This window comes from Stenotrophomonas sp. 704A1, assembly GCF_030549525.1.
In the GTDB taxonomy this organism is placed as follows: domain Bacteria; phylum Pseudomonadota; class Gammaproteobacteria; order Xanthomonadales; family Xanthomonadaceae; genus Stenotrophomonas; species Stenotrophomonas tuberculopleuritidis.
In genome coordinates this window covers 453,924-508,307 of sequence record NZ_CP130831.1, presented here as the reverse complement: position 1 = coordinate 508,307, position 54,384 = coordinate 453,924, and the positions used below count along the sequence as shown (strand labels likewise).

The window sequence follows — 54,384 nt, the reverse complement described above, 5'->3', positions numbered from 1 at the left end:
ACCCGCGAGCTGCTGGCCGGCTTCAACCTGATCACCGCCCGCGACCGCGACGAGGCCATGCACATCGCCCGGCAGTTCCCCTGGGCGCGCTTCGGCAGCATCGAAGTGCGGCCGCTGGAAGACATGGATGCCGAACGCGAGCGTTGCGGCGCTCCGGCGGCTATGGAAGCAGCCGCACCCTGAGCTCGCGCGGGCCCACGCCTTCGTTGCCGCTGTAGTCGCGCGCACTGGCGCGCACGATGTACTCGCCCGGCGGCAGCGCCGCCGGTTGCCAGCGCCCGGTCTCCATCAGGCCGTCGCGCACGGTATTGGTCACCAGGTAACGGAACCGGGTGACCGCACTGCCGTGCACGGTGATGCCGCTGTCCGGGGCATAGGCCGCCTTCACCGCCAGCGCCTGTGGCGGCATGCGGTTGAAGACGATGTTCCAGCGCGGCTGCTCGTAGCCCTGCAGCGGCTGCCCGGTGGCATCGAGGATCTGGTAGCCGACCTGGTACGGGCCCAGGCGGCGGCGCGGCAGGTTGTGGTCGACCTGGTCCCAGGCCTCCACCACGATCTGCACGCCACGCCCCTGCCGCGCCAGCAACACCACGCCATCGCTGCCGGGGGCCAAGGGTTGATCGTTGTCGTCCAGCAGCGCGACGTCGGTGATGCGGGGAGCAAAGTGGTCGGCGTAGTTGCGGAAGCCCAGCGCGACCGCATTGGTCTCGAACCCGCCGTTGCCCACGGCCAGGTGCACATGGGCCTGGCTGTTGATGCTGCCCAGGCGGTCACCCACGTGGATGCGCGTGCCACGCCGCACACGGATGCGCTCCAGCTTGCCTTCATCGTCATACAGCGCCTGCCAGCGCGCATCGAACGGGGTGCCTGACGGCGTGCGCCCCACCCGCATGTGGATGTACTTCAACCGTTCCACGGCCAGGCCCTCGGCCTGCCCGCCCAGGCTCCAGGCGGCGATCGGGCTGCTGATCTTGCCCTCGGCAATCGCCAGCACGGTCTGGCCGACATCCCCGCGCACGTCGAAGCCGCCGTGCAGGTGGTGGCGGCTCTCGCCGCTGAAGTTGCCGCGCACCTCGCCCAACGTGCCGACCACTTCGTGCCAGCCGTCCTGCGGCGCCAGCGGCCAACGCCCGCCACTGTCCGGAAGCGCGGCATCGGCGGCCGGGCCGACCAGTGCCGGCGCCGGCAGCTCACCGACCGGCAACGGGCGCAGCCGGTGCAGGCGGTACCCCGCCGAGTCGGCCACCAGCAGTCCACCATCGGCCTCCACCGCCAGTCCACTCGGCCGCGCCAGGCGTGGCAGCCGGTCGTTGCCCAGCAGCGCCAGCTGGTGGCCCTGCGGCGTCACCTGCACGATGCGGCCGTCCAGATCGCCCACGTAGAGCACGCCGTCGTGCGTCGTGGCCAGTGACAACGGCCCATTGATCACCCCGCCGCTGGCCACCGCCGTGCTGACACTGCCATCGGCACCGACACGCCGCACCGCGTTGTTGAACAGGTCGGCCACCAGCAGCGCGCCGTGCGCATCGAAGGCCAGCGCCACCGGCGTATCGAAGCGTGCGTCGGCGCCAGCGGCATCGATGAAACCGGGGCGGTCGCCGCCGGCCAGCGTGCGCACCGCACCGTCGGTACCGATCACCCGGATGCGGTCGTTCCAGGTGTCGGCAACGTAGACCTGGCCCTGCGCGTCCACGGCGATGCCCATCGGGCCATCGAAGCGGGCCTGCGCCGCGGGACCATCGGCGAACCCCTGCTCGCCACCGGCCAGCGTGCTGACCTGGCCATCGATGCCGATGCGACGGATCGCGTGATTGCCGGTGTCGGCCACGTACAGATTGCCCTGCGCGTCGGCGGCGATGCCCGACGGCGTGTTGAAGCGTGCCTGCAGCGCCGGTCCATCCACACGCCCCTCGCCCTGCCCGGCCACGGTCTCCACGCGGCCGTCGGGCCACCGGCGGCGGATGCGGTTGTTGTCGCCGGCATCGGTGAAATAGACGCTGCCATCGGCGCTGCGCAACAGCGCATAGGGGTCGGCGAAGCGGGCCTGTGCCGAGGCACCGTCCCGATCACCCGGATGGCCATCACCGGCCAGCAGTTCGATCTGGGCCGTCCAGGCCAACGGCGTGGGCGCCGGGCCTGCCGGTTCAGCGCGCGTGTGCAGCGGTGTTTCCCACCAGGTTGCCGCCAATGCCACCACGGTTGCCACCGCCACGCCTGCCGCCATCCATTGCCACCGTGCCATCGCGCTGCGCTGCCTGCCTGTTGCTTGACCAGGCACCGACAATAGACGCTGCGCGCGCGATGCGCCACGGCCAGGCGTACTGCCGGGCATCACAGTTCCATGCGCCGCGCTTGTTCTCGCTGGCCCCAGCGGGTTCAATGCTGTGCCCACGGATGGAGATCCTCCATGCCCCGCGCCCTCCCCTTCGCCGCCCTGCTGCTGGCCCTGCTGGCTGGCCCGCCCGTGTCGGCCTCGATCACCGTGGCGCCACAGAAGCCATCGGTCACCGGCGATGCCGTGCACCTGGCCTACGCCCAGCGTTGGGATGAAGCGATCCAGCAGTCGCGCAGCGGCAACACCCTGGGGGCGCTGATCACGATCGAACAGCTGATGGAAGACCCGCTGCTGGATGACTTCGACGCCGAGCATCGTGGCCGTGCGGCACAGGTGGCCGGTTGGACCGCGATGATGCAGAAGCAGCCGGACCAGGCCCGCCGCTATCTGCAGCGGGCGCTGGAGGCATTGCCGGTGGATGCGCAGATCCTGCTGACGCTGGTCTCGCTGGAGCTGTCCCAGGGCCAGCCCGCAGCGGCCACGAACTACCTGGTACGGGCGTTGCAGCATGCCGACGCGCCGCTGCCGCTCGAGCCGGACACGGTCAGGTATCTGCAGTACCGCCTGCACGCGCAGCCACAGCAGCGCATGGAACTGCTGCAGGCGCTGTTCGACAACGGCTGGAAGAGTGGCGGCCTGGAGCCGACCGGCATGTGGCTGGCACTGGCCACGTTGCAGGCCGAGAACGGTCGTGACGAGGACATCCCGGCGACACTGGCGCGTATCAGCGGCCCCGCCGAGATCATCCGGCTGCGCAGCGACAAGCGCTTCGACCGCTATGTCGATCGCAGCGATCCACGCTTTGATGCGACGCAGGGCGCGCAGCAGCATCTGGACGAACTGCGGGTGTCCGGCCTGCTCGATCGCGCACTGGATGGGCGCATGGCCGAGTTCGGCAGCACCCTGCTGATGCTGGACCGCAACGAGGAAGTGCTGGCGCTGACCGATGGCATCGCCCGCGCAGCCGCCGCAGGGGAGTCGCCTTCGGATGCCGAGGCCGAATGGGTGGGGCGGCTGCTCAACAACCGGTACACCGCCCTGCGCCGGCTGGGCCGTCTGGACGACGCACTGGCGGCCGCGCAGCAGGCCGCGCGCATCGGCGCACGCGGTCCCAACGGCATCGAACACCAGCTGAGTGTCGGCTTCCTGTTCCTCTCGCTCGGTCGCCCGCAGGAGGCGGTGCAGGCCGTGCAGGGCATCCAGGACCTGCCCGGCTACGGCAGGGCCGCACAGGCGCTGGTGCAGTTCGCCGCCGCCCGCGTTCGCGGCGATACCGGGGCCATGGAGGCCGCACGCGACGTGATCCTGGCCGAGCGCGAGGGTGCCTCCGTGTTCCATCGCGAGATGCTGCTGGAAGCGGGCGATCTGGACGGCGCTGCGGCGGTGCTGATCGAGCAGCTGCGCTCGCCGGTCGAACGCGGCGAGATCCTGGCCAGCCTGCAGGACATGCGCACCTATCCCTCGCTGCCGGGCGACGCACGCGGTGATGCGGCATGGCGTGCGCTCAAGCAGCGTGCCGACGTGCAGGCCGCGATCGAACGTGTCGGCCGCGTCGAGCGCTACGACCTGGTCAGCAGCGGCACCTCACGCTGAGCATCGCCGCCGTGGCGGCACGCGCGCGTCCAGCACCGCCGGCCTAGCGCGCGGGCACCTCGGTGCGGATGCCCATCGCCTCGCGGTAGCGCGCGTACAGCGCCATCACCTTGTCCACATACGCGAGGGTTTCGGCATACGGCGGTACGCCCTTGTAGCGGGTGACCGCACCGATGCCGGCGTTGTAGGCGGCCGCCGCCAGTGGCCGGTCGCCGTTGTAACGGCGCAGCAGCGCGCGCATGTAGCGTGCACCGCCATCGATCGACTGCTGCGGCGAAAAGGGATCGCGCACGCCGTATTCCTGCGCGGTATCGGGCATCAGCTGCATCACCCCCTGCGCCCCTTTGCTGGAGACCGCCAGTGCATCGAAGTTGCTTTCGGCATGGGCGATCGCGCGCAGCCAGGCATCGTCGACGCCGGTGGCCTTGGCGGCCGCCTTGAACTGCCTGGCGTGCTGCGCCAGCTGCGGCTTGCCGACCTTGCCCAGGCCCTCATGCGCCGGCTCGCCGGGCGGCGTGGCCACGGTGAACTTCAGGAAGACCCGCGAACCCGGCAGGTTGCGGGTGGAATAGACCAGCACGCCGTCCTGCTCGCGTTCGTACAGCACGCCACTGAACACGCCCATGTTGCCCCACAGGTTCGGCGTCTGGACGGCGTTGTCGTCAATCTCCCTGGCGGTACAGCGCGAGCCCGGTTCCGGCGCGGTGGCCAGGCTGACCGTATTGCCCTGCACGCAGCGGTAGACGGTGCGCGCAGCGGCCAGCCCGGGCCACAGGCCGGGCAGCAGCAACAGCGCAAGGAGGGCAGGACGGCGGATCATGGCGGCCGGATGATCCGGCCGCGCCCGCGAATACGGGGTGAATGGGCGATGGGCAACGGATCCGGCGCCGGCAGCGTCGGCGGTTCGTCGACGGCCTGCCCTGGTCCACCACGAAATCCCGCACTACGCGCGACAGTCGACGCTACCGCGCCCTGCGTCGCACCCAATAGCCCACGCCCAGCAGCACGAACCATACCGGGCTGGCGATCAGCGCCTGGCGGGTGTCGGCCTGCAGGCTCAGCAGCACCAGCACGGCAGCGAAGAACACCAGGCAGGCCCAGCACATCGCCACGCCGCCGGGCATCTTGAAGATCGAGGCGGCATGACGCTCGGGGTGACGGCGACGGTAGACCATGTACGCCGCCAGGATCAGCGACCAGACGAAGATGAACAGCACCGTCGCCAGGGTGGTCACCAGCGTGAAGGCGGTCACCAGGTTCGGGATCAGGTAGATCAGCAGGGTTCCACCCAGCAGGCACAGGCACGAGAACAGCAGCCCACGCGCCGGCACCGCCGCGCGCGACAGGCGTGACAGCCCGCGCGGTGCGTGGCCTTCCTCGGCCAGGCCGTAGAGCATGCGGCTGGTGGAGAAGATGCCGCTGTTGGCCGACGAGGTGGCCGAGGTCAGCACCACGAAGTTGATCAGGCTGGCGGCGGCGGGAATGCCGGCCAGCACGAACAGCTGCACGAACGGGCTCTTGTCCGGCACCACCTGGCGCCACGGCGTGACCGCCATGATCGCGACCAGCGCCAGCACGTAGAAGATGATGATGCGCACCGGGATCGAGTTGATCGCCTTGGGCAGGTTGCGTTCGGGGTTGGCGGTCTCAGCGGCGGTCGTGCCCACCAGCTCGATGCCGACGAAGGCGAACACCGCGATCTGGAAGCCGGCGAAGAAGCCGACCAGGCCCATCGGGAACATGCCGCCGTCATTCCACAGGTTCGACAGCGCGGCGGTATGGCCGCTGGGCGAGGTGAAGCCCCACACCACCAGGCCGGCACCGGTGATGATCAACGCACAGATGGCCACGATCTTGATCAGCGCGAACCAGAACTCCATTTCGCCGAACAGCTTCACCGTCACCAGGTTCAGGGCCAGCAGCAGCATCACGCACGCCAGCGCCGGTATCCAGGCGTCCAGCCCCGGGAACCAGAACTGCGCGTAGGCGGCGATGGCGATCACATCGGCGATGGCGGTGACGATCCAGCAGAACCAGTACGTCCACCCGCAGAAAAACCCCGCCCAGGGACCCAGCAGATCGGTGGAGAAGTCGATGAAGGATTTGTACTGCAGGTTGGACAGCAGCAGTTCGCCCATCGCGCGCATCACGAAGAACAGCATCGCGCCGATGATCAGATAGACGAACACGATGGAAGGGCCGGCCAGGCTGATGGTCTTGCCCGACCCCATGAACAGGCCGGTGCCGATGGCACCGCCGATGGCGATCAGCTGCAGGTGGCGGTTGGACAGGCTGCGGCGCAGGTGCTCGGGGGGCGAAGCGGGCTCGGTCATGGGCGCGGGCAAGGGGCGGGTGAAGCCATCGACGGTAGTCCTCCGATGGCCACAACACCAGCGCCGGCCGACCCTTGCCCGCCAGCGAGTGTCGCTTTCACCACAATGTGACCCAATACCGACATTGTCCCATTCCGCCCAGGCCGGCGGCATGTTCAGATAGCGCCATCGTCCAAGGACCGGCCCCCATGCGCCCTGCCCCGCCCGCCTGTCTGGAATCCCGGCCATGAGCCGCCTGCGGGTCATCATCGGCGGCACCCTGCTGGCCGTGGTGGCGGCGGCGGTGCCGATCGCAGCCATGGTCTACGCCACCTGGGACCGGGCCGTCAGCGTCGAGCAGGCGCGCCTGCGCATCATCGCCGAGCGGACCCTGCGCCGCGCCGACAGCTCCTATCAGGAAGTGCTGGCCGCGTTGAAGTCGGCCGAGGCCACCGCGCTGCCGCCTTGCGGAGACGAGCATATCCGGCGCATGCAGTCACTGGTGATGACCACGCCGTCGGCTGACCAGATGGGGTACTTCGAAGGCGGCAAGCTGCGATGCACCTCCTGGGGCCCGTTCCACGCCGATGTGCAGCAGCCACGGGCCGACCATGTCACCAGCGACGGAGCCGGCATCGCCGTGGACGTACGCCCCGAGGCGACCGCCCGGCGCCCGGTGCTGTCGATCCTGTACGGTTCCTACGACGTGCTGGTCGACCCGCGGCGCTTTGTCGATGTCATCGTCGATCCCCACGTACGGCTGGCCCTGGCCAGCCCGGACGGGCGCCTGCTGACCCGCCAGCAGGGCATGGACCCGGCCCTGCTGCAGCAGCTGCTGCGCGAGCCCGGCGAGGGCCTGGACAACAACACCCTGTACGCCAGCGCGCGCAGCGAGGAATGGCTGGCGATCGCCACCACCCCGCGCACCGCGCTGGCCGCCACGTTCCGTCAGCAGGCCTGGCTGTTCGTGCCGCTGGGCCTGCTGATGGCCGCCGCCGGCGCCGGCCTGGTGATCTGGCTGTCGCGGCGCCGGCTGTCACTGCGTGGCGAGCTGGCCATCGCCATCCGCCGGCGCGAGCTGTACCTGCACTACCAGCCGATCATCGAACTGGACACCGGCATCTGCGTCGGCGCCGAAGCGCTGGTGCGCTGGCAGCGCCCGGACGGCAGCCAGGTGCGCCCGGACCTGTTCATTCCCTTGGCCGAAGAGGCGGGAATGATCGCCGACATCACCGACCTGGTGATCGAGAACGTGGTGGCCGACATGCGCGAGCTGCTGGCCGAGGACCGCAGCGCGCACATCGCGATCAACCTGGCGGCGGAGGACATCAGCAGCGGGCGCGCGCTGAAGGTGATCGCCCAGCGCATGGCCGGCAGCGGCATCCTGCCGCAGCAGATCTGGCTGGAAGCCACCGAGCGCGGCTTCCTGGACATCGACCGCGCGCGCACCATGCTGGCCGCCGCGCGCCGGGCCGGCCACAGCGTGGCCATCGATGATTTCGGCGTCGGCTATTCCAGCCTGCAGTACCTGCAGCAGCTGCCGCTGGATGCCCTGAAGATCGACAAGTCCTTCGTCGATGCGATCGGCACCGAGAGCGCCACCAGCCCGGTGACCCCGCATATCATCGGCATGGCCCGGGAGCTGGGGCTGTGGGTGGTGGCCGAGGGCGTGGAAACCGAAGCGCAGCTGGCCTACCTGCACAGCCAGCATGTGCAGTTCGGCCAGGGCTGGCTGTTCTCGCGGCCGTTGCCACGCGATGAGTTCATCGCCTTCCATCACAAGCGGCAGCAGCGCTATGGCGCCGCACGCGAACACATGCAGAATCCGCGCAGCGTGCCGTTCGAGCGCGAGCAGGCCGGCGAGGATCCGGGCGCATGAGCAGTGGGTGCCGGCCACGGCCGGCACCCGCTCGGTTACACCCAGGCTTTCGGCCGTGCCCACACCCACAGCCCGCACACCAGCAGCAGCGCCAGCGGCAACCCGCCCAGGGCGCGGGCACCGCTGGCCTGCAGCAGCAGCCCGCCGGCCACGCCGCCGGCGGCGATGGCCAGGTTCCAGCCGGTCACCAGCATCGACTGCGCCAGGTCGGCAGCGGTACCGGCACGGCGCGCCAGGGCGGTCTGGAACAACGTCGGTACGGCACCGAAGGCCACGCCCCACACCACGGTCGCCAGCAACAGCACGGTCGGCAGCGCCGGCCACAGCAGCAGTGCCACCACCGCGGCACCGAAACCGAGAATGCTGGTCCACACCAGCGCGCGCAGATGCCGGTCCACGCCCCAGCCGGCCAGCGCGATGCCACCGATCGCTGCCACACCGAAGGCCAGCAGCAGGCGATCCAGCCAGGCACCGGCGCCGGCCTGCACCGCCAGCGGTTCGATGTAGGTGTACAGCACGTTGTGCGCCAGCACGTACAGCGCCATCACCAGCAGCGTGCTGCGGATGCCCGGCATGCGCCACACCGAGCGCAGCGACGTGCGCTGCCCGGCACCCGCGGCGGGCAGTGCCGGCAGCGCCCAGCGCGCGTAGCCCAGCAGCAGCACCGCCAGCACGCTCATCAATGCGAACGCCCAGCGCCAGCCGATCTGCTGGCCCAGCAGGGTACCGGCCGGCACACCCAGCGACAGCGCCAGCGGTGAACCGATCATCGCCACCGCGATCGCGCGTCCCTGCAGCGCCGGCACCACCATGCGCGCGGCATAGCCGGCCACCAGCGACCACAACAGGCCGGCACATACACCGGCCAGCAAGCGCGCCACCAGGGTCAGCGCGTAGTCGTGGCTCAGTGCGGTCACCGTATTGACCAGCACGAAGCCGGCGATCGCGGCCAGCAGCAGGGGGCGGCGGGGCAGGCGCTGGGTCAGCGCGGTCATCGGAAGCGCGGCCAGCACCGATCCCAGCGCGTAGACACTCACCAGCTGACCGGCCGCCGCATCGCTCACGCCCAGGCTCTCGCCCATCGGCCGCAGCACGCCGGCCGGCAGGGTTTCAGTCAACAGGGTGATGAAGCCACCACCGGCCAGCGCCAGCAGGCCCCGCCACGGCAGACGGGTCGCTTCGCCTGCCGGTGCCGCCGCGTCGATCGCATGCCCGCTCATCGCGCGGCCTCCAGATCGCCATAGACCGCATCGCGCAGTTCGTCGACGAAGGCACCGTGCATGCCCTCGTACAGCGTGTTGGTCAGCGCAACCACGCTCAGCGCGCGCGCCGGATCGACGAACCAGCTGTGGCCGTACGCACCGCCCCAGCGCCAGCTGCCGACGGCCTGTGGCGTGCCGCTGGCGGCAGGATCGCGCAGCACCGCAAAGCCCAGCCCGAAGCCCCAGCCCGGCGGATCGGCCGGCCCCTGGTCACTCACCTGCGGACGCCCCATCTGTGCCAGCAGCGACGCGGGCAGCAACGACGACGCGCGCGCATCGCGCAGCGCCTCCAGTACCCTCATCACCTCATCGGCGGTGCCCACCAGGCCCGCCCCGGCCGAGGCGTGGTACTGCGGATCGGTGGCGCGCGCCAGGCTGTAGGCGATGCCCACGGTACCGTCGAACGGCGGCACCACCTCGCCTTCCTGCAGCCGGTGAGGCTGCGGCGTGTCACTGACATACGGCGTGGCCAGGCGGTCGTGCGCGGCGGTGGCGAAGGCGGTATCCCGCAGGCCCAGCGGTTGCGCCAGCAGCTGATCGAACAGCGCCTGCAGGCGCTCGCCGGTTGCGGCTTCGGCCACCGCAGCGGCAACGTCCACGCCCAGCGAATACAGCCACTGGCTGCCCGGCGCGAACAGCAGCGGCGCCTGCGCGATGCGCTGCACATTGTCCTGCAGGGTCAGGCGCGCAGCATCCATGCCGTCGCTGACCCCCGCCCGTGCATACGGGCCATCGGCCCCGGCTTCGAGGAAACGGTAGCCAAGCCCGCTGCTGTGGCTCAGCAGCTGGCGCAGGCTGATCGGCGGACGGCTGCCGTCGGCCAGCGCCGGGCGGAACCCGGGCAGCCAGCGCTGCACCGGCGCATCCAGGTCGAGTACGCCGCTGGCTACCAGGCGCAGGATCACCGTGGTCAGCAGCGGCTTGCTCACCGACGCCAGGCGGAACAGGTGATCGCGGCGCATCGGCGTGGCCGCTTCGCGGTCGGCCAGTCCGCTGGCGCTGGCATGGCGCAGCACACCGTGCTGGCGGACCAGCACCACCGCGCCGACCAGGCGTTGCGGGTGCACCGTGTGCAGCAGCCGGGTCACCGCCGGCAAGGCGGGCGCGGCATCGGCAGGAAGGGCGAGCGTCATCAGCGGAGTTCCGTGGGGAGAGGCCCGCCACGGTAGGCAGCTGCACGGTCGGCAAAAAGCGGGGTCCGGCTCCGCGCATCATGGACCGGCAAGTCCGCAATCGGCATCATGGCCGGAACCAGTGGGCCGCAACACGGCCCGCCGGAGCTGCATCGCCGTGTTCCGGCGGCCCCAGCGCCGCGGTGCTGCGTGCGTCCTACCCTGCCCTTCCGTCCCGGCCCCGCCCATGTCCGTCCTCGACAACCTCGCCAACCTGCAGACCTTCGTGCATGCCGCCGACAGCCGCAGCTTCGTCGAGACCGGGCGCCTGCAGGGCATTTCCGCCTCGGCCGCGGGCAAGTGCGTGGCCCGGCTGGAGCAGGCGCTCGGCGTGCGCCTGTTTCACCGCAGCACGCGCAGCATCACCCTTACCGCCGAAGGCCAGCTGTTCCTGGCACGCTGCCGCCGCATCCTCGACGAACGCGACGCGGCCCGTACCGAGCTGGCGCAACCGCACGCGGTACCCAGCGGAACGCTGCGCATCAGCCTGCCACTGGTAGGCGACCTGACCCTGCCGCTGATGGCCGAGTTCATGGCCGCCTATCCGGACATCCGCCTCGACCTGGATTTCAGCGACCGTCTGGTCGATGTGATCGAAGAGGGCTTCGATGCCGTGCTGCGCGTGGGCGAACCGAGCGATTCACGCATGAACGCACGTCGGCTCGGCGTGTTCCCGCGCCGCATCGTCGGCTCGCCGGCGTATCTGCAGCGGCGCGGCACCCCGGCCACGCCTGCCGACCTGCTGCAGCACACGCTGCTGCATTACCGCTTCCCCAGCACCGGCAAGCTGGAGCCGTGGCCGGTGCGCTGGCCGCAGGGCCAGGCACCGCAGGAGCTGCCGGTGCACATGGTGGCCAACACCATCGAGGCGCGGGTGGCGCTGGCGCTGCGTGACATCGGCCTGGCCTTCGTGCCGGTGCACTCGGTGCGCGACGCACTGGCAGACGGCAGGTTGCAGGCCGTACTGGAAGACCATGTGCATTCCTGCGGCACCTTCCACCTGCTGTGGCCCTCCGGCCGCCATGTGCTGCCGAAGCTGCGGGTATTCATCGACTTCGTCGGCGCCCGCCTGGACACCGTACCCTGATCCGGTCGATCCGCGCCGTGCGCGCCGCTTCTGTAGATCCACGCCCGGCATGGATTGCCGGGCATTCATCAAGCGCCGCTATACTGCCCGCTCACTCCTCCAAGAGGCTCGCGACCGATGCGCCAGTGATGCCGCCGTCTCTGCACTAGACGGCCCGACTCTTCCCGCCCCTGCGCGCAGGGGAGAACCTGGCATCCCTGGAGGTCGCATGACTTCGCATTCCCTCACGCTCGACCGCGTGTCGTATCGGTTGGCCGATGGCCGGCCGCTGTTTTCCGATCTGTCCTTTTCCTTCGACCCGGTGGCCACCGGTCTGGTCGGCGCCAACGGCGTGGGCAAGAGCGTGCTCGCCCGCCTGCTGGCCGGCCGCCTGTCGCCCGATGCAGGCCAGGTGCACGGCAGTGGCCGCGTCTTCCTGCTGCCTACGCCCGGCCATCCCCCGACCGGCACCGTCGGCGAACTTGCCGGCGTGGGTGCGCAGCTGGCGGCGTTGGCACGGATCGAGGCCGGCGGCATCGATGACGCCGATTTCGCCTGCATCGGCGAGCGCTGGAACCTGCGCGAACAGCTGCAGCAACAATGGAAGGCGCTACGGCTGCCGCCGGACCTGGACCCGGCGCAGCCGGCCGCACGGCTCAGCGGCGGCCAGGCGATGCAGGTCGCGCTGTCCGGGGCCTGGGCGAGCGACGCCGACTGGTTGATCCTGGACGAGCCCAGCAATCATCTGGATGCGCGTCACCGCCAGCAGCTGTACGCCCAGCTGCAGCAGTGGCAGGGTGGCCTGCTGGTGATCAGTCACGATCGCCAGCTGCTGGCGTACATGCAGCAGATCGTCGAACTCGATGCACGCGGCCTGCACCGCTATGGCGGCGCCTGGCAGCACTACGCCGAGGCGCGCGCGGCCGAACGCGAGGCGGCTACTGCGCAGCTGGAACACGCCCGCGCCCAGCACCGGCAACAGCAGCGCAGCGCGCGCGAACAGCACGAGCGCCAGCAGCAGCGCCAGGCGCGTGGCAACCGCCAGGCCCGGGACGCCAACCAGGCGCCGATCCTGCTCGGCCGCCAGAAGCAGCGCGCCGAAGCCAGCCAGGGCCGCGCACAGCAGATCCAGAGCGAGCGTCTGCTGGCCAGTGCCTCGCAGGTGCGCGCGGCGGCGGCGGCACTGCCGCTCACCCCCGAGTTGGCGTTGTTCAGCACAGACGCAGAGCGCGGCCAGGCACGGCTGCTGCAGGCCCACGACCTGGTCCTGCCGCATGGGTGCCAGGCGCCACTGCAGCTGGATATCCGCCGCGGCCAGCGCATTGCCGTGGTCGGCGACAATGGCAGCGGCAAGTCGACGCTGTTGCGTGTGCTGGCCGGCCAACGCACGGCACGCAGCGGCGACGTGCAACGGCATGCCCCGTTGGCGCTGCTCGACCAGCAGCTGCTGGGCCTGTCCGGCACGCGGAGCATTCTCGACACAGTGCAGGCAGCACATCCCGGCGCCGACCCCGGTGAACTGCGCACGCGTCTGGCCCTGCTGGGCCTGGACGCGCAGCGGATCCAGCGTCCCGCCGGCAGCCTCAGCGATGGCGAGCGGGTCAAGGGCGCACTGGCCAGCGTGCTGTACGCCGATCCCGCGCCGCAGCTGCTGCTGCTCGACGAACCGGGCAATGCACTGGACCTGGCCGCGTTGCAGGCGCTGGAAGCGTTGCTGGCGGCGTGGCCGGGTGCGTTGCTGATGGTCAGCCATGACACCGCCCTGCTGCAGACGCTGCGCCCGACCCGGGTACTGCAGATCAGCAGCGCAGGCTGGCAGTGGCGCGACGCGCTGTAGGGGCACGCGCCGGCCTCCATCCACACCTGGCCTTTCAGCCGTGGTTCCACGCCATGCGTGGTTGCATCGATCACGCAGCGTGCCGGCCACGGGCCGGCACCTGCGCATCCTCATCGCCCGCTCAGCGCTTCCACACCGGGAACGCCTGCGGCAGCTGCTGCCACAGCAGCGGCCCGGCGCGCAGTTCGCTGTCGTTGAGCAGGCACGCATCCAGCACCGAACGCACCGCACGCTCATCCATGTGCACCCCGATCACCACCAGCTCCTGGCGGCGGTCGCCCCACAGCGGGTGCCACAGGCGCGCCATGGCCGCGTGCGCGGCGGCATCCGGAAACGCCTGTGCATCGGGCAGCGGGGCGCTCCAGCAGTCGGCCTGCTGCCGTGCCCAGCCCAGGTCGCTGTAGGGCAGTGGCGTCGGCGGCAGCAACGGCATCGCGTCCTCCTGGCCCGCCCGCACCCGCTCGCGCGCGGCATACCAGAACCCCGCCGCCTGCGTGCGCGTGGCCGCGCCCACGCTGTTCAACTCGCCCACCCAGTCCATGCGGTTGGCCAGCCAGAACCAGCCCTTGCTGCGGATCACCCCGGGCATGCCTTCCTGCAGCGTGCGTGCAAACCGCACCGGATGGAACGGACGCCGCGAGCGGTACACGAAGCTGCCGATACCGTACTCCTCGGTTTCCGGGGTGTGCTCGCCGCGCAGCTCCTTCACCCAGCCCGGCGCCTGCTGTGCCCGTTCAAAGTCGAAGCGGCCGGTATCCAGCAGTTCGTTCAGCGGCACATCGCCGAAGCGCGACAGCAGCAGGCGCGCGTCGCGGTTCAGGCCACGCAGCACGCCCAGCGTGTCCTGCAGCAGATCGTCCTGCATCTGGTCGACCTTGCTGACCACGATGACATCGGCGAACTCGACCTGTTCGCAGAGCAGGTCGACCACGCCGCGATCGTCGTCCGGGCCCGCCTGCTGGCCGCGCTCGGCCAGCCGCAGCGTCGAGCCGAAGTCGGCCAGGAAGGCATTGCCGTCCACCACCGTCACCATCGTATCCAGCCGCGCGATGTCACTCAGGCTGAAGCCCTGCGCGTCGCGCACCGCGAAGGTCGCCGCCACCGGCATCGGTTCGCCGATCCCGGTCGATTCGATCAACAGGTAGTCATAGCGACCGGCATCGGCCAGCCGCCGCACTTCCTGCAGCAGGTCATCGCGCAGCGTGCAGCAGATGCAGCCGTTGCTGAACTCCACCAGCGTCTCCTCGGTCCGGCGCAGTTCCGCGCCGCCCTCGCGCAGCAGCTGCGCATCGATGTTGACCTCGCTCATGTCGTTGACGATGACCGCCACCCGCAACCCTTCGCGGTTGCGCAGGATCTGGTTGAGCAGGGTGGTCTTGCCGGCACCGAGGAAGCCGGACAGGACGGTGACCGGAAGACGACGGTCGGCGCGGGAAACAGTGTTCATCTGGGGCTGGGTTGGCTGCGGATGGAAATGTTACTGTATAACACTTACAGCCTCGGGAGCCCGCCCATGAAGTCACCCTCCGCCGCCCTGCTCGATGCCGGCGCCGTCGCCCTGTCCAGTCTGTGCCTGCTGCACTGCCTGGCGCTGCCGCTGCTGGCGGCCGCGCTGCCGTTGTTCGGCGCCTGGGCCGAAGCGGAATGGGTGCACCTGCTGTTCGTGGCGATCGCCCTGCCGTTGACCGGCTATGCGCTGTGGCGGGCCGAACGCCGCCATCCGCTGCCGACGCTGGCGTGGGCCAGCGCCGGCACGGGGCTGGCGCTGCTGCTGGCCGGCGCGCTGGCACTGCCCTCGCACGACTGGGAAACGCCGCTGACCGTTGCCGGCAGCCTGCTGCTGGCCGCGACCCATCTCTGGAACGCACGCCAGCGGCCCCGCCACCGGTAGACCGGCGCGCGCACGGCTGCCGGCAGCGCCGCCGTGTTCTTGCCGAAAACCTGTACCGCGTGCGTCGGGCGGCTGCCTACACTGGCCGCACCTGCCCCGTCGGAACGTCCCATGCACGCGCCCCGCCTGCTGCTGACCGGTGCCTTCCTGCTGCTGGGCGCCTGTTCCGGCGATACCCAGCTGCCGTTCTCCTCCGACCCGATGCTCGGCTGCTTCGCCACCAGCGCGCGCAAGGCGGCCGAGTTCCGCATCGAGAAGGAAGGCGGCCAGTACTATGTGTCGTTCGAACGCGAAGGCCAATGGCAGCGCGAACCCAACGCGCTGTACAAGGCCAGTCGCAGTGATATCCAGCAGTACTTCCGCGACGATGCCGAACAGATCGACAGCGCGTTGATCCGCCTGGCCGGCGGCTTCGGCATCTTCCACCTCAAGAACGGTGCATCGCTCAAGGCGCGCGCGCGCGACAGCGACTACATGGCATTGCTGCTGATCGGTGCCGGGCCGGTGTATGCGGTGAAGTGCGAGTGATCTGCAGCTTTCCTGATGGTCTACCGCCCGCACCATCGGGAAAGTAGACGATTTGGAGACACTGGCATGCTGCTGCCGCTGCTGATGGCGTTCGCCCCGCTCGTATCCCTGGGCACCCACGATCAGGTCGGCAGGACTGAAGACGGCCATGTCCTGGTGATGCGCACCATCGACTGGGAACTGCCTTCCGGCCATGTTGAACCCGTGGTCGTGCTGTGGCTGCTGCAGCAGGACGGCAACCTGCGCTACGCGCTGGATCGCCAGCTCCCTGCCACGCAGGAGGTTCACCGCAGGGCCTGCGCCCAGCAAGGCCTGGCGCCCGCAGACGGGATCGCGGTCATTCCCCCAGGCACCCCACACGCCTACCACTGCTCCAGCCGCGCCGCCGGGGCGCCGCTGGTCAACTGAGCTGCAGCGATGCCCCCTTGCGCACCGCGCACCGCAGGGCTCAAGGCTCGTCGGGTGTACCATGCCCTCCCCCCGCCATGCCCCGGTACCCGCCGTGCCTCACTACACCGGCCCCCTGCTGACCCGCGACAGCGCTGACATCCTGCGTCGCGCCCACGACAAGGGCGCGGCCGACTGGCAGGGATCGCTCGACCTGGCACGCAGCCAGGACGCGGTCGGTCTGGATGCCGAGGGCTTCACCTTCCGCGGCCAGCATTACCCGTGGCCGGGCAAGCTGAAGGACCGCACGCTGTACTACTGGGATGGCGAAGAGTTCGCGCCGATCTCGCGCTTCAGCGGCGCGCTGATCAAGCTGGTGCCGACCGAATGGGGCGCCCCCACCTTCGAGATCGACGGCATCAAGATGCTGCCGACCTCGAAGCTGTCGCCGTTCGAGGATGCACGCCGCAAGGTGGAACTGGTGGCACCAGCGGGCAAGATCCTGCTGGATACCTGCGGCGGCCTCGGCTACTTCGCCGCCTGCGCCCTGGAGGTCGGTGTCGGCCAGATCCGTTCGTTCGAGAAGAACGCCGATGTGATGTGGCTGCGCACACTCAATCCGTGGTCGCCCGATCCCGAATCCGCCGCCGCCGGTGGCCGCCTGCAGTTCAGCCACGGCGATGTCGCGCAGCAGATCGAACAGGTGGCCAGCAACAGCGTCGATGCCATCCTGCATGACCCGCCGCGCTTCGGCATCGCCGGCGAACTGTATTCGCAGGTGTTCTACAACCACCTTGCGCGCGTCATCCGCAAGGGCGGCCGCCTGTTCCACTACACCGGCGCGCCGAACAAGCTCACCAGCGGCCGTGACGTGCCACGCGAAGTGGCCAAACGCCTGGAAACGGCCGGATTCAAGGCCGAACTGGCGCTGGACGGCGTGCTGGCCGTCAAGCGCTGACGCCTACTCGTAATCGACCTTGGCCAGCGTCTTCACCCATTGCGGCACTTCCGGCTCGCCGGCGTAGAACGCCTTGGGCCGGTTCTCGGCCATCGCCCAGCGGTGCAGCCAGCTGGGACCGTAGCGGCCGTTGTAGCCCTCTGCACCGCGGGCATAGGCGGGGTCGCGCATCGCCTCGTCCAGCGACACGAAGCGGTAACCACGGCGCTGGGTCGCGGCCACCAGCTCGGCGAAGGTAGCCGCGTTCAGTTCGTTGGCGTGCATCAGCCACACCTGGGGCAATGCATAGCCCAGCAACGCCTGCGATTGCCGTTCGTAGTAGTCGACCTTGTTCAGCATGTACGGCACGTAGCCCTTGCGCAGGCGCGCCAGCGTGGCCTCGCGCTCGGGCGAATCCGGCTGCCCGTTCATCACATTGGCATAGGCAAAGGCCCATACCCATTCGCCGTTGTCCACGGTCACCGGTGCAACGCGGTAGCCGTGCGCGGCGAAGAAGGCGTCCATCACCGCGCGGTCCTCGGCGGTGCGGCCGGCGCGCAGATAGGGATGGCGCATCCACTGCGGGGTCTGGCCGCGCTCGGCCAGCAGCGGCCGCAGCACCTGCTCACCGCGCAGGAAATCCTGCTGGAACGCGGCCACGCCCTGGGCATTCAGATCCATATGCGACCAGGTGTGGTTGCCCAGCGCGTAGCCGGCATCCAACCAGTCGCGCAGCATCTGCACGCGCGCCGGCTGCACCTGGCCGCCCACTTCCAGCTTGTTGCCATTGACGAAACCGACCACCGGCACATCGGCCTGGCGCAGCTGCGCCATCAGCGCCGCATGCCGTGCCTGCAGGTCCTCCGGCACGATTTCATCGACCCGGGCCCAGGGCAGGTCGTCGATGGTCACCGCAATGCGGCGATCCACCTCGGCTGCATGCAGCGTCAGGGACAGCAACAGCAGGGGCAGAGCACGCAGCAATGAACGCATCAGCACAGCCTGGAAGCACGAGGTATGCGCGACTCTACCCCAGCATGGCGATGGCGTCCCCTGCCCGGCACCGGACCGCGCTCAGATCAGAAGGCCCACAAGCAGCAGCGGAACGAGCAGCAGCGGGATGACCGCAAGATCGACCCATCAGTGCAGGGGCCCGCCGAACAGGGGGAACGCCAGCAGGAGCAGATATCTGGCTACCCCGGTGCTGCGCGCCCATTTCCACAACGTCTGAATCATGCTCTTCCCCCTGCCCGCAGTATCACGGCGTTGGACCTCAGCCCGCAACGATCGCCGCGACCGGATGCAGTGCACACCGCCGGCCTGCCGCAGCCGTGCTCAGTCGTAGGCATCCTGCGCCGATGCACACCACAACCACAGGCCGACCACCATTGCCGCCAGCAACAGGCCGATCAGCACGATGGCCAGGGCATCGGGCGCATGCGGCGGCAACAGTTCCAGCGGGCCGGACATCTGCAGCAGCCACTGCTGCGGTGATGCCACCCACGGTCGGGCCCCCGTGGCAAGTTCGAGCATGCAGGCCGACGGCAACGTGGTGGTGATACCGGCCCAGACCTGTTCGTACAGCCACAGCATCACACTGGCCAGCAACAGGGCCGCACCGTGCAACGCGAGCAACCCCCAGGCGCTGCGCCGCAGCGTGGCGTCCACGCGGTGCAGCCAGTGCACACACGCCGACAGGGTGCCTGTCAGCGCCAGCAGCAGCGCGGCCATCGGCAGCCAGCACAGCGGCTGCCAATCATCCAGCGCACCCACACGTGCCAGCAGGTGCTCGGCCACCCGCATGCGCGCCGCCAGGTCGGTGGCGCCGCAGGCCGGGGTAAGCGACTCCAGCAGCAATGACTGGCGGTGATGGAAGTAGCCCGATGCCAGGCCGACGGAGAGTATTGCTACCACCTGCAGCAGGAACAGCATCAGGCCGGCGCCGAAGAACAGGCGCCGAAGACGAACAGTGAAGTCGGTCATTGCATCGTCCGCAGCGAAGGACGCGCATCCTAGCCAAGGCGACGAAGGCTGTCGGCTGGCAGATGCGACATCGCGGCGGAGGATGCGCCATCATGTCCGCTGCAGACAGGAGTGTTGGCGATGGAGGGGCTGTATCTGTGGGTGCGCACCGGGCTTCCGGCGGTGCTGGGCGGGGCAGTTGCGATAGTCGCCGCGCGCGTGATCAGCGCCCGCATTGCGCGTCTTCCTGCACGCCATGTGCCCTTGCCCGAGCACAGCCTGCTGCCCGGCGCCGGCGCCCAGCGGCGCTACCGCCGCCTGCGCCGCCGTCGGCCGGGGCTGACGTCGATCGCCCTGCCGCCGAAGGTACCGCGCAGCTGGCTCTGCATCGCGGTCCTCTCGGTGATCAGCACGGTGGCCCTGGCGGTCTGGGTTGTGCCCAACGGCGCCCGTTTCCAGGTGATGGTGGAAAGCGTGACGGGGTATCCCGCCACCGTCATCCAGGTGCAGGCGCCGGCCGCGCAGCACACGGCCTTGCTGGACGCGTGGGCGCCGGTGCTGCAGCAGGCCACCCGGCCGGTCACCATGCGCTATCGGCAGACCCGCACCGGCCCGCCGGTGGCCGTGCACGATGTCGTGCCGGTGCAGGTGCGTCGTCAGGGCACGATGCTGCAGGTCGCCACTGCACGGCCGATGGACCCGGCCGCGTTGCGCGAGGCACTGCGTGCCTGCGCCGGTGCGCAGCACGTCCCGCTCACTCTCCATGCAAGGACGGTCGCGCCATGGCGCGAGCGCGGCTGGCAGCCATGGACCGCCGCTTCCCCGTAGCGCGTCATCCGCGCGGCAGCCTGGCCGCCCACATGTTGTCGACCAGGTTCGGGTAGCGGCGCCCATTCTCTTCCGCGCGCTGGCGCGCCGCCACCTTCTGCGCGTCGGTCAGCGGCTGCGTCTTCTGCCCCTTCGGGTTGGGCTTCTTCCAGGGCGGCGTGCGCGGGGTCGACATGCGTTGATGATGCCGCAGATCGGCGTTACTTCTTCAGGAACGCCAGCAGTGCCAGGTTGAACGCCTCGGTGTGGCTGGTGTTGCAGCCATGCGGGGCGTTCTTCAGCACCACGACCTCGCTGCCGGCAATCGCGGCATGCGTGCGCTGGCCCGAGCCCTCGAACGGCACCGTGGCATCGCTGTCGCCGTGCAGCACCAGCGTGGGCACCGTCACCTTGCGCAGGTCCGCCCGGAAATCGGTGGTGGCGAAGGCCTTCATGCAGCCCAGTGCAGCAGTCTGGTCCGACTGATGGCATAGCGCGATCGCCGCCTGGCGCTCATCCTCGGTCACCATCAGCTTGCCATCGGCACTGAAGAAGTCCCGGGTGAAGCCATCGAAGAAGGCTTCGCGGTCCTTCTCCAGCCCTTCGCGCATGGCATCGGCCTTGTCCTGGCTGAGCAGTCCCTCCGGGTTGTCACCGGTCTTCAACAGATACGGCGGCACTGCCGAAGCGAACACCACGCTGTGCAGGCGGTCCTCGCCGTGATTGGCGATGTAGCGCGCCACTTCGCCGCCGCCCATCGAGAAGCCGATCAGGGTGACATCGCGCAGGTTGCGCTCGTCGATCACACCGGCCAGGTCGGCGGCCAGGGTGTCATAGTCGTAGCCGTCGGCAGGCTTGTCCGAGCGGCCGAACCCGCGGCGGTCGTAGCTGATCACGCGGTACCCGGCGTCCCGCAGCAGCGGCACCTGCGCTTTCCACGCTTCGGCCGACAGCGGCCAGCCATGGATCAGGATGACCGGGCGGCCGCTGCCGCCGGTGTCTTCGATGTGCAGGCGGACAGTGGATGCAGACATGGCAGCTCCCGGGGGAAAGAGGATGTCCAGCCTAGGCATGCGCAGCGGAGCAGGCCGTGATGGAATCGGCGCGGGTGCTGACATGCTGTACACAGCCCGCCGGAGCGGGATCAGCCATGCGGATTGCTTACCCGTACCAGCCACCAGCACCCGTGCCGGCGTGCGAACAGGTAGTGCCCGTCCGCGCCCGCATCACCGAAGTCCACCCGCTGGCCGCCCTGCGGCAATGGCGTCGGCATGGCTGCCGCGCGCAGGGTGGACGCACGCAGGCGCTTCATCCGCGCAGGCCCGGTTTCGCGCAGCACTTCGGTGGCCGGCAGCGTGTCTGCGCTGGCCGCTGCATACGCCGGCACCGCGTAGTCCAACGGATCGGCGGTGTAGCGCAGGCGCACCCGGTCATCGGCGGGATCGGCAAAGCGCCGCAGGAACTGCGCGAAGTCCTGCGACGGACAACCGGGATCAGCCACCTCCGGCTCCGCGGCCGGCGGCTCAGCGGCAGCCACCGCAGCGGCACAGCCCAGCATGGCCAGCCCCAGCCAGCGCTGCACCCGCCTCGTTCCCCATGCGCACATCCTCTCCACCCCGACCATCTCCCTGCGTACGTGGCTGCATCCGACGCCCTCCCCTGCGTCGCCCAGCCACAGGCTAGCAACAAAGCCATTTCCAGCGCAGCCGAGCTGCGCTTTACACTGGGCGCATCAGGCCACCCGGCACCGGCCGCACGGAGCATACCGATGACCCCCGACCACCCCGTCTACCCCCTCCACCAGCAGATCCGCCAGGGCGTGGCGACGCTGGACGAACAGCATGGCCGCCGCTTCGACAGCACCAGCGAAAACCTGACCGCGAGCCTGACCGTAAAGGCCCGCGAACAGGGCCTGGAGCGCGCCGACCATGTGCTGGTCAGCACGGCCACGGCGAACCATCCGGCCGGGCACAACATCTTCGTGGTGCAGGGCGACCCGGCCAACCCCGCCCACCTGCGCGCGATGCTGCCCACGGCCGAGGCCGCGCAGACCCCGGCCGAGCAGTCGCTGCAGAAGCTGGGCGTCAGCCCGCAGCAGCCCGGCATGGGCCTGCAGGCCGAGCAGCAGGCGCAGGGTCAGGAACAGCAGCAGAACCCGGTGCACCGGCTGGGCTGAGGCTGGCGCCTGCAGTCAGCCCATGCGTGGCTGCGATGGCTGGGTCTGCTGCAACGAATCTTCCTGCGCGAGGCGGCTGGACTCGCGGCCCTGATGCTGCACGCTGGCATGCTGGTACACCTCTTCAACCGTGCCCTGCCGGGCATCGTCCAGCGAAAGCCGCTGGCGGTTCGCGGCTGGGTCCGGCGAGGCGGTTTCACCGGTGCGCTGCAGGAACACATAGCCCGGTGAATCCGGCGCACCACCGCTGCTGAACGCCACCTGCAGCGCATCCCGTTCGGTGTAGCCGCCCTGCACCGCCAGGCGCGTCAGATGGCCTGCCAGCAGCTCAGGCTGCTGGCCCGCCGGCAGCCCCTGACGCTCGGCCGCCTCGCCCAGTGCCGCGCGCACACGCTGGTCCAAAGGATGCAATACATCGCCCGGCACGCGTGCATCGCTGGCCAAGCGCTCACCGCTGCGCTCAACGATGTCGCCGTTCTCGCTCAGCAGGTGCTGCTTCAGCGTGCGCTCGGGCATCGGGTGGGTCTTGGTGCGATTGAGTTCGCTGTTGGGGAACGGTGGATCGATGCTGTCCACGCCATGGATGTTGCGCAGCGGACGGTAGCCATCCTTGCCCTCGCCGCGCCCTTCCAGCGGAATGCGGACGTCCGGCAGCAGCTGGCCAAGCGCGCCTCCCACTGCATTCACGTCGATGCTTCTTTTACGCTCGATGCCGGCATGGTTCAGGGCATCCCAGGTGAAGTCCACGCAGTTGTTGCGCACGTCCTGGTAGTGCTTGCTGAAACCGAACTTCTCCGGATCCGAGCCGAAAGCTTCGAGCTTCCTGTACTGTTCCTCGCTGATTTCGAGGGTGCGGGTGTGGCGTGGGTTCTTGTAGACGTCGACGTCGTCTTCCATGATCGTGCCCGCACCGTTCATGCTGCCATGCTCCTTGGGAGCGAATCCGAAGCTCTTCGGGGGCTGCCCCGGCGCATGCAGGACATAGAACATGTGGCCAGGTGTGGAGGTCTGGGGAATACCATTTTCATCGACCACCTGCTTGCTCGTCTTCGGGTCCATCAACGGCGTGCCCGGTGCGGCAATGACAATGTCCAGGGTATAGCGCGGCTTATCCATAAGAGAATTCCGTCATTCCTTACAAGGGTTCAGAGATGGGCTACTTCCCGGGCGGTCGCGCAGCATGCACCTGCAATCGGGCGGAATAGCCCTGCAGCTCTGGTGTGGCTTGCACGGTCTTGACCTGTACGCGATATCGGGTGTTGGGCTGTAGCGGCAGGGCAACCACGCTCAGCAGATACTCGCCATCGCTCCCCATGTGCGGCGATGTGTAGCGCCATTCACCCGATGCGTGCCACTCAGGAAGTGACTTGCCTGCATTGAGCACGCCTGCCTGATAGCGGTCGTAGGTAGGAACCTCGTTCCACGCACCCGCAGTCCATTGCTGCAGGATCACCTTGAACGGAATCCTCAATGCGCTCACGCTGGGCTGGTTGTCCCTGACCGGTCCCTGCCGCAACAACTCCAGTTCCACCGCGTAGGTACGATGCGGAATGAAGTTGTGCTCGTTCATTTCGAATTCGAACTGGACTTCCTGATTGGGCTGGTCTGCGGCGATCGCCTGGATCAGCTCCAGCGGCGCTGCAGGTTCGGGGTCGCGGCTGGAACAGGCGCCCAGCCCGGCGCTCACGATGATGAACAGGCCGGCGTGCAGCCAGCGGTGAATTCCCAGCATGTTCCAGATCCTTTGGCTCCCTGCCATGGGTTTCAACACTAGCGGCTGTCGCGTGGGCGCTGCAAGCCAGCACAAAAGAAGAAGGGAGGGTCTGCACTCTGCCTCCTTCTCACAGACAGCCCTTACAGCTGGATGCGCACCACGCTCTCGTTCGAGCCCTTGGCGTCCTCCATAAGGTGATTCCTTCAGTTCCTTCCGGTTGCGAGCGGGTTACTTTCCAACGGGGCGCGCGGCATGGATCTTCAAACGGGCGGAGTAGTGCTGCAACTCGTCGCTCTGCTTTACCGTGCGGACATCCAGGCGGTAGCGGGCATCCATCTCCACGGGCAGAGCAACGATGCTCCATTGATACTGCCCACCGCTACCCGCACTCAGTGCGGCATAGCGCCAGACGGTGGATGTGTGCCAAGCGGGGAGAGGCTTACCTGCGTTCAGTGCCAGTGCCTGGTAGCTGTCGTAGGTGGGGACGTCTTGCCAGACACCTGCGACCCATCGCTGTAGGGAAACGTCAAAGGGAACATTCAGCGCGCGCATGTCCGGATCTCCGGCTTCGCGCCCTCGTTGCCGTTGCACCTCAAGCTCAAGCGCATAGGTGCGACCTGGATCGAAATTACGCGCGTTCGTCTCGAACTCGAACCGCACTTCCTGGCCGGGCTTTTCCACCGCGATCGGCTGAGTCAGCTCCAGCGGCGCTGCAGGTCCAGGGTCGCGGCCGGAACAAGCGCCCAGCCCGGCGCTCACGATGATGAACAGGCCGGCGTGCAGCCAGCGGTGGATTCCCAGCATGTTCCAGATCCTTTGGCTCCCTGCCATGGGTTTCAACACTAGCGGCTGTCGCATGGGCGGTGCAAGCCAGCACAAAAGAAGAAGGCAGGGTCTGCACCCTGCCTTCTTCCCACAGACAACCGCCGGGCATGACCCAGCGTCAGCCCTTACAGCTGGATGCGCGCCACGCTCTCGTTCGAGCCCTTGGCATCCTTCTCGCCGTTCTTGATGCTCACGTACAGCACGTTGTTCTTCGCATCCAGCGCCAGGCTGTTCGGATGCGTCGGCACGGTGTAGGTGGCCACCTTCTGGTAGCTGTCGCTGTTGTATGCCGTCACCGTACCGGCTTCGCGGTTGGTCACGTACAGGCGCTTGCGCGGTGCGTCCAGCAGGATGCCCAGCGGGCCGGCGTCGGTCGGGATGCTGGCCAGTTCCTTGCCGGTGCTGCGGTCCAGCACCAGCACGCGCTGGCCCGGGTGCTTGCTCACCAGCCCGCTGCTCTTGGCCTGGTAGCCACGCAGCATTTCCGAGCCCTGGTCGGTCACGAACAGGCGCTTGCCGGCCGGGTCCAGCGCGATGTTCATCGGCTGCTCGGCGGCGATCTTGTGCTGCGCCACCACCTTGTTCGAAACGGTACCCACCACCACCAGATCGGCCAGCAGGTTGCTGGTGTAGACGCGCTTGTTGGCCGCATCCAGTGCCAGACCCGGCGCCTTGGCGTTGCCGAGGCCGTCGATGGTGTTGATCACCTTCAGCGTGGTGGTATCGATCACGAAGAGCACGCTGCTCACGTCCGGCTGGCTGCTGTGGCCGGTCACGTACAGGCGGTTGGCGGCGCTGTCGACCACCAGCTCGCGCAGGTCGTGGGTGTAGCCCGGCTTGCCGTCCTTGCCGGGCTTCTTCTCCATCAGCTGGATGGTGCCAATGGCCTTGTTCTGCGCGGTGTCGACCACCGTGACCGACAGGTCCACGGTATTGCCCACGTACAGGCGGTTGTGGGCGTCATCCAGCACCACGCCGAACGCTTTGCGCTCGAGCGGAATGCGGGTTTCCACGGCCAGCGTGGTCGGATTCAGGCGCAGCACCTGGGACGGGCCGGCGTCATCGCCGAAACCGCCGGACGAGGCCACGAACACCGCCTTCTGGGTCGGGCTGTAGGCCAGTTCGTACAGGCCCTGGGCGATCGCCTGGCGCTGCACGGCGGCTGCGGTGCGGGCGGCGGGGGCGCCGTCAGCGGCGAAGGCGGTCGGAGCGCCGAGGCTCAGCGACACGGCGACAGCCAGCGCGGCCGAACGGAAAAAAGAATTACGGATCATGCGAGCGTCCTTCAATGGGCACGGAGGGTGTCCTGGCTCGCGGGGCCGTTCATCGACGGCCCGGCCCCGCATCTGTCTGCGCGGGGTGGGGCTGGCTGGGTAGCGGGAGAATGGTAGCAGCTGGAAGCCGTGGCGTCCGCCTGCGGATGCATGGCGGACGCCCTGTTCCGCGCCGGCCGCCTAGACCATGCGCGGGGCGTGCGCCTGGGCCAGCTGCTGCTCTTCCTGCTGTCGCTGGGCATCCCGTTGTGGCTGCGCCTGCGCGAGCTGCTCGATGCGCTCGAAGGACGCCGCCACCGGCGTCTGCGCGGCGACGTCTGCCGGAATGCTGGCGCGCTGGTGAGCCGGGTCGCTGCGGTCACCCTGCACGATGAAGAGGTTGGGAGCCGCATCGCCACGGCGCTCGCCGAGCAGTACGTCGTCCACACGGGTGAACTGCTGCTCTTTGGAGAGGGCCAGGAGGCTGGCGCTGACGTTGCCGTTCTGCGCGCCGAAGGCACCGAGGTCGGCCACCTGCTGGTGGAGCTGGTTGAGGCGGGAGTGGTCGCCGTGGGACGGGTCGGCGGGAGTTCCGCTCAGGGGATGGGCATCCTGCGCCCGCTCACCATTCTGCGAGATCCACCACTGGCCGAAGGTCTGCGTCGGCATGTCGTTCCACTTCACCTTGTCCAACTCGCTGTCTTGGACCTGCTGAGGAATAGCGTTGATGGCCGGAATGTTGTCCAGCACCTTGATCGTGCCTTCGTAGTTCCTGATCTCACCGGCCAGCCCCAACGGGCGCAGACCAGCGTGGTTCAACGCACCCCAGGCGAAGTCGGTGCAGGCGTTGGTGACCAGGTTGTAATTGTCCTTGTCGAAACCGTGCTTTTCCGGGGCTTCGGCAAACTCCAGGATCTTGTCGTATTGATCGCGAGTGATTTCGATTGTGCGCTGGTAGCGCGGATTTCTATAGACAAGGTTATCGTAGGTATCGACTTCACCTGCGTCCGGGTTGGTAGGCGTAGGCGCGCGCGTATAGCCGTAGCTTTTGGGATCGCGCCCGCTGCCGTCATCGATCGTGAGGAACATGTGGCCCACGGAAGAGTTATCGAGCCGCACCGGCACAGAATCCCTTTCACCCCAACGGGGCGTTCCCGGAGCAGCCACATGGATCGTCACGGTAAGTCGCCCTGCAGTGTCCTTCTGCATCTGTCATTTTCCCAGTAGTTGGAAGCCGGCAATAAGCTCGGCCGATATGTCATTGAGCTGGGGTCGATCTTCCAGCAGATCCACGGTCAAATGGTATTTCCCAGCATCCAGCAAGCCCGCATCGGCCAGTTGCAGCATGTGGTAGGAAACATCGTGCGAGTAGAGGCCTGCCTCGATCAGCATTCCACTTTCTACTTTCCCTTGGATCAGCTTGTTGACGTGGCCGTCAGCCGGCAAAGGCTCCATGCTGCGACCTCCAGGGGCCGTGGTCATCAGCCGCACCTGTGTAGCGTGGCTGCCATCCAAGCGCTCCAAGCGAACACGCGCAGGGAGACCCACGGCCATTATCCGCTCTGCCTCGGCAAGCAGAGGCTTGACATCTTGACCTTGCAGGCGGATTCCGATCTTCAGACTGGGAATCGCGGGAGGCGTTGCGGACGGCAGATCAAATGTCACGTCCACTATGCGGCCTGCCTTGTCCAGTCTCACGCCACGCGTCAGCGGCACCTCAGTGCGTGCGTCGGCCTCGGCGCGGGTCAGCAGCTTCGGCGGTTCGGTCTGCGAAGAAGACAGACCGCAGCCAACCAGCAGCGACAGCGCGGCTACCGTTCCCAGCATGCGCAGCGCCTGCATCACTGTTCCTTCAACCGCAGCGAATCGGCCACATCGGTCTGCGCCGCCACCTCGGTGGCGATACTGGCGCGGCGATGCCCCGGGTCATCGCGGTCGCCCTGCACGATGAAGATGCTCTCGGCCTCATGGCTGCTCCTGGTGGGCTGGCTCAGCAGCACGTGGTCCACGCGGGACAGGTTGTTCTGCTTGGCCAGCACCAGCAGGCTGGCGCTGATGCGCTGGCTGGTGTCGTCGAAGGTGCGTCCATGTGCGGCGTCCAGCTCGGCCACCTTCTGAATCAGCTGCGCGAACAGCCGGTGATCCGGGTGCGAAGGATCCAGCAGCGTGCCGGCCACTTCTATCGGGCTGGGCGGCGGCTCGTCGCTCAGGCGTCCGCCTTCGCGGTGCAATTCGGCCTCGCGTTCGGGCATCGGGTGATGCGTTTCGGTGTTCAGGTCGCTGTCCGGGAACGGTGCGGCGATGCACTGGATCTCGGGCAGATTGAACAGCACTGCGAACTCGCCCAGATCGCTGCCACCGTCCAGCGGTGTGGGCTGCGAATGCAGGCCGGCATAGTGCAGCGCGGCCCAGACGAAATCGCTGCAGCGGTTGATGGTGGCCGGGCGATCCACATCGAATCCGAATTCAGCCGGCTCCTCGGCGAAGTCACGCAGGCAGCCGTAGTGCTCCTCGGTGATCTCCAGGGTGCGGCTGTAATAGGGGTTACGGTGGGCGTCGGCGTCGTCGTGTACCACCTGGGCGTACGGCACCCCGGACGGCGCCTCACCCGGGGGCAGGCGCGGCGGTGCGAAGCCGTAGCTGTGTGCTTCCTCGCCGGCGGCGGTCTGGAAATACATATGGCCGCGCGGCGAGGCGCCGCCGCCGATCAGCGGGGTGCCGGGCGCGGCCAGAAAGAGGGTTACCGTGTAGCGTGTTGCTTGCTCCATGCCTGCTCAGCCTTGTTGGGTACTGCGGTCCTGGCCGGATGATGGCATAGGTGGGTTCGCGGGCAGGTGGAGGCGGCCTGGGTGACGGGATTGGCTTGCTGAATGTGTGAACCAGGGAGCAGTACGGAGGCCTTTAGGACCGGAGCCTATAGAGCAGCCAGGATGAGGGCCGTATAGTCCGCAAAAGGACGCGATGGAATCCTTGGATCCCATCGCCTGCAACCGGGCTCCATTGAAGGATCAATCATGCCGCTGGAATTTGAGCGTCAGCCAGGCTCCGCAGTCGATCGCCGCACCGGCGTCACCATCACGGCACCGCGCATCCTGCCAGCGAGCCCCCCCGAAGATCCGAGCCACACCGAGTATCAGTATCTCTTCTATCTCAATGGCCAGAGAGTTGACGGACTAGGGCTGTTTGGAAGTGACGAGATGGTTGAGACTCCGAACGGGCGCGAACGTGTCTTTACCCTAGATCTGGGCCGCGACTGGATCCTGAAGTCCATCCTCGGCTTCAAGCAAACGTTGAGCAACACCGACAGCGACCTCGCGTTCATACGCTCGCTGGCGCAGGGCTTGGTGTTGGCCAATATGGATGACAGCAACACTCAGCATGCCGTGCGATACGTAGTCCTCACCACTGGCGAAGCACTTGCTCGAACCAATGTATCCACTATGGATCCGATCATTTCCAGTGACGGTTCCACCATCGTTCTGACTTGCGAGCTCGTTCCTCCCGCATGAGATGCGGTGGAACGTGACACTCTTCCTTCTTACCGCCAAACTTTGACCCTATCTCATTCGAGAACGAGTCCCGATAGAGCAGCAGAAACTGGTGAACACTGTCATGCCTTTCAACTTCGAACCTCAAGAAAAGTCCGCTATAGATGAACTGAGCGGAATCTCCATCCTGCGACCCAGGATGCTTCCGGATGCTCAGTCAGATGGCAGCGTAGGCATCGAGTACCAGTACGCGCTCCGCCGCGACGGCAAGACTGTGGGGACCATGGGATTGTTTGGCAAGGAAGTGCTCATCAGCACGAAAGCAGGTCGTGAACGACGTTACACACTAGATCTTAGCCCTGACTGGGTCCTCGAAGACATACTCAAGCTCAAAGACACACTCGGCAGCCCAGACGAACCATTCGCGTTCGTTCAGAGCCTTGCACAGGGTCTTGTAAACTCGTTCGCTGTACAGACCGGCAACCTGGAAGATCTGCGCTATGTAGCTTTCACCCGTGCAGATGCCCTGACACGAGTTGCCGTACCGATCCCGGAAGAAACTCCAGTTCTTGATGACGGCGTAATCATCCTCGCCAGCGCGTTCATCCACGCCCACCAAGTCTGAGGAGGAGGATCATGGCCAGATTCATCTTCGATGACTATGCCAGAACGACGTTCTCCGTGGCGACAAACTTGGGGGACAACAGCGTCATCAGTCCCCAGCAGATGGACGAGCTGATCGGCTATCTGAAGTCACCAGGTTCGGGCCCCGATAACGCGACGAGTTTTTCGGAGTATATGGAAGGGAGACTGCGCAGCCTTCCTCCAGAACTTCCCGCCGGCATGGATTACCTGGGATTCTCGGGCAAGGACAGCGCCGGCATTTCCAACTACAGCAATGCTGCGACCTACCGCGGAGACCTGGGCACGAAGGCCGGCATAATTGGCGATACTCCGTGGGGTAACTTTGTTCAGGACCTCTACGAGAATCCGGCAAATCATCCAGACTTCGGCGTCATTGAGGGAAAGCTCCAAAGCTTCCTCAACTCGCGAGGTATCAAACCCCTCGGGGGTGAAGCCGCAGGAGCACTCCAGGACATCATGTGGAATGCCGGCAGTCCCCGATTCTTCGAGAACGCCATTGCCACGGGTAAGCCGCTCGTTGCATTCGTTGAGAATGCACCTGCCAACCGTGGTTTCAGCAATTTCGAACTGCCCACCGCGCTCGAACATCCCCACGTTCGCATCAATGGCTACCCCGTAAGCGCCTTCGGTACCGACCCACTCACCTTCGTGAGCCGATCTGCCGCCGAGTACCAAACCCTCGAGCGCACCCTCGCACAGCACGCTGCTACGAATAGCGGTCATGCGGTCGATGTGGCCCAGGTGCGCTTGCACCTCAAGCCCATCGATGGCTATGACGCCGTCAGCAAGACGCTTTTCGAAAAACCGCTGCACCACTTCAGTTCGCTCAATCTCAGCGAGATGTCGACCACCCGTGCGGAATGGGTCGCCGCTCGCTCGGCGCTGTCCACAGGGCCTCGTCTGTTCGCCGATCTGCCTGAGCCAACGCCGCATTCAACGCTGCAACCGGGCGCGCCACGCGGGCCTCCGGGTGCGGCAACAGCAGCCGAAGCTGTCCCCCACGGCGTAAACCCCGGCATGAAGGCATTGGGCGTTGCCGGCGTCGCCTTGATGGCGCATGACTTCGCCACCTCCGGCCATAAATGGGTGGAACTGAACTCGCAAGGAAACACCGCAGGCGCAGACTCAACCTCGGCGCATTTCGTCGGCCGCAACCTGGGCGGCGCGCTCGGCGGCTTCGCAGCAGGTGCAGGCGTTGGCCTTGTATCCGGCTCGTGGACGGGCCCGGGCGCTTTCGTCGCTGGCATCGGTGGCGGTGTGCTGGGCGCCCATCTGGGTGAGAAGTGGGCCGAACAGAAGGACATCGAGCGGGTCTATGTCCAGCAGGATCCATTGCAGCGCACCTGGGTGCGCAGCCCGGCAGACCCGGATGGCCGCTGGCTGCGCAGCGCCGAGCAACAGCAAGTGCAGAGCACCGATCTGGGAACCGGCGTGGAAGTGCGGCCCGTGCAGACGCCACAGGGCGCCGATGTCACCTTCAGAGCCGACTATGTGGCCACCGGCACGCTGGAGCGCCAGTTGAACTGGCAGGCCGCCCGTGCCTCTTACGAGCTGGGCCTGGCCAACCTGCCACCGCCGCAGAATCCCTATCGACTGAATGCCAGTGGCTTGAAAGAGCCGCCACCCAGCGCCTTCGAGACCGGAAGGGAGTTCGTACGCGATACCGTCTCGCGGCAATGGGAGCTGGAGATACGGGAAGTCGTTGATGGGCGCACGCCCATCACCCGGCGCGAGCCCGTTCCGCCGGAACGCGAATCGGCCCTGGATGAGCAATCGCGCACCGTCATCGCGCAGAACGCGGCCAACACCCCTGCGTCGGTGGCGTCGCGCTACATGGTGGCCCACGAGCAGGGCCGCTGGAGTGACTTCGGCGACCCGCAGAACCCGTCCGTTCCGCAGGCAATCCGCAAGGCGCAGGAAGGCGCCGATACCCTGCGTGCAAGCGACGGCGGCAGCTACAGCCGCCATGCGGATGGGCAGTGGGTCCACGAGGGCGTGGCCTACGACAGCCAGGCCAATCGCAATATCGGCGATGAGCTGGAGATCACCTGGCAGAGCCAGAACGCCGGCATTGCAGACATGGGCAGGATGGCCGAGCAGATCAAGGCCACCGTACACATCGCGCCTGAGGGCGTGCGCGGCCAGGTGGAGACGCTGTACGCAAAGCACGGCATTCCACGCACTGAGGAGCAGCTTGCCGCCACTACCGCTGCGGTTGAACAGAAGCTTGCCGCCGTTGGACGGCAGACCGACATCACGCTGGAACTGATGCCGGACCCGCGCACGCACGCGCCCAGCGCGGACAGCGCCATCGCCTCCTTCGGCACCGCCCCGGGCAACCGCATGGAGCTGACCTCCACCACCACCGTGGAGGACATGGTGCGCATGCAATCGGCCCATGGGTCCCCGACCCCCACCCTGCCGCAGATGGATGGGCAGCAACACGAACGCCCAATCGTTCCCGCCGTGGTACAGGAACCGGAAGCCCCCGGCCATGCAGTGCACGGCCACGCCGGCAAGCCTGTGGAGGAAACCCAGAGTGCAGGCGGCCCGTTGATGCCGGGCCACCCCGACTACCCACTGTACGAGCAGATTCGCGATGGAGTAGCTGCCCTGGATGCCAAGCACGGGCGCAGCTTCGACGCGATCAGCGAACGCATGAGCGCGAGCCTGCTGGTGCTGGCCAAAGACAGCGACCTGTCACGCGTGGACCACGTGGTGCTGAGCAACGCGACCGCGCAGAGCCCTGCGGGACAGACCGTGTTTCTGGTCCAGGGCGAGTTGAACGATCCCTCGCATCTGCGTTCCTCGATGCCCACAGCGCAGGCCGTGCAGACGCCGGTTGAGCAATCGCTGCAGCGGTATGAAAGCGTGAGCCAGGAAGCACAGCAGCGTGCGGTGAGTCGTGAGCTTGAGCAGCAGTCGCAGGAGGAGCGGATGGAGCAAGAGGTGAGAGGGCGTGCGGCGAGCATGGGGTGATCGGCACCAGCTACCCACGAAGGTTCAGGACGACGGAGGCGTCGACGCTGCAGCTTCGGCGGCTCGGCGACGCCCTTCATCCAGCAACAGGCAGTCGGCATACACATCGCTGAGCCTTCGAACCTCGCCCTGCAGGCCGGGGACCCCGGTGAGGATGGCCATGTGCTGTCCTGCCATCATCAGCAGATTGTTGCTGTAACGCACGACATTCACGGCCAGCTCCAATGGGAAACCTGCGCGGCTTCGATCAACCGCGTGTACACCGGCGTGAATGAATGAGTTCAGCGCGTCCCACGCATGCTTCTTCAGTTCCTTCAGCAATGGAACAAGGTTGGCCATTAGGGGTACCTGGGCTAGCGCTCCAATCATCTTGCTCAGCATCGGAAGTGCCCTGCCCTCATCCCCCTTGGGCGACGCTGCCAGTAGCTTTACTTGATCGTCGGATGCACAGTGAAGCACCCAAACGCCGCGGACGAATGCCTCGAACTGACAGCGCAGCATTGCAGCCGCGGATGACTCAAGCCCTGCCTCCATAAGCATGCGAACCGCCTCTGCATGCTCCAGACTCAACACCGTCGCGTCCAGTGAAGTCCGGAACCTCACGCCGTTGTCAGCCAGTGGATAGTCGACGGTGGCCAGCATTGCTTGCCGGAGCAATGCAGATTGATTGAACAGGTGGTCCATCATGTTGATCCCCTGAATTTCCCTGGGCCGAATTGCGATCCCTGCAAGAACCACAGGCAATCAAGCGGAGTACGGGATAGGCCGCGAGAAACGCCATTTTGCACACCTACCCGCGCTAGGAATGCGACTTCATCCCCAGCCACCGCTCCAAGCTCTTGCCGCCGTTGAGCAGAAGATCCGATTGAGAAAGGCACCGCCATGCCATGCCAACGCCAACAACCACCCAAAGCCAATAGCCAAAAGAAACGCTGGCGGTCACCTTGCCTATGACGAGAATGTAGCCAAGCAGGAGGGCCACCATGGCGGCCACCCCATAGCCGACCATAAGCGCTACGGCAATGATGTTCCTGGTCTTGGGATTGCCGAACCATTTCCGGCGCCAGCGAATCTCGCCTGTAGCGCCATCGGTTTCAACAAGATCCCAAGCGTTGGCAACATCCACGATGGCGCGTGCGGGTTGATCTAGCGCGCACAACTTACGGATGACGGAGACCGGCAGATAGACGCCGCAGTGGTGCCTGATGGCAACGGAGAGCCAGAGGTCATTCTTGGCACTCTCCTCACGGAATAACTCAAGGAAGTCCTTCCGGGCCGAAGTACGCTGATGATTCAGGCCTGACAGCCATTTGAAGATTAATACCAACACCGCACAGAGGGCGACGGGCACCAGAAACTGGTCGCCTGCAAGATCGACCAGTTTGTTGACGATGCCTTCCATGGAAATCCCCCTTCGTCCCTGTCCTGCGTGAAGCATCGCTGATCGGATGGGGTTCCGCAATTGATCGTAATGGGACCAGACGAGCCCAGTCCTGGCCCACGAGACGGGCCTCAGCGAAGCTGGCGGCCCGCCTCTTCGACGATGACCATGACACCGATCAATCCCGCCTGGCTCGCCGCCTTCGATGCCGAGCTTCTCTACCTGTTTGCCATCGACCACCAGGATGCTGGCATGGATGCCTCTCTGCTGGGCTGCTACGTCGATTTGCCGCCGCGCGAGGCAGCGCTGGCGTTTGGCAGTGACTACGATCTGGAGCGCGACGATGCGCTCTGGCCACGCCGTGGGTTGGGAGTCAGTGTTAAGTAAGTGACGCAATTGGCCTGTTTTTATCGTGGGCGCTGGATGAGGGTGTGTCGCAATTAAGCATCTGTTGCTGCGAGAAGTGCGCTCCGCGTTCGACGTAGCGGCTGCAGCTTAACTTTCGCCGCAACCACTGTGCTGCAACGGGTTTCGCGGATTTTCTGCCGTGTCACAATGCTGGAAGCGTCAGAACTGACGGCCTTTTTGGCTGTGGTTTCTTGGCATTGGACATCTGTGCGGGTACACCTTTGCGCGCCACCGGAAAAGGGTGGTACGGGCGTCGAAAACCCGTGTAAGTACCAGATGTTTACGCTTGTCAGCCGGCGTCACCTTCGAGTGGCGCCGGCTGGCAATCCGTTCGCGTTCCATGGCGGGCGGTGCGTGGGGGCTTTCGAGCCCGCCGGTCTGGTACTTACCGGTTTTCGAGCCACGCATCGTCCGCCGCCCTTCGGGGTGGCGCTGCCGTCTGTCCTGTACGGAGCACTGCCATGAACGCATCGGAATTCCGCCCCCTGTACGCTGCCACCGACCCGGCCAATGCCGAGCCCGAACTGGACAGCGGTGCAGACCCCACCGCCTTCCTCACCACGCTGCGCCGCATCCAGAGCGGTGCCGCCGCCGATGGCCAGCCCTGGCCGGAGCGCTCGGCCGCGCCCGGGCGGCGCATGGCCTTGGCCGATGCAGACTGCGCCCTGGCAGGTCTGCGCGTGGTGCAGGAGATGCTGTTGGCCGGAGAGCGCGCGCGACAGAACGGAGAACCCGCGCAGCACTTGGGCGACCGAACGATGGAAGGGCTGATGCTGGCGTGCGTGGCGCTGACCGCGCAGGCCAGCGCCTGCCTGCAGGTGCGTGGATAGTGCTTGTGCTGTGGGTCTGGTGCGCTGCGGCTCGGTTGCCGCAGCGCGGCCCATGAGGGTGCCGCCCGTTGTTGTTACCAGCACGCTGATGGTGGTGGGCCTGGTGATCTCGGACTACTTCCTTCCCCAGGCGACGCTGGAGGTGAAGGCCTATCGCAGCCTGTCGGATTACTCCTTCGGGGTCATGCGGGAAGAGGCTAAGGCGTTTGCGGAGGCGCGGGGTGGCGTCCGGTTGGACGAGAGCCCGAGGGATGGGAGTGAGCGGTACTTCGTGCTGCACGCCGACGGACGACCGGTGATGCTGGTGGACAATTCGTCGATGCAACTGGTGGTGATGGTTGTTGGGGATGCGGGGGAGAGGTCTACGGATCTGAGGGATTTGCAGCAGCAGTGGCGGGTGCGCACGCGGCCGGATTGGGACCGGTGGCGCTGATCTGCGCAGAGATCAGTTGTTGGCACCCTTAAGTCCTGGCCTGCCGTGCCTTTGAGCTTTCCCGCCACCACGGGGGCACCCCCTATGTCGGGGCTGCCTGCCGGACGCTCGCGTCTACTTCTTCAACAATACATCCCGATGGTAGTTGAGGTAGCGAGCCTGAGCCGCAGAGAACGGAGTGCGGGGAATCTTCTGCACTACATCCCACTTCACCCGCACCGCATCCGGCAACTGGCGGCTAAGAATTAGGCCACCGTCATCCTCAAAGGAGATGTAGCCCCGGTCGAACAAGCGATCGATATGGGGCGCGAGCATGAGGCCGTTGTGACCATCAAGGCGCTCACTGTTCTCGCTCCTTGACCACGGCTTGATATGGCTGGCAATCAGGAAGTTGGCATCGTTGGTGCCGGTCACCCGACAGGCCTTCTCAATGTCGCTGACATTCTTTCGGTAGATACCCTGACCTTTCCTGGCCTTGATCAGCTGGAGCTTCTCGGTCTCGTCAATGTTCTTGTCATTCACGATGTCCTGGACCGGCCCCTCGTCCTGCCACTCTCCGAGATCATCAAGATCGACTTCGAGGAGCTCCAGCAGCTTGGCAGCCATGGTCTCGGGAACCGGGAACAAGTAGGCCTGATTGCCCTTGCCGTCAGCTTTGAGGGGTGAGTACTTCGAAGGAAGCAGCGGCTCAATCTGAGCCATGTAGTCGCTCACCTTTAGCGGAGCGTCCACCAGATGGTAGTGCACCGGGACGGCCCAGCCGTCCTTGCGCCACTCCTTGTCCGTCTTCTTGAACTCCTCGGGGCGATCCATCGAGTAGTGGGCGCCGCTGACCACTGCGATGGCCCTGATTCGAGTGCTCGCAAACGCAAAGACCACATCGCCGGGCCGCACTTGCGTCATGTTCTCGTAGGAGGGGTTGATGTTCCCCTTTACGTTGGTCTTAGGCGACCACAGGTAACCCGCCTTAACAGCGTTGTCGAAGGTCTGCTTCTGGTTCACCCACCAGTACCTCATCCCCGCCCCCTGTCTCGTCCAATTGATGCGGCCTATTGGCCGTCGAGACGGTGATGGCACCTGTGACTGTCGCAATCGGCACGGCTCTTGCGGCGCCGAGCTGCATATCGCTTATGGGAACCTCCTTAGGACAACGATTTTGGGAGCTTCCACGCTCCTGGCAGCACCAGCAATCCTCGGTCCAGGTCAAATGGCAGCACCCAAAGGTGCAACTCAGGGCTGAAGTCGAACGTTGGCAACGGCTGTGCGAAGCCAGCGTGCTGCGGATAGACCAGCGCCATCTTCCCCGCTCCACCAAGGTACCGCTGCCCGTAGGCACACATCTGGTAGAGGTCGGATTGCTTTAGACCGTACTTCTCACGTGCGTCACTAGCGGCTGCGTCGAGCACCTTCCATTTGGTGTCCAGCACACGCAGTTCATTGCCCCGGCGTAGCAAGAAGTCCGGAATCAGATTGAACCAGCTTGCTTCACCATGGCGACATAGGCACTCCGACCCCGCGCCAGCAACACGCCACTCAGGTGCGAACTGGCGGACTAGGCGAACGCCTACATAACGCTCAAAGGGAGCTCCACTGGGCACATCATGTTGGCGCTGCGCCAATCGCCTGCCAGTGCCAATGGGCTTTGCCCAAGCAGAACCAACTCACACAGCGGACGAACTTAGCGATAGTGGGCCATAAGCCGGTCGCTGCCCCTGGCGCGTAAGTCTCTGGCGACCTGAGTGCTCCTCGCTACGCTCGCCAGACGCGTAGCAAGCTCTTGCGCCAATCGCCAAGTTCCTTCATCACGCGTAGGCGCACACACGCGATCCAAGGCAACACGCAGAAGTCGGTTCTCTGGGCGATCCTCACTAAGAACAACTTGCTGGATGCTGGACATGCATGGGTAGGTAGGTGACTGACGAAGCTGGCGCGACATGTACATGCTGCACGCAGGAGCAGCTGCTCCTCTCGAACACGGGCGTAGTCGAAGCGAGGTCCATGCTTCAGTAACTCATCGAGTTATGAGATGAATCGACCCGTGACCCATTCATTCAACGACGCGTCGAAGATAGTCACATCAGCCGGACTGCCTTCCCTCGGCGGAATGTCCAGCACAGTGCACAGCACGTGCCGCAGCAGTCGTCGTGCGTCGAGCGCATGCGCAACGTGCTTCGGCAGAACCTCCAACGTGGTGCCGTCGGGGCATCCCATTACGCCTACAAATTAGCCAATGTGCGCCGTCGCGCTACATGGGCGCCGCTCCAACAGCGCGTAGCACGGCTGAGAGCTCATAGACGCGGTACCCGCACGATCTTAATGACTGCACACGCCCAAAGGATCTCCTTGTCCATCGCCAGTTAAGTGCACAAGCTAACGCAATAAGGATTGCGTGCAGGTTGGAGAAGGCGCTTTCAGAAGCGCCATCCCCATCGAAGTCGATCATAAAAGCAGGCAAGCTTTCTAAAGTAGCTCACGTAGCCAGTCGATCCTGCCTTAAAGATCTCAAAATTGTGCTCAAGGAAACCTCGGAGAACTTCAAGATCGATCTTATCCGCAGACAGGAAGGGGATATATGCAGCCGCGACCTCCGGAGCAAATTCATCGATGACATCCTGGATGTCCATATCTTTGCACTTCTTAGCGAAAGATTTCTTGTAAACGTCGGAACGGAACTCATCAATCCTTCGCTCAACCCATTTCCGCAACTCATACCCTGACTTATTAAAATCAGCCTTTGTCGTAATTCCGACAGCATTCAAATATTTGAAGACCGGGACGTTACTTGTATTTCTTCCAACGATTTTGATGACGCTTTTAAGTATCATATCAGCGTTGTACTGACGATCCTGAATTATTAGATCAGACAGCAGATCCACCGACTGGATTGACTCGTAGCCAACCGCGGAAAGTCCTCTAGCGATTACTCCAACCCCCACCAAGAACTCAACATCATCCGCCTTAGTAATTCTCTCTATGTCAATAACGCTTATCTTCTTATCTGGATCACCGTTCTTGACAATTTCATACATCTGATCTTTACAGAAACGCAGAATGCGTGCGGGCACCTTCCTCTTGGTCTTCTCAAGAGCAGAGTAGACCTTTGAGAAATCATGTGTTTTCACGAGAACTATTGGAATCTGTTCGGCATCCAGCGCGTAATACGACTCCGAGATGGAATCTCCCCCTCCGTCATCCGGCCTTTGCAAGAATATTAAATTCTTTCGCAGCTTATTAACATTCTTACTGCCGATGCACGAACTTATAGACCTTAGTATTGACTGAATGTTCGGGTCAGAGAGCGAATAACCAATAAATACGACGGGATGCTCAACAAACACTGTGATCAACTTAGCCGCCAGGTACGGATTCCTACTTGCGAATAGCGCGTAGTCGTCCGAAGTCAGGACCAGTGATTCAGGATCCGAGCAACCCCCATGGATCTTATATATCTCGCCAACCTCCTGCGGGTTAGCGAACAGTAAATCACCTTGCCCAACGTAAACCTTGTAATCCGGAAAAAGATGCTCGGCAAAGCAGTCCCAATTGGTGGTGATGACACCATCCACATTGAGCTTGCGAATTATCTCAACCTCATCACCGAGAAGCACTCCATCAGGAAACTTTTCAGTAAGCGAAGAAAGATACTTGCAAATCTCGACCCTCAGCGCTGATGAACTGGTGGAAACATTCTCGCCATACTGAGCGCGACTGCCCTCAAACTCAGGATCAGACCACCATCTTTCGTTAAAATCGACAGACAAGAGCTTTGCCGCTTCCGGGTAGTCGCCATCAACCCGAGAAAGATAATATTCAAACTTTTTCCCCGGCGCGCAGAAACGCTGCAAAAGCCCCTTCCAATCCTCCAACCCGATGTAGCGCCTAGAAAAACCGGAGCCAAGGAACAGAAAAGCTCCAGATGTTTTCTCTTTGAACAGATCGGTCAGATAGCCTTCAATATCCATATTCAAGCCCTAAAAAATGGGCGACCCACGGGCCGCCCATTTAATGAAAGATAACTACCTAATCAAACCCCAACAGGGTTAGCCTTCTCCGGATCAATCTTGTACTGCTTGATCGCCCGGGCCACATCCTTAGCCGTCATCTTCCCGTCCTTAGCCAGCGCCGCAATCGCGGCATGCGCGATGTAGTACCGGTCAACCTCAAAGAACCGGCGCAGGTTAGCCCGCGTATCCGAACGGCCAAACCCATCCGTACCCAGCACCGTGTAGCTCATCGGCACGAACGCGCGGATCTGGTCCGCATACGCACGCACGTAGTCGGTGGCGGCAATCGCCGGGCCCTGGCGGCCTTCCAGCAGCTCGGTCACGTAGGCCTTGCGCTGCTCACCTTCCGGATGCAGGCGGTTGGCACGTTCCACGTCGAAACCATCGCGACGCAGTTCGTTGAAGCTCGGGCAGCTCCAGATGTCGGCGGTCACGCCGAAGTCCTTGTCCAGCAGCTCGGCCGCGGCAATGGCTTCGCGCAGGATGGTGCCCGAGCCCAGCAGCTGCACGCGCAGCTCGCCCTTCTTCGGCTTGCCGGCGTCGGTCAGCAGGTACATGCCCTTGACGATGCCTTCGGCCGCGCCTTCCGGCATTTCCGGGTGGGTGTAGTTCTCGTTCATCAGGGTGACGTAGTAATACTCGTCCACCTGGTCTTCCATCATGCGCTTGGTGCCGTGCTGCAGTACCACCGTCACTTCGAAGCCGAAGGTCGGGTCGTAGCTGCGCACGTTCGGGATGCCACCGGCCACCAGATGGCTGAAGCCATCTTCGTGCTGCAGGCCTTCACCGTTCAGCGTGGTACGGCCGGCGGTGCCACCCAGCAGGAAGCCGCGGGTACGCATGTCCGCTGCCTGCCAGGCGATGTCGCCCACGCGCTGGAAGCCGAACATCGAGTAGTAGATGTAGAACGGCAGCATCGGCACGTTGCTGACCGAGTAGCTGGTACCGGCGGCCATCCACGAGCTGATCGCACCCGGCTCGCTGATGCCCTGCTGCAGCACCTGGCCGCTCTGGTCTTCGCGGTAGAACATCAGCTGGTCGGCGTCGACCGGCTTGTACTTCTGGCCGAACGGCGCGTAGATGCCGATCTGGCGGAACAGGCCTTCCATGCCGAAGGTACGGGCTTCGTCGGCCACGATCGGCACGATGTGCGGGCCCAGTTCCTTGTCGCGCAGGGTGATGTTCAGGCTCTGCACGAAGGCCATGGTGGTGGAGTAGCTGCGCTCGCCGCTGCTCTTCAGCAGGCGCTCGTAGCTTTCCAGCTTCGGCGCCACGAAGGTCTTGTCGGCCTTGCGGCGGCGCTGCGGCAGGTAACCGCCCAGCGCGGCACGGCGTTCCTGCAGGTACTGCACTTCCGGCGAATCCGGGCCCGGGTGGTAGAACGGCACCTGGCCGTCGGCCAGCTGCGCGTCGGTCACCGGAATGTTGAAGCGGTCGCGGAAGTGGCGCACCGCTTCGTCGTCCAGCTTCTTGGTCTGGTGGGTCGGGTTCAGTGCCTCACCGGCGCTGCCCATGCCGTAGCCCTTCACGGTCTTGGCCAGGATGACGGTCGGCATGCCCTTGGTGTTCACGGCCTGGTGGTAGGCGGCGTACACCTTGTGCGGGTCGTGGCCACCACGGTTCAGGCGCCAGATGTCGTCGTCGCTCAGGCCGGCGACCATCGCGGCGGTTTCCGGGTACTTGCCGAAGAAATGCTCGCGGGTATATGCGCCGCCGAAGGCCTTGCAGTTCTGGTATTCGCCGTCGACGGTTTCCATCATCAGCTTCTTCAGGACGCCGTTGCTGTCCTTGGCCAGCAGGGCATCCCAGTAACCGCCCCACAGCAGCTTGATGACATTCCAGCCGCCGCCACGGAACACGCCTTCCAGTTCCTGGATGATCTTGCCGTTGCCGCGCACCGGGCCGTCCAGGCGCTGCAGGTTGCAGTTCACCACGAAGATCAGGTTGTCCAGGCCTTCACGGCCGGCCAGCGCGATCGCACCCAGGGTTTCCGGCTCGTCGCTCTCGCCGTCGCCGATGAAGCACCACACCTTGCGGTCGGACTTCTCGATCAGGCCACGGTTTTCCAGGTAGCGCATGAACTGCGCCTGGTAGATGGCGGCCAGCGGGCCCAGGCCCATCGACACGGTCGGGGTCTGCCAGTAATCCGGCATCAGCCACGGGTGCGGGTACGAGGACAGGCCACCGCCGTCCACTTCCATGCGGAACTTGTCCAGCTGCTCTTCGCTGATGCGGCCTTCCAGGAAGGAGCGCGCGTAGATGCCCGGGGCGCTGTGGCCCTGGATGAACAGCAGGTCGCCCGGGTGGTTTTCGCTCGGGGCGCGCCAGAAGTGGTTGAAGCCCACGTCGTACAGGGTGGCGCCGGAGGCGAACGAGGCGATGTGGCCGCCCAGGTCACCCGGCTTGCGGTTGGCGCGGACCACGGTGGCCATCGCGTTCCAGCGGATGATCGAACGGATGCGCCATTCCAGCTCGGCGTTGCCGGGGCTCTTGGCCTCCAGCTGCGGCTCGATGGTGTTGACGTATTCGGTAGTGGGAGAGAACGGCAGATAGGCACCCGAACGACGGGTCAGTTCCACCATGCCTTCCAGCAGCTGATGCGCGCGCTCGGAGCCCTCGACATCAATAACGGCCTTCAACGACTCGATCCACTCCTGGGTTTCCACAGGATTCGGGTCGTTGTTCAGCACCTCGTTCAACCAGTTCATTAGCGCTCCCATTACCGCACGCACGCGCGCGACTGTTGATAGATTTCTAGACCGCAAAGTGTAGCGCACCAAGGGCTTTCGTCACTTGGCTACGCAGGCGTATGGATGCAACCGGCCAGTGTCCGCAACGACTGTCCCGGGTCATCGGGTGGCACCACGGGCCCCGGCCGCAGGCCGTTGTGGCGGCCTGCAGGGGCTGCGCCAGTTGTCGCCCCCGGCCCGCCGCGTCCATCGGCAGGACGCAGTGTTACCGCCACCGATGACCGTTGTAGGGCAATGCCGGCCGGGTGTCGGCCTTGTCTGACGGGCTACCGCTGAACCTGCGACAACGTGTCGCGTCCCGCTCTCGACGCGGGTCGGGGGCGTGCGCACGGTGGGCGCCAGCAGGCCCCTTCCCGCGGTGTACCGCCTGTCTGCTGCGCCCCGTTGCCGGGGCCATCGTTGTACGGCCTGCCAGGGACGGCGGGCCGCGCAACGCTGGCATGCGCGCGGCGCACGAATGCGCTGCGCCCTTGCGGCGCTTGACGTGTGGCCGGAATCGTCAAGCAGTCTGGCCGAAATCGTACTTGTCGGGTCCGGCTTATCGATATATCGTTTGGCCACACCCTGCCGATATATCGAAATGGGCCGATCCCGCTCCCCCCGCAACCGTACCGATGACCCGCCGGTGCCCCGCCGCAACGGCCAGCCGCGCGTGCTCAGCCGCGGCGACCTGCGCCTGCTGGTGCTGGCGCTGATCGGCGAGCAGCCGCGCCATGGCTACGAACTGATGCAGCACGTCAGCAGCATGTTCATGCAGGCCTACACCCCCAGCGCCGGCACCATGTACCCGCTGCTGGCCAGCTTCGAGCAGGCCGGCTGGGTCGCGTCGGAAGAGGTGGAAGGGCGGCGGGTGTTCCGCATCACCGCCGCTGGCGAGTTCGAACTGAAGGTGCAGCGCACCCAGGTGCGGCTGGCGCAGCGGCGCGCCTTCGACCGCGCCCGCGAAATCACCAAGGCTTCGCTGCCGGCGCCGCTGGCCGCCGCGCTGCGTGAGTTCAAGCGGGCGCTGGTGCACCACCACGGCCGTTGGGCCGAGGGCGAGGCCGAGCAGGTGGCGGCGCTGCTGTCGCGTGCCTCGGCGCTGATCAACGGCCAGCCCGGCGACGCGCCCAATCCCGTTTCAACGACCCAGCCAGACTGAATCCCGCCAGGTCTTCCCCCCTGCCGCGCGCCCCACGCGCGACCTACCTCTGACAGGTAACCCCATGACCGAACACAACAACACGCGCCTGCGCCTGGATGTGCGCTTCCGCGAACTGACCGTACTGCGCAGCGAACCGGTGACCCCGCACATGCGCCGCATCGTGCTGGGCGGCGAGGATCTGGCCGGCTTCGATTCGCCCGGTGCCGACGACCACATCAAGCTGTTCTTCCCCAATGCCAGCGGCGAGGTGGTGCTGCCGGTGCTGACCGCCGAGGGCCGCAGCTACCCGGAGGGCAAGCAGCCGTCGCCGGCGCGCGACTACACCCCGCGCTGGTGGAACCACGAGACCGGCGAGCTGGCCATCGACTTCGTGCTGCACGACCAGGGCATTGCCGGGCCGTGGGCCGAGCGCGCACAGCCGGGCGACATCCTGGTGATCGGCGGCCCGCGCGGTTCGTTCGTGGTGGCCGACAGCTACGATGCCTACGTGCTGATCGGCGATGAGACCGCGCTGCCGGCCATCGCCCGCTGGCTGGACGTGCTGCCCGACGGCGCCGACGTGCAGGCGTACATCGAAGTGGCCGACGAAGCCGAGCGCCAGGACCTGCCGCAGTACGAGAACGTGCGCATCCACTGGCTGGAGCGCAACGGCTTCCCGGCCGCCAGCAGCACCCTGCTGGAAGACATGCTGACCGACTTCGAGGCCCCGGACGGCGACGTCTTCTACTGGATCGCCACCGAATCGCGCCGTGCACGCATGATGCGCAAGTTCATCGAAGGCCACCTGGGCGTGCCGCGCGACTGGATCCGCTCGACCGGTTACTGGAAGGCGCACCCGGACGAAACCGACGGCGATTGATCGCCACCGTTCTGTGGCGTCGAGCACGGCTCGACTCTACAGAAACGCATCGCCAGGATCTCTGCCACAATCGCGCTCCTTTCCTGCACCAACGAGGCCCCACGTGGGCAAACTGACCCTGAGCGGCATGGACACGCTGCGTGCCCGCCTGGCCGACGACGCGGCCTGCGACACGGCGCTGGCTGCATTTGCCGACCCGGCCGCGCTGCGCACGCCGCTGCGCGAACTGGTGCAGGCACAACACCGCTACCTGCAGGCCGAATTCGAAGTGGCCCAGGTGGCCGACATCCTGCGCCGCGACCAGAAGTACGCGCCGGTCGGCCGGCCGTCGGTGCATATCGTGCAGCTGCGCAAGCAGCAGGCCGCCACCCGCCAGGCCGCGCTGATCGCACGCCAGGTGGTGGCGCAGGCGGCACAGGCCTTCGTGCGCGCAAGCGGGCTGGCGGTGAAGGCCAAGCACAGCCCCAGCGAAGCGTGTGCGGCGTGGCTGGGCGCGCTGCGCTGAGAACGCGTACCCGGTAGTGGCCAAAGCGCGTTGCCCGCGCCCAAAAAAGAAGGCCCGCTTCGCAGCGGGCCTTCTGCCTTCTCACGACGAGTGAGCGGGATGCATCAGGCCGCCGGCTTCTCGCCGGTGGCTTCGGTGGTGATGCGGATCTTCACTTCATCGCTGACGTTCGGGGCGTACGCGCCGACGCCGAAATCGCTGCGCTTCAGCGTGGTGGTGGCATCGAAGCCGGCGGCCGGAACCTTGGCCATCGGGTGCTCGCCGCCGCCGTTCACGGTCACGTCCAGGGTGACCGGCTTGGTGATGCCCTTGATGGTCAGGTCACCGGTGACGGTGAGCTTGTTGGTGCCGGCCGATTCCACCTTGGTGCTCTTGAAGGTGGCATCGGCGAACTTGGCGGCGTCGAAGAAGTCGGCGCTCTTCAGGTGCTCGTCGAACTTGGCGGTGAAGCTGTTCAGGCCGCTCAGCGGCAGCTTCACTTCCACGGTGGACTTGGTGACGTCGGCGGCGTCGTACACCAGGGTGCCTTCGACGTTGCCGAAGTGCGCGCTCGGGTTGGAGAAGCCGAAGTGGCTCCACTGCGCCAGCACGTCGGTGTGGCTCGGGTCGAGCTTGTAGGTGCCCGAGGCGATCTGGATCGCTTCGGCGGCCGGCGCAGCCGCGGCGGCATCGGCGGCCGGGGTGGCGGCCTGTTCGGTGGTGGCCGGGGCGGCGGCATCGGCGGCCGGGGCAGCGGTGTCGGCCGGCTTGGAGCAGGCGGCGATGGCCAGGGTCAGGGCCAGCGGCAGCAGCAGGTTACGGGTGGCGCTCATCTGAGGAACTCTCCGGATCGTAGGGTGGGAACACAGTGCAGCAATGGCCCGCCACGGCGGGCGGGCCCGAAACCGATACAGCGACTTACGCGATGCGCGCCGCTTCGTCGAACGACAGACGCGGCAGACGGGGGAACAGGCCCGAATCGTCACCGTAACCCAGGTTGACCAGGAAATTCGACTTGATGCTGGTGCCGGCGAAGAAGGCTTCATCGACCTTGGCATTGTCGAACCCGGACATCGGGCCGGCGTCCAGGCCCAGCGCGCGCGCGGCCAGGATCAGGTAGGCGCCCTGCAGGCTGCCATTGCGGAACGCGCCTTCGTGGCGGCCTTCGCGCGGGCCGTCGAACCAGGCCTTGGCATCGGTGTGCGGGAACAGGTACGGCAGCTTCTCGTGGAAATCCTGGTCGAAAGCGACGATGACGGTGACCGGCGCGGCCAGGGTCTTGTCGTGGTTGCCTTCGGACAGCGCCGGGGCCAGCTTGGCCTTGGCCTCGGCCGACTTCACGAACACGAAGCGCGCCGGGCTGCCATTGGCGGCGGTCGGGCCCCACTTCAGCAGCTCATACAGTGCGTGCAGCTGGGCGTCTTCGACCGGGGTGTCGAGGAAGGCATTCTGGGTGCGGGCGGTGCGGAACAGCTGGTCCAGTGCGGCAGCGTCGAGCGCGTGGGACATCGGTGGATCTCCAGGGCGGCTAAGGTCAGTGCCCGCGGGCGGCGCGGGGCGAAACGTCGAGCCGCAGTGTAGAGTGTCGCGACTGTTGCAACACCCAGCAGGGCTGAAACGAATTAATGCCAATGGTGAAACGATCGAGCGCGCCATGGACGGTCACCGATGGCCGCGCCGGCAATGTCCGGCAGGCCGTCGCGCTGGCCTCGGCGCTGCGCCAGGGCAGCCACCGACCGCTGGTCCTGCAGCCGCGGGCGCCGTGGCGCTGGCTGGCGCCGCGGCGGCTGCCCGGCGATGTGAAGGGTTACGGCGAGGCATTGGCGACACTCGCAGCCGAGGCGCCGGCACTGGCCATCGGTTGTGGCCGCCAGGCCGCCGGTGCGCTGCGGGTGCTGCGCGCGCGCGGCAGCCAGGTGGTGCAGATCCTGGACCCGCGCATCGGCGCGCGCCATTGGGACCTGGTGGTGGTGCCCGAGCATGACGCCCTGCGCGGCAGCAATGTACTGACCCTGCTGGGCAGCCTGAACCCGGTGGACGACGACTGGCTGGCCTGGGGCCGCGCGGCGTTCGCCAGCTTCAGCACCCTGCCCGGCCCGCGCACGGCGCTGCTGGTGGGCGGGCCGACGCCGCTGGCGCCGTGGGACGAGGCCGCGATGGTCGGCGTGTTCGAGGCGCTGGCCACGCAGATCCGCAGCGAGGGAGGCAGCCTGCTGGCCACCACCTCGCGACGCACGCCGCCGGCACTGGCCGAGATCCTGCGCGCGAAATTCGCCGACCTGCCGCATGTGATCTGGGGCGATGGCGGCGACGGCGTGAACCCGTACGCCGGCCTGCTCGGCTGGGCCAACCGCGTGCTGGTCTCGCCGGATTCGGTGAACCTGCTGTCCGAGGCCAGCGCCACCCGCATGCCGGTGATGGTGGCCCTGCCCGGCACCGCGCAGGGGCGCCTGGCTCGGTTCCAGCAGCAGCTGCGCGAACGCGGCCGGTTGCAGCCGCACTGGCTGGACTGGCAATACGACCGCATCGAACCGCTGCGCGAAACCGCACGCATCGCTGCGCAGGTGAAGGCGCGGCTGGCAGTGCGGTAATGCCGGCCGGCACGGCCCAGCAGCGATTTCTGAACACGTCGCGCCCCCGGCACGGGTAGAGTCGGGCCTTCCCCATCGGAACGGATGTCCCATGCGCATTCTCCTGCTGCCAGCGCTGGCGCTGCTCGCCGCCTGCTCCACTGCCGCCACCGAGCTGGACCCGATTTCCTACACGTGCCAGCAGCAGCTGGATGCATACCGCGAGCAGCCGGCGCTGCGCGACCCGCGCAACGCGCGGCCGCCGCTGCCGGTCGCGCCGATCAGCGAGGCCTGCGACAAGGAACTGCAGCGCAAGGGTGTGGACCGCGCGCTGCGCTGACCGGCGTATGATCGCCGCGCGGGTGTTCCCGCGCCTGGAGCTGTCTACATGGAACGTTTTTCCCGCCTGTGCGTCGGCACGCTGCTGTTGACCGGTCTGCTGGCCACGCTGCCGGCGCGGGCCGACAGTGCAGCCTGCCGCGAACGCTACCCGAGCGTGGCCGCGCAGGCGGCGATGTTCGACGTGGCCTGGACCACGGCCGAACGCCTGGACGCGTTGCCCGCGGTGGACGTGGTGATCGCCGCGCGCGGCGGCCAGGACCTGAGCCGCTACGGCCTGCGCCACAGCCATCTGGCGTTTCTGGTGCGCGAGGAGGATGGCCGCTGGCGCGCGCTGCATCTGCTCAACCGCTGCCGCACCGACAGCTCGCAGCTGTACCGCGAGGGCCTGGGCAATTTCGTTGGTGAAAGCGGCAGCCATACCGACCTGCGCATCGGCGTACCGCCACCGGCGCTGCAGGCGGCATTGAAGACAATGCTGGCGCCGCCGGCGATCCAGCCCCGGGCGCTGCACGACGCCAACTACAACGTGGTGGCCTACCCGTTCGCCACCGACTACCAGAATTCCAACCAGTGGATCCTGGAAGTGCTGGCGGCGGCGATGGCACAGGCCGAGGGCGGCCCGGTCATCGTCAAGCGCGAACAGGCCCAGCAGTGGCTGCGGCAGCAGAACTACCGGCCCAGCGTGCTGCACATCGGCCTGGGCAAGCGCGTGGGTGCACGCCTGTTCGTAGCCAACGCCACCACCACCGACCACCCGGCCAGCGAGCGCATTTCCGGCAACTACTCGGTGGTGACGGTGGAATCGGTGTTCGATTTCCTGCATCAGCGCAGCCAGCTGCAGCAGGAACTGACCATTCCGCACGCGGCGGTGGCAACGACCGCCACCGCGGCCCCCTGACCTGGCAAGGAGAAGATGATGCGTACCGTGCAATTGTCCGTGTTGGCCGCACTGCTGTGCGGCAGCCTGCTGTCCGCTGCGCCGGCGCATGCCGAACGCCGCATCGTGATCATCCACAACGGTGAGCCCGAAAGACCGAGACTGCAGATGTCTGCACCGATGGTGGAACGGGCCCGCGCCGCCGCAGCCGGGGAAACCGACGATACCGGCGTGCCGCCGGGCCAGGGCCCGCGGGTGACGCTGCCGCAGATGCAGGTCAGCGCGATTTCCACCACCGTCGATGGCCGCCGGGAAGTGCTGCTGCAGGACCCCGGCAACCCGCAGAACACCGCGTCGGTGCAGTGGCCCAAGCGCCCGGGCGACCCGGCCGTGCAGTTCAGCGTGGGCCAGACCGTGAACGTCGAACCGGCCGGGTCGGGCGGCTGGCAGGTGAGCGACGGCCAGGGCCGTCCGCTGGAATACCTGCCTGAAGCAACCGGCCCGCGCGACATTTTCGATACGCAGCACTGAGCGCTGCATTCATTCCCGACCTGGAGGTCACCATGTTCCGTTCCCTGCGCGCGCCCGTTGCTGCCCTGCTGCTGTCTGCACTGACCGTGCCCGGCGTGCACGCCGGCGCTGCCCCGCAGCTCAACAGTGGCCAGGCCAGCGTGCTGGTCACCTCGCTGATCGTGGTGTCGGTGCCGCTGGCCACCTCGATGGGCCTGGCCGCCCTGTCCAACGCGCCGTTCAAGGCCAGCGAGCGCAACGGCAAGGTGGCCACGCGCACCCCGGCGGTGCCGCTGCCGCCGATGGAAGTGAAGCAGGTGGCGACCACGCCCGCCGGCGAACGCCAGGTGCTGCTGCAGGTGCCGGACAAGGCCGACCAGACCGCGACCCTGCAGTGGCCGGCGATGCAGGGCGATGACCCGGTGGCGCGCTTTGTGGTCGGCCAGCAGGTGCGCTTTGACCCCACCGATGCCGGTGCCGGCTGGACGGTGAAGAACAGCGACGGCCAGGCCCTGGCCTATGTGCCCACCGCCTATGCCGCAGGTGATGCGCTGAGCGAGCAGCTGTAAAGCTGAACGACCGTTTTTGGCATTGCCGCGGGCCGGGCGGATAATGGGCGATCCCCCTCATCCCCCTGGCTCGCCATGTCCGTGCGTCCTGCGCCTGTGTTTGCCCCGTTGACCGCCCGCGCCCTGGTGCTGGCGGTGCTGGCCATGGGTGCGGTGGTGCTGCTGTCCAACGTGCTGGTGCAGTACCCGATCAACGACTGGCTGACCTGGGGCGCCTTCAGCTATCCGGTCGCCTTCCTGGTCAGCAACCTGATCAACCGCCGCTTCGGCCCGGGCCCGGCCCGGCGCGTGGCGTGGATTGGTTTTGCGCTGGCGGTGCTGCTGTCGGTGTGGGTCGCCACCCCGCGCATCGCCGTCGCTTCATGTTCGGCCTTCATCGTGGCCCAGCTGCTGGACATCACCGTGTTCGACCGCCTGCGCCGCGGCAGCTGGTGGCGCGCCCCGATGGTGGCCACCACCTGCAGTGCGACCGTGGACACCACGATCTTCTGGTCGATCGCCTTCGCCGGATCGAGCCTGCCGTGGCTGAGCTGGGCCGCAGGCGACCTGGCCGTGAAGCTGGCCATCGGCGTGTGCCTGCTGGCGCCGTTCCGTGCGCTGCTGTGGAAGATGGCGCCGCTGCGCGCGGCCGGCTGACCGCCGTTGCCCTGGCGGGTGCGACCGCTCAGGCGAACGACAGCCCGGCGGCGATGCACGCGGAGGTGATCGCCGCACACGCCGCTTCAATCGCGGGTGTGGTCGGTGCCAGCCGTGGGCGTCGATCCAGCGTGCAGACCAGCCCCACGTCGAGCAACGTGGCATGCGCTCCATGCAACGCCTGCGCGGTGTGTTCCGGCAGGAAACCGTCTGCGGCCAGCGCATCGATCAGCGACGGCGTATCGCGCGGCTGCAGCAGCGCCGGCTGCTGCGCGCTGCGTGCCAGCACGCCGGTCTGCAGCAGGAATTCCAGGTCGACCACGCCACCGGGGCCCTGCTTCAGATCCAGCCGAGCGGCATCGCTGCGGTCCAGTTCGGTGCGCATGCGTCCGCGCATCTTCAGCACATCGGCATACAGCGTGGCAGGGTCGCGCTCGCGGCCCAGCGTCCGCGCCCGTACCTGTTCGAAGTCCTGCAGCAGGCTGGCATCGCCGGCCACGCCGCGGGCGCGCACCAGCGCCTGGTGTTCCCAGGTCCACGCGCGTTCGCGCTGGTACTCGGTGTAGCTGGCTAGCGAGGACACCAGCGACCCTTTGCCCCCATCCGGGCGCAGCCGCACATCGATGTCGTACAGCCGGCCGGCGGCGGTGACCGCGCCCAGCAGCGCCATCACCTTCTGCGCCAGCCGCGCGTACCAGCGTCCCGGCTCCAGCGGGCGCGCGCCATCGCTGGCTTCCACGCCGGCCGGGTGGTCGTGCAGGAACACCAGGTCCAGATCGGAACCGAAGCCCAGTTCCAGGCCACCCAGGCTGCCGTAGCCGATGATCGCAAAGCGCCCACCAGGAATCGCACCGTGCGCGGCATGCATGTCGGCCTCGGCCATCGCCAGCACGGTGACCACCACCGCCTGCGCCAGCTCGGCCAGCTGCCGGGTGCTATCCACCGCGCCCTGGCGCCCGTCCAGCGTGGCCATCGCCATGCGGAAACTGAGCGCCAGCCGCGTCTCGTTGAGCCAGCGCAACGCGGATTCGGGATCTTCCACCGCCAGCACCTGCTGGCACTCGGCCAGCATCCCGGCCGCATCGGGCATCGGCCCGGAAACGCGCACGTCCAGCAGTTCGTCCAGCAGCAGCGGATACGCGGCCAGGCGTTCGGCCAGCAGCGCGCTGCGCGCCAGCACATCCACCAGCCGCGCCAGCGCGCTGGGCTGTTCGTCCAGCAGCGCCAGATAGCTGGTACGGCGCAGTACCGCCTGCAGCAGGCCCAGCACGCGCTTGAGCGCGGCATCGGGCTGGGGCGAGCGCGTGGCGGCATGCAGCAGCGCCGGCAGCACCCGGTCCAGGCGCGCACGCGCTGCGTCGGACAGTGACTTCACGCCGGTGCCCTGGGCGAAATCACGTAGCGACTGGTCGGCCCCGTTGGCATCGAGGAAACCGGCTTCGGCCAGCAGTGGTGCATTGCTGCCTTCCGGCAGGCTGCGCCAGTAGTTGGCCAGCGCGTCGGGCGCGGCCTGGCCCTTGCGCGGTGCCAGCAGCGCGGCGAACTCGGTACTGACCCGCTGCTGCTGCACGGTCAGCGCCGCACGCAGCACGTCCCAATCCGGATAGCCCAGACCCACAGCGATACGCTCGCGGTCCACCGGATCGCTGGGCAGCACATGGGTCTGCGCATCACGCAGCATCTGCAGGCGGTTTTCCAGGCGACGCAGGAACAGGTAGGCCTCGCGCAGTGCGGCGCCGTCCCCGGCCGCGATCTGGCCGGCCGCCATCAGCGCGTCCAGCGCCACCAGCAGCCGGCGCTCGCGCAGCGCCGGCTCGCGGCCGCCACGGATCAGCTGCAGCGCCTGGCACAGGAATTCGATCTCGCGGATGCCACCGGCGCCGCGCTTGATGTCGTCGTGCATCTCGCGGCGCGCGACTTCGGCGGTGATCGCCGCCTTCATCTCGCGCAGGCCGTCGAGTGCGGTGAAATCCAGGTAGCGCCGGTACACGAACGGGCGCAGCGTCTGCAGCCAGGCTTCGCCGGCGGCGATGTCACCGGCCACCGCGCGTGCCTTCAGCCAGGCATAGCGCTCCCAGTCACGGCCCTCGCGCTGGAAGTACTGGTCCATCGCGGCGAATGACAACGCGACGCGGCCGGCGCTGCCGAACGGCCGCAGGCGCAGGTCGACGCGGTGGCAGAACCCGTCCACCGTGGTCTCATCCAGCAGCTTGGCCAGGCGCTGGCCGAGGCGGGCGAAGTATTCCTCGGCCGCCAGCGGGCGCGGCCCGTCCGATTCCCCGCCCTGCGGATAGGCGTAGACCAGGTCCACGTCGGAACTGAAGTTGAGCTCGCCACCGCCGAGCTTGCCCAGCCCGAACACCACCAGCTGCTGCGGCCGGCCGTCGCTGTCGGCGATCACGCCGTGGCGCTGGGCGAACTCCCGCTGCAGGGCATCCAGCGCCAGGCGCAGGCAGTCCTCGGCCAGGGTGGTGGCCCCGGCGAGTGTCTGCGGCACGTCGTCGAGACCGGCCAGGTCACGCCAGATCAGTCGCGTGGACATGGCGGTGCGCCAGCGCCGCAGCTGCGCCGGCCAGTCGCTGGGCTGCAGCGGGTCGAGCACCGGGGCCGGGATCGCTGGGCAGCCCGGTTCGGCCAGCTGTGCCAGCAACGCCGGTTGCCGCACCAGGGTGTCCAGCGCGAAATCGCTGACCACGGCCAGCCGGGTCAGCAGCGGCAACAGATCGGCCGGGACGGGCGCGGGCAGGACCTGGCCCAGACGCGCCAGGGCGCGGTCGACAACAGGCTGCAGGGAAGCGGACGGTTCAGCGGGGGCGAGGGTCATGCCTCGATTGTATCGACCCGGTGGTGCCGGCCGCTGGCCGGCAGATCCGAGGGTCTGGCCGAAGGTGGCTGGGGTTGCCGGCCAACGGCCGGCACTGCCGATCATCGAGGTCGCGTATTCATACTGGGCGACAGGCAATAAAAAAGCCCGCTTGCAGCGAACTGCCAGCGGGCTCTGCTCCCTCCCCCACGTCGGGATGCAGGGCCATCCTGCGGTGTGCGAAAGCACTTTGCACGCTGCACTGCAAAACAAAACCGGCGGGTACGGGAGCGGCCGCGGCGGAAATACCATTCCACGAAGGTAGAACCCCCCGTACGGCGGGGGATGGCCGATAATCGGGCTTCCCCCCAGAAACACGTGTCGTCATGTCTGTTGATCGCATCGCCAACGCGCGTCTCCGTGACCGCGTGGTCTCCGCCGAGGCCGCAGCCGCGCTGATCCAGCCCGGTGAAACCGTGGCCATGAGCGGCTTCACCGGCTCCGGGTATCCCAAGGCCGTTCCCGTCGAACTGGCCCGCCGCATTGAAGCGGTGCACGCCCAGGGCCTGCCCTTCCAGATCAGCCTGATGACCGGCGCGTCCACCGCCCCGGAGCTGGACGGCGCACTGGCCAAGGCCGATGGCATCGCCATGCGCATGCCGTTCCAGAGCGATCCGGATGCGCGCAACCGCATCAACGAGGGCAAGCTGGACTACATCGACATCCATCTCAGCCA

56 protein-coding genes (2 of these 56 running past the window's edge) are annotated in these 54,384 nt (G+C 66.5%); 27 read left to right on the top strand and 29 right to left on the bottom strand.

Annotated elements, in window-relative coordinates; all coding sequences use genetic code 11:
* Positions 1-183, top strand: partial view of a YciI family protein gene (locus tag Q5Z10_RS02310; RefSeq protein WP_303637741.1) — the 3' portion only. The gene continues 222 nt to the left of window position 1, outside the view; 183 of the gene's 405 nt are visible here — the last part of the coding sequence; the start codon falls outside the window, past its left edge; it ends in the stop codon at positions 181-183.
* On the opposite strand, the gene Q5Z10_RS02305 is transcribed toward Q5Z10_RS02310, so the two are convergent.
* A complete protein-coding gene (locus tag Q5Z10_RS02305) occupies positions 161-2,242 on the bottom strand; it encodes an NHL repeat-containing protein (RefSeq protein ID WP_303637740.1) in 2,082 nt (693 codons plus the stop codon). The two genes, Q5Z10_RS02310 and Q5Z10_RS02305, sit on opposite strands and share 23 nt — an antisense overlap.
* 165 nt (positions 2,243-2,407) lie before the next feature.
* On the opposite strand from Q5Z10_RS02305, the gene Q5Z10_RS02300 reads away from it, so the two are divergent.
* Entirely contained in the window at positions 2,408-3,928 is a 1,521-nt protein-coding gene (locus Q5Z10_RS02300) for a tetratricopeptide repeat protein (RefSeq protein ID WP_303637739.1), read from the top strand.
* Between the two features lie 43 nt (positions 3,929-3,971).
* On the opposite strand, the gene Q5Z10_RS02295 is transcribed toward Q5Z10_RS02300, so the two are convergent.
* Together Q5Z10_RS02295 and cycA are read right to left on the bottom strand one after the other, a co-directional pair.
* Entirely contained in the window at positions 3,972-4,748 is a 777-nt protein-coding gene (locus tag Q5Z10_RS02295; protein ID WP_303637738.1) for a lytic transglycosylase domain-containing protein, read from the bottom strand.
* A 142-nt stretch (positions 4,749-4,890) separates the two neighbouring features.
* A complete protein-coding gene (gene cycA, locus Q5Z10_RS02290) occupies positions 4,891-6,261 on the bottom strand; it encodes a D-serine/D-alanine/glycine transporter (protein ID WP_303637737.1) in 1,371 nt (456 codons plus the stop codon).
* A gap of 226 nt (positions 6,262-6,487) precedes the next feature.
* Here cycA and Q5Z10_RS02285 point away from each other — a divergent pair, with 226 nt between their 5' ends.
* On the top strand, positions 6,488-8,119 hold the full coding sequence (locus Q5Z10_RS02285; protein ID WP_303637736.1) for an EAL domain-containing protein: 1,632 nt from the start codon (positions 6,488-6,490) through the stop codon (positions 8,117-8,119).
* Between the two features lie 35 nt (positions 8,120-8,154).
* On the opposite strand, the gene Q5Z10_RS02280 is transcribed toward Q5Z10_RS02285, so the two are convergent.
* Both Q5Z10_RS02280 and Q5Z10_RS02275 read right to left on the bottom strand, forming a co-directional pair.
* The gene (locus tag Q5Z10_RS02280) at positions 8,155-9,339 is read right to left on the bottom strand and encodes an MFS transporter (RefSeq protein WP_303637735.1); all 1,185 of its coding nucleotides are present in this window, start codon (positions 9,337-9,339) and stop codon (positions 8,155-8,157) included.
* A complete protein-coding gene (locus tag Q5Z10_RS02275) occupies positions 9,336-10,514 on the bottom strand; it encodes a serine hydrolase domain-containing protein (RefSeq protein ID WP_303637734.1) in 1,179 nt (392 codons plus the stop codon). The genes Q5Z10_RS02280 and Q5Z10_RS02275 overlap by 4 nt, the downstream gene beginning before the upstream one ends.
* Positions 10,515-10,740: 226 nt before the next feature.
* On the opposite strand from Q5Z10_RS02275, the gene Q5Z10_RS02270 reads away from it, so the two are divergent.
* Both Q5Z10_RS02270 and Q5Z10_RS02265 read left to right on the top strand, forming a co-directional pair.
* Complete coding sequence (locus tag Q5Z10_RS02270) at positions 10,741-11,640, top strand: LysR family transcriptional regulator (protein WP_303637733.1); 900 nt, start codon at positions 10,741-10,743, stop codon at positions 11,638-11,640.
* Between the two features lie 208 nt (positions 11,641-11,848).
* Positions 11,849-13,456, top strand: a complete 1,608-nt coding sequence (locus tag Q5Z10_RS02265) for an ATP-binding cassette domain-containing protein (protein ID WP_303637732.1) — start codon at positions 11,849-11,851, stop codon at positions 13,454-13,456.
* 121 nt (positions 13,457-13,577) lie between these two features.
* Here Q5Z10_RS02265 and Q5Z10_RS02260 read toward each other — a convergent pair whose 3' ends face one another.
* A complete protein-coding gene (locus Q5Z10_RS02260) occupies positions 13,578-14,903 on the bottom strand; it encodes a GTP-binding protein (RefSeq protein WP_303637731.1) in 1,326 nt (441 codons plus the stop codon).
* Between the two features lie 66 nt (positions 14,904-14,969).
* On the opposite strand from Q5Z10_RS02260, the gene Q5Z10_RS02255 reads away from it, so the two are divergent.
* From Q5Z10_RS02255 to Q5Z10_RS02240, 4 genes are all read left to right on the top strand, one after another.
* Positions 14,970-15,347 (top strand): MerC domain-containing protein, encoded by a 378-nt coding sequence (locus Q5Z10_RS02255; protein ID WP_303637730.1) that lies wholly within the window; start codon positions 14,970-14,972, stop codon positions 15,345-15,347.
* A 111-nt stretch (positions 15,348-15,458) separates the two neighbouring features.
* Positions 15,459-15,875, top strand: a complete 417-nt coding sequence (locus Q5Z10_RS02250) for a hypothetical protein (protein ID WP_303637729.1) — start codon at positions 15,459-15,461, stop codon at positions 15,873-15,875.
* Between the two features lie 66 nt (positions 15,876-15,941).
* Positions 15,942-16,283 (top strand): hypothetical protein, encoded by a 342-nt coding sequence (locus tag Q5Z10_RS02245; protein WP_303637728.1) that lies wholly within the window; start codon positions 15,942-15,944, stop codon positions 16,281-16,283.
* Positions 16,284-16,344: 61 nt separating this feature from the next.
* Complete coding sequence (locus tag Q5Z10_RS02240; protein ID WP_303637727.1) at positions 16,345-17,220, top strand: class I SAM-dependent methyltransferase; 876 nt, start codon at positions 16,345-16,347, stop codon at positions 17,218-17,220.
* Positions 17,221-17,223: 3 nt separating this feature from the next.
* Here Q5Z10_RS02240 and Q5Z10_RS02235 read toward each other — a convergent pair whose 3' ends face one another.
* Positions 17,224-18,192: a polysaccharide deacetylase family protein gene (locus Q5Z10_RS02235; RefSeq protein WP_303637726.1), complete on the bottom strand. Its 969-nt coding sequence runs from the start codon at positions 18,190-18,192 to the stop codon at positions 17,224-17,226.
* A 342-nt stretch (positions 18,193-18,534) separates the two neighbouring features.
* Positions 18,535-19,182, bottom strand: coding sequence for a hypothetical protein (locus tag Q5Z10_RS02230; protein ID WP_303637725.1), 648 nt, complete (start codon positions 19,180-19,182; stop codon positions 18,535-18,537).
* Between the two features lie 120 nt (positions 19,183-19,302).
* On the opposite strand from Q5Z10_RS02230, the gene Q5Z10_RS02225 reads away from it, so the two are divergent.
* Positions 19,303-19,989, top strand: a complete 687-nt coding sequence (locus tag Q5Z10_RS02225) for a hypothetical protein (RefSeq protein WP_303637724.1) — start codon at positions 19,303-19,305, stop codon at positions 19,987-19,989.
* Positions 19,990-19,993: 4 nt separating this feature from the next.
* On the opposite strand, the gene Q5Z10_RS02220 is transcribed toward Q5Z10_RS02225, so the two are convergent.
* The 3 genes from Q5Z10_RS02220 to Q5Z10_RS02210 form a co-directional block, all read right to left on the bottom strand.
* The gene (locus Q5Z10_RS02220; protein WP_303637723.1) at positions 19,994-20,164 is read right to left on the bottom strand and encodes a hypothetical protein; all 171 of its coding nucleotides are present in this window, start codon (positions 20,162-20,164) and stop codon (positions 19,994-19,996) included.
* A gap of 25 nt (positions 20,165-20,189) precedes the next feature.
* Positions 20,190-21,002 carry an alpha/beta fold hydrolase gene (locus Q5Z10_RS02215; protein WP_303637722.1) on the bottom strand — a complete coding sequence of 271 codons (813 nt, stop codon included), beginning with the start codon at positions 21,000-21,002 and terminating at the stop codon, positions 20,190-20,192.
* A 110-nt stretch (positions 21,003-21,112) separates the two neighbouring features.
* Positions 21,113-21,550 carry a hypothetical protein gene (locus tag Q5Z10_RS02210; RefSeq protein WP_303637721.1) on the bottom strand — a complete coding sequence of 146 codons (438 nt, stop codon included), beginning with the start codon at positions 21,548-21,550 and terminating at the stop codon, positions 21,113-21,115.
* Positions 21,551-21,736: 186 nt separating this feature from the next.
* Between Q5Z10_RS02210 and Q5Z10_RS02205 the strand changes: the two genes are divergently transcribed.
* On the top strand, positions 21,737-22,144 hold the full coding sequence (locus Q5Z10_RS02205) for an XVIPCD domain-containing protein (RefSeq protein ID WP_303637720.1): 408 nt from the start codon (positions 21,737-21,739) through the stop codon (positions 22,142-22,144).
* 15 nt (positions 22,145-22,159) lie between these two features.
* Here Q5Z10_RS02205 and Q5Z10_RS02200 read toward each other — a convergent pair whose 3' ends face one another.
* From Q5Z10_RS02200 to Q5Z10_RS02170, 7 genes are all read right to left on the bottom strand, one after another.
* Complete coding sequence (locus tag Q5Z10_RS02200; RefSeq protein ID WP_303637719.1) at positions 22,160-23,260, bottom strand: hypothetical protein; 1,101 nt, start codon at positions 23,258-23,260, stop codon at positions 22,160-22,162.
* Positions 23,261-23,300: 40 nt separating this feature from the next.
* Positions 23,301-23,903 (bottom strand): hypothetical protein, encoded by a 603-nt coding sequence (locus Q5Z10_RS02195; RefSeq protein WP_303637718.1) that lies wholly within the window; start codon positions 23,901-23,903, stop codon positions 23,301-23,303.
* A gap of 183 nt (positions 23,904-24,086) precedes the next feature.
* Entirely contained in the window at positions 24,087-24,662 is a 576-nt protein-coding gene (locus Q5Z10_RS02190; protein ID WP_303637717.1) for a hypothetical protein, read from the bottom strand.
* Positions 24,663-24,808: 146 nt separating this feature from the next.
* Positions 24,809-25,957, bottom strand: coding sequence for a YncE family protein (locus tag Q5Z10_RS02185; RefSeq protein WP_303637716.1), 1,149 nt, complete (start codon positions 25,955-25,957; stop codon positions 24,809-24,811).
* A gap of 180 nt (positions 25,958-26,137) precedes the next feature.
* Entirely contained in the window at positions 26,138-27,025 is an 888-nt protein-coding gene (locus tag Q5Z10_RS02180; protein WP_303637715.1) for an XVIPCD domain-containing protein, read from the bottom strand.
* A gap of 123 nt (positions 27,026-27,148) precedes the next feature.
* A complete protein-coding gene (locus Q5Z10_RS02175) occupies positions 27,149-27,778 on the bottom strand; it encodes a hypothetical protein (protein WP_303637714.1) in 630 nt (209 codons plus the stop codon).
* Positions 27,778-28,704, bottom strand: coding sequence for an XVIPCD domain-containing protein (locus Q5Z10_RS02170; protein WP_303637713.1), 927 nt, complete (start codon positions 28,702-28,704; stop codon positions 27,778-27,780). Before Q5Z10_RS02170 ends, Q5Z10_RS02175 begins: the two co-directional genes overlap by 1 nt.
* A gap of 246 nt (positions 28,705-28,950) precedes the next feature.
* Here Q5Z10_RS02170 and Q5Z10_RS02165 point away from each other — a divergent pair, with 246 nt between their 5' ends.
* The 3 genes from Q5Z10_RS02165 (at position 28,951) to Q5Z10_RS02155 (ending at position 33,048) form a co-directional block, all read left to right on the top strand.
* Positions 28,951-29,445 carry a hypothetical protein gene (locus Q5Z10_RS02165; protein ID WP_303637712.1) on the top strand — a complete coding sequence of 165 codons (495 nt, stop codon included), beginning with the start codon at positions 28,951-28,953 and terminating at the stop codon, positions 29,443-29,445.
* Between the two features lie 91 nt (positions 29,446-29,536).
* Entirely contained in the window at positions 29,537-30,049 is a 513-nt protein-coding gene (locus Q5Z10_RS02160; RefSeq protein ID WP_303637711.1) for a hypothetical protein, read from the top strand.
* 11 nt (positions 30,050-30,060) lie between these two features.
* Positions 30,061-33,048 (top strand): XVIPCD domain-containing protein, encoded by a 2,988-nt coding sequence (locus Q5Z10_RS02155; protein ID WP_303637710.1) that lies wholly within the window; start codon positions 30,061-30,063, stop codon positions 33,046-33,048.
* A 24-nt stretch (positions 33,049-33,072) separates the two neighbouring features.
* On the opposite strand, the gene Q5Z10_RS02150 is transcribed toward Q5Z10_RS02155, so the two are convergent.
* A complete protein-coding gene (locus Q5Z10_RS02150; protein ID WP_303637709.1) occupies positions 33,073-33,732 on the bottom strand; it encodes a DUF6988 family protein in 660 nt (219 codons plus the stop codon).
* A 115-nt stretch (positions 33,733-33,847) separates the two neighbouring features.
* Positions 33,848-34,450, bottom strand: a complete 603-nt coding sequence (locus tag Q5Z10_RS02145) for a hypothetical protein (RefSeq protein ID WP_303637708.1) — start codon at positions 34,448-34,450, stop codon at positions 33,848-33,850.
* A gap of 147 nt (positions 34,451-34,597) precedes the next feature.
* Between Q5Z10_RS02145 and Q5Z10_RS02140 the strand changes: the two genes are divergently transcribed.
* From Q5Z10_RS02140 to Q5Z10_RS02130, 3 genes are all read left to right on the top strand, one after another.
* On the top strand, positions 34,598-34,816 hold the full coding sequence (locus Q5Z10_RS02140) for a hypothetical protein (protein WP_303637707.1): 219 nt from the start codon (positions 34,598-34,600) through the stop codon (positions 34,814-34,816).
* 482 nt (positions 34,817-35,298) lie between these two features.
* On the top strand, positions 35,299-35,667 hold the full coding sequence (locus tag Q5Z10_RS02135; RefSeq protein ID WP_303637706.1) for a hypothetical protein: 369 nt from the start codon (positions 35,299-35,301) through the stop codon (positions 35,665-35,667).
* Positions 35,668-35,719: 52 nt separating this feature from the next.
* On the top strand, positions 35,720-36,100 hold the full coding sequence (locus Q5Z10_RS02130) for a hypothetical protein (protein ID WP_303637705.1): 381 nt from the start codon (positions 35,720-35,722) through the stop codon (positions 36,098-36,100).
* Between the two features lie 114 nt (positions 36,101-36,214).
* Here the strand turns inward: Q5Z10_RS02130 and Q5Z10_RS02125 are convergent, their stop codons facing one another.
* The 6 genes from Q5Z10_RS02125 to aceE all read right to left on the bottom strand — a co-directional run bounded on the left by Q5Z10_RS02125 (position 36,215) and on the right by aceE (position 42,812).
* On the bottom strand, positions 36,215-37,102 hold the full coding sequence (locus Q5Z10_RS02125) for an HNH endonuclease (RefSeq protein WP_303637704.1): 888 nt from the start codon (positions 37,100-37,102) through the stop codon (positions 36,215-36,217).
* A gap of 140 nt (positions 37,103-37,242) precedes the next feature.
* Positions 37,243-37,698 (bottom strand): 5-methylcytosine restriction system specificity protein McrC, encoded by a 456-nt coding sequence (locus tag Q5Z10_RS02120; RefSeq protein WP_303639125.1) that lies wholly within the window; start codon positions 37,696-37,698, stop codon positions 37,243-37,245.
* Between the two features lie 80 nt (positions 37,699-37,778).
* A complete protein-coding gene (locus tag Q5Z10_RS02115) occupies positions 37,779-37,997 on the bottom strand; it encodes a 5-methylcytosine restriction system specificity protein McrC (protein WP_303637703.1) in 219 nt (72 codons plus the stop codon).
* A gap of 122 nt (positions 37,998-38,119) precedes the next feature.
* Positions 38,120-38,311, bottom strand: coding sequence for a 5-methylcytosine restriction system specificity protein McrC (locus Q5Z10_RS02110; protein ID WP_303637702.1), 192 nt, complete (start codon positions 38,309-38,311; stop codon positions 38,120-38,122).
* Between the two features lie 200 nt (positions 38,312-38,511).
* The gene (locus Q5Z10_RS02105) at positions 38,512-40,062 is read right to left on the bottom strand and encodes an SIR2 family protein (protein WP_303637701.1); all 1,551 of its coding nucleotides are present in this window, start codon (positions 40,060-40,062) and stop codon (positions 38,512-38,514) included.
* A gap of 62 nt (positions 40,063-40,124) precedes the next feature.
* Positions 40,125-42,812 (bottom strand): pyruvate dehydrogenase (acetyl-transferring), homodimeric type, encoded by a 2,688-nt coding sequence (gene aceE / locus Q5Z10_RS02100; RefSeq protein WP_303637700.1) that lies wholly within the window; start codon positions 42,810-42,812, stop codon positions 40,125-40,127.
* 622 nt (positions 42,813-43,434) lie between these two features.
* Here aceE and Q5Z10_RS02095 point away from each other — a divergent pair.
* From Q5Z10_RS02095 to Q5Z10_RS02085, 3 genes are all read left to right on the top strand, one after another.
* A complete protein-coding gene (locus Q5Z10_RS02095) occupies positions 43,435-43,995 on the top strand; it encodes a PadR family transcriptional regulator (protein ID WP_303637699.1) in 561 nt (186 codons plus the stop codon).
* 64 nt (positions 43,996-44,059) lie between these two features.
* Positions 44,060-44,857, top strand: coding sequence for a siderophore-interacting protein (locus Q5Z10_RS02090; protein WP_303637698.1), 798 nt, complete (start codon positions 44,060-44,062; stop codon positions 44,855-44,857).
* A gap of 103 nt (positions 44,858-44,960) precedes the next feature.
* The gene (locus Q5Z10_RS02085; protein WP_303637697.1) at positions 44,961-45,362 is read left to right on the top strand and encodes a hypothetical protein; all 402 of its coding nucleotides are present in this window, start codon (positions 44,961-44,963) and stop codon (positions 45,360-45,362) included.
* 104 nt (positions 45,363-45,466) lie between these two features.
* Here the strand turns inward: Q5Z10_RS02085 and Q5Z10_RS02080 are convergent, their stop codons facing one another.
* The gene (locus tag Q5Z10_RS02080) at positions 45,467-46,174 is read right to left on the bottom strand and encodes a YceI family protein (RefSeq protein WP_303637696.1); all 708 of its coding nucleotides are present in this window, start codon (positions 46,172-46,174) and stop codon (positions 45,467-45,469) included.
* 85 nt (positions 46,175-46,259) lie between these two features.
* Positions 46,260-46,850: a malonic semialdehyde reductase gene (locus Q5Z10_RS02075; RefSeq protein WP_303637695.1), complete on the bottom strand. Its 591-nt coding sequence runs from the start codon at positions 46,848-46,850 to the stop codon at positions 46,260-46,262.
* Positions 46,851-46,972: 122 nt separating this feature from the next.
* On the opposite strand from Q5Z10_RS02075, the gene Q5Z10_RS02070 reads away from it, so the two are divergent.
* From Q5Z10_RS02070 to Q5Z10_RS02045, 6 genes are all read left to right on the top strand, one after another.
* Positions 46,973-47,932, top strand: coding sequence for a mitochondrial fission ELM1 family protein (locus Q5Z10_RS02070; protein ID WP_303637694.1), 960 nt, complete (start codon positions 46,973-46,975; stop codon positions 47,930-47,932).
* Positions 47,933-48,023: 91 nt separating this feature from the next.
* The gene (locus tag Q5Z10_RS02065; RefSeq protein WP_303637693.1) at positions 48,024-48,251 is read left to right on the top strand and encodes a hypothetical protein; all 228 of its coding nucleotides are present in this window, start codon (positions 48,024-48,026) and stop codon (positions 48,249-48,251) included.
* Between the two features lie 48 nt (positions 48,252-48,299).
* Positions 48,300-49,151 carry a DUF2145 domain-containing protein gene (locus Q5Z10_RS02060; RefSeq protein WP_303637692.1) on the top strand — a complete coding sequence of 284 codons (852 nt, stop codon included), beginning with the start codon at positions 48,300-48,302 and terminating at the stop codon, positions 49,149-49,151.
* An 18-nt stretch (positions 49,152-49,169) separates the two neighbouring features.
* Complete coding sequence (locus Q5Z10_RS02055; RefSeq protein ID WP_303637691.1) at positions 49,170-49,661, top strand: hypothetical protein; 492 nt, start codon at positions 49,170-49,172, stop codon at positions 49,659-49,661.
* Positions 49,662-49,693: 32 nt separating this feature from the next.
* Entirely contained in the window at positions 49,694-50,209 is a 516-nt protein-coding gene (locus tag Q5Z10_RS02050; RefSeq protein ID WP_303637690.1) for a hypothetical protein, read from the top strand.
* Positions 50,210-50,284: 75 nt separating this feature from the next.
* A complete protein-coding gene (locus tag Q5Z10_RS02045) occupies positions 50,285-50,845 on the top strand; it encodes a queuosine precursor transporter (protein ID WP_303637689.1) in 561 nt (186 codons plus the stop codon).
* 28 nt (positions 50,846-50,873) lie between these two features.
* On the opposite strand, the gene glnE is transcribed toward Q5Z10_RS02045, so the two are convergent.
* Positions 50,874-53,669: a bifunctional [glutamate--ammonia ligase]-adenylyl-L-tyrosine phosphorylase/[glutamate--ammonia-ligase] adenylyltransferase gene (gene glnE / locus Q5Z10_RS02040; protein WP_303637688.1), complete on the bottom strand. Its 2,796-nt coding sequence runs from the start codon at positions 53,667-53,669 to the stop codon at positions 50,874-50,876.
* Positions 53,670-54,034: 365 nt separating this feature from the next.
* Here glnE and scpC point away from each other — a divergent pair, with 365 nt between their 5' ends.
* Positions 54,035-54,384: the beginning of a succinyl-CoA:acetate CoA-transferase ScpC gene (gene scpC, locus Q5Z10_RS02035; protein WP_303637687.1), read on the top strand. The gene runs 1,165 nt beyond the window's last position; 350 of the gene's 1,515 nt are visible here — the first part of the coding sequence; it begins with the start codon at positions 54,035-54,037; its stop codon lies off the right edge, out of view.

Bases quoted from the DNA above. Each gene is read 5' to 3' on its own strand.
- Q5Z10_RS02305 (WP_303637740.1), bottom strand. From the start codon at position 2,242: ATGGCACGGTGGCAATGGATGGCGGCAGGCGTGGCGGTGGCAACCGTG.
- Q5Z10_RS02300 (WP_303637739.1), top strand. From the start codon at position 2,408: ATGCCCCGCGCCCTCCCCTTCGCCGCCCTGCTGCTGGCCCTGCTGGCT.
- Q5Z10_RS02295 (WP_303637738.1), bottom strand. From the start codon at position 4,748: ATGATCCGCCGTCCTGCCCTCCTTGCGCTGTTGCTGCTGCCCGGCCTG.
- cycA (WP_303637737.1), bottom strand. From the start codon at position 6,261: ATGACCGAGCCCGCTTCGCCCCCCGAGCACCTGCGCCGCAGCCTGTCC.
- Q5Z10_RS02285 (WP_303637736.1), top strand. From the start codon at position 6,488: ATGAGCCGCCTGCGGGTCATCATCGGCGGCACCCTGCTGGCCGTGGTG.
- Q5Z10_RS02280 (WP_303637735.1), bottom strand. From the start codon at position 9,339: ATGAGCGGGCATGCGATCGACGCGGCGGCACCGGCAGGCGAAGCGACC.
- Q5Z10_RS02275 (WP_303637734.1), bottom strand. From the start codon at position 10,514: ATGACGCTCGCCCTTCCTGCCGATGCCGCGCCCGCCTTGCCGGCGGTG.
- Q5Z10_RS02270 (WP_303637733.1), top strand. From the start codon at position 10,741: ATGTCCGTCCTCGACAACCTCGCCAACCTGCAGACCTTCGTGCATGCC.
- Q5Z10_RS02265 (WP_303637732.1), top strand. From the start codon at position 11,849: ATGACTTCGCATTCCCTCACGCTCGACCGCGTGTCGTATCGGTTGGCC.
- Q5Z10_RS02260 (WP_303637731.1), bottom strand. From the start codon at position 14,903: ATGAACACTGTTTCCCGCGCCGACCGTCGTCTTCCGGTCACCGTCCTG.
- Q5Z10_RS02255 (WP_303637730.1), top strand. From the start codon at position 14,970: ATGAAGTCACCCTCCGCCGCCCTGCTCGATGCCGGCGCCGTCGCCCTG.
- Q5Z10_RS02250 (WP_303637729.1), top strand. From the start codon at position 15,459: ATGCACGCGCCCCGCCTGCTGCTGACCGGTGCCTTCCTGCTGCTGGGC.
- Q5Z10_RS02245 (WP_303637728.1), top strand. From the start codon at position 15,942: ATGCTGCTGCCGCTGCTGATGGCGTTCGCCCCGCTCGTATCCCTGGGC.
- Q5Z10_RS02240 (WP_303637727.1), top strand. From the start codon at position 16,345: ATGCCCTCCCCCCGCCATGCCCCGGTACCCGCCGTGCCTCACTACACC.
- Q5Z10_RS02235 (WP_303637726.1), bottom strand. From the start codon at position 18,192: ATGCGTTCATTGCTGCGTGCTCTGCCCCTGCTGTTGCTGTCCCTGACG.
- Q5Z10_RS02230 (WP_303637725.1), bottom strand. From the start codon at position 19,182: ATGACCGACTTCACTGTTCGTCTTCGGCGCCTGTTCTTCGGCGCCGGC.
- Q5Z10_RS02225 (WP_303637724.1), top strand. From the start codon at position 19,303: ATGGAGGGGCTGTATCTGTGGGTGCGCACCGGGCTTCCGGCGGTGCTG.
- Q5Z10_RS02220 (WP_303637723.1), bottom strand. From the start codon at position 20,164: ATGTCGACCCCGCGCACGCCGCCCTGGAAGAAGCCCAACCCGAAGGGG.
- Q5Z10_RS02215 (WP_303637722.1), bottom strand. From the start codon at position 21,002: ATGTCTGCATCCACTGTCCGCCTGCACATCGAAGACACCGGCGGCAGC.
- Q5Z10_RS02205 (WP_303637720.1), top strand. From the start codon at position 21,737: ATGACCCCCGACCACCCCGTCTACCCCCTCCACCAGCAGATCCGCCAG.
- Q5Z10_RS02200 (WP_303637719.1), bottom strand. From the start codon at position 23,260: ATGGATAAGCCGCGCTATACCCTGGACATTGTCATTGCCGCACCGGGC.
- Q5Z10_RS02195 (WP_303637718.1), bottom strand. From the start codon at position 23,903: ATGGCAGGGAGCCAAAGGATCTGGAACATGCTGGGAATTCACCGCTGG.
- Q5Z10_RS02190 (WP_303637717.1), bottom strand. From the start codon at position 24,662: ATGCTGGGAATCCACCGCTGGCTGCACGCCGGCCTGTTCATCATCGTG.
- Q5Z10_RS02185 (WP_303637716.1), bottom strand. From the start codon at position 25,957: ATGATCCGTAATTCTTTTTTCCGTTCGGCCGCGCTGGCTGTCGCCGTG.
- Q5Z10_RS02180 (WP_303637715.1), bottom strand. From the start codon at position 27,025: ATGTTCCTCACGATCGATGACGGCAGCGGGCGCGATCCCAAAAGCTAC.
- Q5Z10_RS02175 (WP_303637714.1), bottom strand. From the start codon at position 27,778: ATGCAGGCGCTGCGCATGCTGGGAACGGTAGCCGCGCTGTCGCTGCTG.
- Q5Z10_RS02170 (WP_303637713.1), bottom strand. From the start codon at position 28,704: ATGGAGCAAGCAACACGCTACACGGTAACCCTCTTTCTGGCCGCGCCC.
- Q5Z10_RS02165 (WP_303637712.1), top strand. From the start codon at position 28,951: ATGCCGCTGGAATTTGAGCGTCAGCCAGGCTCCGCAGTCGATCGCCGC.
- Q5Z10_RS02155 (WP_303637710.1), top strand. From the start codon at position 30,061: ATGGCCAGATTCATCTTCGATGACTATGCCAGAACGACGTTCTCCGTG.
- Q5Z10_RS02150 (WP_303637709.1), bottom strand. From the start codon at position 33,732: ATGGACCACCTGTTCAATCAATCTGCATTGCTCCGGCAAGCAATGCTG.
- Q5Z10_RS02145 (WP_303637708.1), bottom strand. From the start codon at position 34,450: ATGGAAGGCATCGTCAACAAACTGGTCGATCTTGCAGGCGACCAGTTT.
- Q5Z10_RS02140 (WP_303637707.1), top strand. From the start codon at position 34,598: ATGACACCGATCAATCCCGCCTGGCTCGCCGCCTTCGATGCCGAGCTT.
- Q5Z10_RS02135 (WP_303637706.1), top strand. From the start codon at position 35,299: ATGAACGCATCGGAATTCCGCCCCCTGTACGCTGCCACCGACCCGGCC.
- Q5Z10_RS02130 (WP_303637705.1), top strand. From the start codon at position 35,720: ATGAGGGTGCCGCCCGTTGTTGTTACCAGCACGCTGATGGTGGTGGGC.
- Q5Z10_RS02115 (WP_303637703.1), bottom strand. From the start codon at position 37,997: ATGTCCAGCATCCAGCAAGTTGTTCTTAGTGAGGATCGCCCAGAGAAC.
- Q5Z10_RS02110 (WP_303637702.1), bottom strand. From the start codon at position 38,311: ATGGGATGCCCCGACGGCACCACGTTGGAGGTTCTGCCGAAGCACGTT.
- Q5Z10_RS02105 (WP_303637701.1), bottom strand. From the start codon at position 40,062: ATGGATATTGAAGGCTATCTGACCGATCTGTTCAAAGAGAAAACATCT.
- aceE (WP_303637700.1), bottom strand. From the start codon at position 42,812: ATGAACTGGTTGAACGAGGTGCTGAACAACGACCCGAATCCTGTGGAA.
- Q5Z10_RS02095 (WP_303637699.1), top strand. From the start codon at position 43,435: ATGGGCCGATCCCGCTCCCCCCGCAACCGTACCGATGACCCGCCGGTG.
- Q5Z10_RS02090 (WP_303637698.1), top strand. From the start codon at position 44,060: ATGACCGAACACAACAACACGCGCCTGCGCCTGGATGTGCGCTTCCGC.
- Q5Z10_RS02080 (WP_303637696.1), bottom strand. From the start codon at position 46,174: ATGAGCGCCACCCGTAACCTGCTGCTGCCGCTGGCCCTGACCCTGGCC.
- Q5Z10_RS02075 (WP_303637695.1), bottom strand. From the start codon at position 46,850: ATGTCCCACGCGCTCGACGCTGCCGCACTGGACCAGCTGTTCCGCACC.
- Q5Z10_RS02070 (WP_303637694.1), top strand. From the start codon at position 46,973: ATGGTGAAACGATCGAGCGCGCCATGGACGGTCACCGATGGCCGCGCC.
- Q5Z10_RS02065 (WP_303637693.1), top strand. From the start codon at position 48,024: ATGCGCATTCTCCTGCTGCCAGCGCTGGCGCTGCTCGCCGCCTGCTCC.
- Q5Z10_RS02060 (WP_303637692.1), top strand. From the start codon at position 48,300: ATGGAACGTTTTTCCCGCCTGTGCGTCGGCACGCTGCTGTTGACCGGT.
- Q5Z10_RS02055 (WP_303637691.1), top strand. From the start codon at position 49,170: ATGCGTACCGTGCAATTGTCCGTGTTGGCCGCACTGCTGTGCGGCAGC.
- Q5Z10_RS02050 (WP_303637690.1), top strand. From the start codon at position 49,694: ATGTTCCGTTCCCTGCGCGCGCCCGTTGCTGCCCTGCTGCTGTCTGCA.
- Q5Z10_RS02045 (WP_303637689.1), top strand. From the start codon at position 50,285: ATGTCCGTGCGTCCTGCGCCTGTGTTTGCCCCGTTGACCGCCCGCGCC.
- glnE (WP_303637688.1), bottom strand. From the start codon at position 53,669: ATGACCCTCGCCCCCGCTGAACCGTCCGCTTCCCTGCAGCCTGTTGTC.